The 57,671-nt window shown below is 50.0% G+C and carries 48 protein-coding genes, 1 tRNA gene and 1 other RNA gene (1 of these 50 running past the window's edge); 43 read left to right on the top strand and 7 right to left on the bottom strand.

Annotation, left to right across the window (positions count from 1 at the left end; all coding sequences use genetic code 11):
- The 12 genes from acsC to queA all read left to right on the top strand — a co-directional run.
- Positions 1–284, top strand: partial view of an acetyl-CoA decarbonylase/synthase complex subunit gamma gene (gene acsC / locus ACTQZS_RS04535; RefSeq protein WP_441099185.1) — the final stretch only. 1,069 nt of this gene lie to the left of the window's left edge; the window shows 284 of its 1,353 coding nt (coding positions 1,070–1,353); its start codon lies beyond the left edge, outside the window; its stop codon occupies positions 282–284.
- A gap of 80 nt (positions 285–364) precedes the next feature.
- Positions 365–1,150 carry a carbon monoxide dehydrogenase/acetyl-CoA synthase methytransferase subunit gene (acsE, locus tag ACTQZS_RS04530; protein ID WP_441099184.1) on the top strand — a complete coding sequence of 262 codons (786 nt, stop codon included), beginning with the start codon at positions 365–367 and terminating at the stop codon, positions 1,148–1,150.
- 309 nt (positions 1,151–1,459) lie between these two features.
- The gene (gene acsV / locus ACTQZS_RS04525) at positions 1,460–3,388 is read left to right on the top strand and encodes a corrinoid activation/regeneration protein AcsV (RefSeq protein ID WP_441474780.1); all 1,929 of its coding nucleotides are present in this window, start codon (positions 1,460–1,462) and stop codon (positions 3,386–3,388) included.
- 385 nt (positions 3,389–3,773) lie between these two features.
- Positions 3,774–5,465: a formate--tetrahydrofolate ligase gene (locus ACTQZS_RS04520; RefSeq protein ID WP_441474779.1), complete on the top strand. Its 1,692-nt coding sequence runs from the start codon at positions 3,774–3,776 to the stop codon at positions 5,463–5,465.
- Between the two features lie 428 nt (positions 5,466–5,893).
- Positions 5,894–6,556, top strand: coding sequence for a cyclodeaminase/cyclohydrolase family protein (locus ACTQZS_RS04515; RefSeq protein ID WP_441474891.1), 663 nt, complete (start codon positions 5,894–5,896; stop codon positions 6,554–6,556).
- A 182-nt stretch (positions 6,557–6,738) separates the two neighbouring features.
- The gene (locus tag ACTQZS_RS04510; protein ID WP_441474778.1) at positions 6,739–7,593 is read left to right on the top strand and encodes a bifunctional 5,10-methylenetetrahydrofolate dehydrogenase/5,10-methenyltetrahydrofolate cyclohydrolase; all 855 of its coding nucleotides are present in this window, start codon (positions 6,739–6,741) and stop codon (positions 7,591–7,593) included.
- Positions 7,590–7,901, top strand: coding sequence for a hypothetical protein (locus ACTQZS_RS04505; RefSeq protein ID WP_441474777.1), 312 nt, complete (start codon positions 7,590–7,592; stop codon positions 7,899–7,901). Before ACTQZS_RS04510 ends, ACTQZS_RS04505 begins: the two co-directional genes overlap by 4 nt.
- 308 nt (positions 7,902–8,209) lie before the next feature.
- A non-coding RNA gene (ssrS, locus tag ACTQZS_RS04500) (6S RNA) lies at positions 8,210–8,393 on the top strand.
- A gap of 906 nt (positions 8,394–9,299) precedes the next feature.
- Positions 9,300–10,319: a phenylalanine--tRNA ligase subunit alpha gene (gene pheS, locus ACTQZS_RS04495; protein ID WP_441099313.1), complete on the top strand. Its 1,020-nt coding sequence runs from the start codon at positions 9,300–9,302 to the stop codon at positions 10,317–10,319.
- 170 nt (positions 10,320–10,489) lie between these two features.
- Complete coding sequence (gene pheT / locus ACTQZS_RS04490) at positions 10,490–12,916, top strand: phenylalanine--tRNA ligase subunit beta (RefSeq protein ID WP_441474776.1); 2,427 nt, start codon at positions 10,490–10,492, stop codon at positions 12,914–12,916.
- Between the two features lie 19 nt (positions 12,917–12,935).
- Entirely contained in the window at positions 12,936–13,640 is a 705-nt protein-coding gene (locus ACTQZS_RS04485; protein WP_441474775.1) for a histidine phosphatase family protein, read from the top strand.
- Positions 13,627–14,655: a tRNA preQ1(34) S-adenosylmethionine ribosyltransferase-isomerase QueA gene (queA, locus tag ACTQZS_RS04480; RefSeq protein WP_441099312.1), complete on the top strand. Its 1,029-nt coding sequence runs from the start codon at positions 13,627–13,629 to the stop codon at positions 14,653–14,655. The genes ACTQZS_RS04485 and queA overlap by 14 nt, the downstream gene beginning before the upstream one ends.
- A gap of 94 nt (positions 14,656–14,749) precedes the next feature.
- Here the strand turns inward: queA and ACTQZS_RS04475 are convergent, their stop codons facing one another.
- On the bottom strand, positions 14,750–15,616 hold the full coding sequence (locus ACTQZS_RS04475) for a DegV family protein (RefSeq protein ID WP_441474774.1): 867 nt from the start codon (positions 15,614–15,616) through the stop codon (positions 14,750–14,752).
- Between the two features lie 454 nt (positions 15,617–16,070).
- On the opposite strand from ACTQZS_RS04475, the gene ACTQZS_RS04470 reads away from it, so the two are divergent.
- From ACTQZS_RS04470 to ACTQZS_RS04440, 7 genes are all read left to right on the top strand, one after another.
- The gene (locus ACTQZS_RS04470) at positions 16,071–17,417 is read left to right on the top strand and encodes a butyryl-CoA:acetate CoA-transferase (protein WP_441099176.1); all 1,347 of its coding nucleotides are present in this window, start codon (positions 16,071–16,073) and stop codon (positions 17,415–17,417) included.
- Positions 17,418–17,681: 264 nt separating this feature from the next.
- Positions 17,682–18,872, top strand: a complete 1,191-nt coding sequence (locus tag ACTQZS_RS04465; RefSeq protein WP_441099175.1) for an acetyl-CoA C-acetyltransferase — start codon at positions 17,682–17,684, stop codon at positions 18,870–18,872.
- Positions 18,873–18,971: 99 nt separating this feature from the next.
- On the top strand, positions 18,972–19,766 hold the full coding sequence (locus ACTQZS_RS04460; protein WP_441099174.1) for an enoyl-CoA hydratase-related protein: 795 nt from the start codon (positions 18,972–18,974) through the stop codon (positions 19,764–19,766).
- Positions 19,767–19,874: 108 nt separating this feature from the next.
- Positions 19,875–20,750, top strand: a complete 876-nt coding sequence (locus tag ACTQZS_RS04455) for a 3-hydroxyacyl-CoA dehydrogenase NAD-binding domain-containing protein (protein ID WP_441474773.1) — start codon at positions 19,875–19,877, stop codon at positions 20,748–20,750.
- Between the two features lie 213 nt (positions 20,751–20,963).
- On the top strand, positions 20,964–22,130 hold the full coding sequence (locus ACTQZS_RS04450) for an acyl-CoA dehydrogenase (protein WP_441099172.1): 1,167 nt from the start codon (positions 20,964–20,966) through the stop codon (positions 22,128–22,130).
- A gap of 89 nt (positions 22,131–22,219) precedes the next feature.
- Positions 22,220–23,014 (top strand): electron transfer flavoprotein subunit beta/FixA family protein, encoded by a 795-nt coding sequence (locus tag ACTQZS_RS04445; protein ID WP_441099171.1) that lies wholly within the window; start codon positions 22,220–22,222, stop codon positions 23,012–23,014.
- A 17-nt stretch (positions 23,015–23,031) separates the two neighbouring features.
- On the top strand, positions 23,032–24,078 hold the full coding sequence (locus ACTQZS_RS04440) for an electron transfer flavoprotein subunit alpha/FixB family protein (RefSeq protein WP_441474772.1): 1,047 nt from the start codon (positions 23,032–23,034) through the stop codon (positions 24,076–24,078).
- Between the two features lie 379 nt (positions 24,079–24,457).
- On the opposite strand, the gene xylB is transcribed toward ACTQZS_RS04440, so the two are convergent.
- The 5 genes from xylB to ACTQZS_RS04415 all read right to left on the bottom strand — a co-directional run bounded on the left by xylB (position 24,458) and on the right by ACTQZS_RS04415 (position 31,444).
- Complete coding sequence (gene xylB / locus ACTQZS_RS04435; protein WP_441474771.1) at positions 24,458–25,915, bottom strand: xylulokinase; 1,458 nt, start codon at positions 25,913–25,915, stop codon at positions 24,458–24,460.
- A 174-nt stretch (positions 25,916–26,089) separates the two neighbouring features.
- On the bottom strand, positions 26,090–27,583 hold the full coding sequence (locus tag ACTQZS_RS04430; RefSeq protein WP_441099168.1) for an L-fucose/L-arabinose isomerase family protein: 1,494 nt from the start codon (positions 27,581–27,583) through the stop codon (positions 26,090–26,092).
- Positions 27,584–27,764: 181 nt separating this feature from the next.
- Entirely contained in the window at positions 27,765–28,385 is a 621-nt protein-coding gene (locus tag ACTQZS_RS04425) for a DUF4867 family protein (protein WP_441474770.1), read from the bottom strand.
- Positions 28,386–28,711: 326 nt separating this feature from the next.
- Positions 28,712–30,004: a 3-phosphoshikimate 1-carboxyvinyltransferase gene (aroA, locus tag ACTQZS_RS04420; protein WP_441474769.1), complete on the bottom strand. Its 1,293-nt coding sequence runs from the start codon at positions 30,002–30,004 to the stop codon at positions 28,712–28,714.
- A gap of 345 nt (positions 30,005–30,349) precedes the next feature.
- Positions 30,350–31,444, bottom strand: a complete 1,095-nt coding sequence (locus tag ACTQZS_RS04415; protein WP_441474768.1) for a prephenate dehydrogenase/arogenate dehydrogenase family protein — start codon at positions 31,442–31,444, stop codon at positions 30,350–30,352.
- A gap of 294 nt (positions 31,445–31,738) precedes the next feature.
- Here ACTQZS_RS04415 and ACTQZS_RS04410 point away from each other — a divergent pair, with 294 nt between their 5' ends.
- The 17 genes from ACTQZS_RS04410 (at position 31,739) to ACTQZS_RS04330 (ending at position 50,626) form a co-directional block, all read left to right on the top strand.
- The gene (locus ACTQZS_RS04410; RefSeq protein WP_441474767.1) at positions 31,739–33,829 is read left to right on the top strand and encodes an elongation factor G; all 2,091 of its coding nucleotides are present in this window, start codon (positions 31,739–31,741) and stop codon (positions 33,827–33,829) included.
- Positions 33,830–34,170: 341 nt separating this feature from the next.
- Positions 34,171–34,722, top strand: coding sequence for a hypothetical protein (locus tag ACTQZS_RS04405; protein WP_441474766.1), 552 nt, complete (start codon positions 34,171–34,173; stop codon positions 34,720–34,722).
- Entirely contained in the window at positions 34,719–35,570 is an 852-nt protein-coding gene (locus ACTQZS_RS04400) for a hypothetical protein (RefSeq protein ID WP_441474765.1), read from the top strand. The genes ACTQZS_RS04405 and ACTQZS_RS04400 overlap by 4 nt, the downstream gene beginning before the upstream one ends.
- Before the next feature lie 576 nt (positions 35,571–36,146).
- Positions 36,147–37,181: a branched-chain amino acid aminotransferase gene (locus ACTQZS_RS04395; RefSeq protein ID WP_441099161.1), complete on the top strand. Its 1,035-nt coding sequence runs from the start codon at positions 36,147–36,149 to the stop codon at positions 37,179–37,181.
- Positions 37,182–37,409: 228 nt separating this feature from the next.
- Positions 37,410–39,029: an aminotransferase class I/II-fold pyridoxal phosphate-dependent enzyme gene (locus tag ACTQZS_RS04390; RefSeq protein ID WP_441474764.1), complete on the top strand. Its 1,620-nt coding sequence runs from the start codon at positions 37,410–37,412 to the stop codon at positions 39,027–39,029.
- Positions 39,030–39,067: 38 nt separating this feature from the next.
- Positions 39,068–39,820 (top strand): exodeoxyribonuclease III, encoded by a 753-nt coding sequence (locus tag ACTQZS_RS04385; RefSeq protein ID WP_441474763.1) that lies wholly within the window; start codon positions 39,068–39,070, stop codon positions 39,818–39,820.
- A 194-nt stretch (positions 39,821–40,014) separates the two neighbouring features.
- Positions 40,015–41,898, top strand: coding sequence for a hypothetical protein (locus tag ACTQZS_RS04380; protein WP_441474762.1), 1,884 nt, complete (start codon positions 40,015–40,017; stop codon positions 41,896–41,898).
- On the top strand, positions 41,895–42,449 hold the full coding sequence (locus ACTQZS_RS04375; RefSeq protein WP_441474761.1) for a DUF5662 family protein: 555 nt from the start codon (positions 41,895–41,897) through the stop codon (positions 42,447–42,449). Before ACTQZS_RS04380 ends, ACTQZS_RS04375 begins: the two co-directional genes overlap by 4 nt.
- The gene (locus ACTQZS_RS04370; protein ID WP_441474760.1) at positions 42,446–43,765 is read left to right on the top strand and encodes an aspartate kinase; all 1,320 of its coding nucleotides are present in this window, start codon (positions 42,446–42,448) and stop codon (positions 43,763–43,765) included. The genes ACTQZS_RS04375 and ACTQZS_RS04370 overlap by 4 nt, the downstream gene beginning before the upstream one ends.
- A 111-nt stretch (positions 43,766–43,876) precedes the next feature.
- Complete coding sequence (gene pyrH / locus ACTQZS_RS04365) at positions 43,877–44,572, top strand: UMP kinase (RefSeq protein ID WP_441099155.1); 696 nt, start codon at positions 43,877–43,879, stop codon at positions 44,570–44,572.
- A gap of 22 nt (positions 44,573–44,594) precedes the next feature.
- Positions 44,595–45,149, top strand: coding sequence for a ribosome recycling factor (gene frr / locus ACTQZS_RS04360; protein WP_441099154.1), 555 nt, complete (start codon positions 44,595–44,597; stop codon positions 45,147–45,149).
- A 193-nt stretch (positions 45,150–45,342) separates the two neighbouring features.
- A complete protein-coding gene (locus ACTQZS_RS04355; protein ID WP_441474890.1) occupies positions 45,343–46,044 on the top strand; it encodes an isoprenyl transferase in 702 nt (233 codons plus the stop codon).
- Between the two features lie 58 nt (positions 46,045–46,102).
- A complete protein-coding gene (locus ACTQZS_RS04350; protein ID WP_441099310.1) occupies positions 46,103–46,939 on the top strand; it encodes a phosphatidate cytidylyltransferase in 837 nt (278 codons plus the stop codon).
- 149 nt (positions 46,940–47,088) lie between these two features.
- Positions 47,089–48,237, top strand: coding sequence for a 1-deoxy-D-xylulose-5-phosphate reductoisomerase (gene dxr, locus ACTQZS_RS04345; RefSeq protein WP_441474759.1), 1,149 nt, complete (start codon positions 47,089–47,091; stop codon positions 48,235–48,237).
- Between the two features lie 15 nt (positions 48,238–48,252).
- Positions 48,253–49,554: a site-2 protease family protein gene (locus ACTQZS_RS04340; RefSeq protein ID WP_441474758.1), complete on the top strand. Its 1,302-nt coding sequence runs from the start codon at positions 48,253–48,255 to the stop codon at positions 49,552–49,554.
- Positions 49,555–49,791: 237 nt separating this feature from the next.
- Positions 49,792–50,361: a phosphatase PAP2 family protein gene (locus tag ACTQZS_RS04335; RefSeq protein WP_441474757.1), complete on the top strand. Its 570-nt coding sequence runs from the start codon at positions 49,792–49,794 to the stop codon at positions 50,359–50,361.
- Positions 50,362–50,542: 181 nt separating this feature from the next.
- Positions 50,543–50,626, top strand: a tRNA-Leu gene (locus tag ACTQZS_RS04330).
- Between the two features lie 486 nt (positions 50,627–51,112).
- Here ACTQZS_RS04330 and ACTQZS_RS04325 read toward each other — a convergent pair.
- Positions 51,113–51,658: a helix-turn-helix transcriptional regulator gene (locus tag ACTQZS_RS04325; protein ID WP_441474756.1), complete on the bottom strand. Its 546-nt coding sequence runs from the start codon at positions 51,656–51,658 to the stop codon at positions 51,113–51,115.
- Positions 51,659–52,098: 440 nt separating this feature from the next.
- Between ACTQZS_RS04325 and ACTQZS_RS04320 the strand changes: the two genes are divergently transcribed.
- From ACTQZS_RS04320 to ACTQZS_RS04290, 7 genes are all read left to right on the top strand, one after another.
- Positions 52,099–52,956 (top strand): bifunctional DNA primase/polymerase, encoded by an 858-nt coding sequence (locus ACTQZS_RS04320; RefSeq protein WP_441474889.1) that lies wholly within the window; start codon positions 52,099–52,101, stop codon positions 52,954–52,956.
- Entirely contained in the window at positions 52,949–54,367 is a 1,419-nt protein-coding gene (locus ACTQZS_RS04315) for a DNA primase family protein (RefSeq protein ID WP_441474755.1), read from the top strand. Before ACTQZS_RS04320 ends, ACTQZS_RS04315 begins: the two co-directional genes overlap by 8 nt.
- 192 nt (positions 54,368–54,559) lie before the next feature.
- Positions 54,560–54,871 (top strand): hypothetical protein, encoded by a 312-nt coding sequence (locus tag ACTQZS_RS04310; protein WP_441474754.1) that lies wholly within the window; start codon positions 54,560–54,562, stop codon positions 54,869–54,871.
- Between the two features lie 719 nt (positions 54,872–55,590).
- Positions 55,591–56,109 carry a hypothetical protein gene (locus ACTQZS_RS04305; protein ID WP_441474753.1) on the top strand — a complete coding sequence of 173 codons (519 nt, stop codon included), beginning with the start codon at positions 55,591–55,593 and terminating at the stop codon, positions 56,107–56,109.
- Positions 56,057–56,482: a hypothetical protein gene (locus ACTQZS_RS04300; protein ID WP_441474752.1), complete on the top strand. Its 426-nt coding sequence runs from the start codon at positions 56,057–56,059 to the stop codon at positions 56,480–56,482. The genes ACTQZS_RS04305 and ACTQZS_RS04300 overlap by 53 nt, the downstream gene beginning before the upstream one ends.
- A 328-nt stretch (positions 56,483–56,810) precedes the next feature.
- On the top strand, positions 56,811–57,080 hold the full coding sequence (locus ACTQZS_RS04295) for a hypothetical protein (protein ID WP_441474751.1): 270 nt from the start codon (positions 56,811–56,813) through the stop codon (positions 57,078–57,080).
- 14 nt (positions 57,081–57,094) lie between these two features.
- Positions 57,095–57,316, top strand: a complete 222-nt coding sequence (locus tag ACTQZS_RS04290; RefSeq protein WP_441474750.1) for a hypothetical protein — start codon at positions 57,095–57,097, stop codon at positions 57,314–57,316.
- Positions 57,317–57,671 lie beyond the last annotated feature (355 nt).

Here is a 57,671-nt window from a genome sequence, read left to right as displayed (position 1 = left end):
GATCCGGAGTACCCTGCAATCTGATTATTTCCGATGCCGGCGGACTTTCCGTGCTGACATCCTGGGCTGCAGGAAAGCTCTCCGCAACCTCCATCTCCAAGTACATCCAGGAGAACGTTGAGGGCAAGATCAAAAATCGTACCCTTATCATTCCTGGTAAGGTCGCTGTTCTGAAGGGAGATCTTGAGAACAAGCTTCCGGGCTGGAAGATTGTAGTGGCTCCTCTTGAGGCAGTTCAGCTTGTGAAGTTCCTGAAGGATATGAAAGCAAACGGAGAGATCTGATCTCTTCGGGCAGGACGGACAGCAGTTATGCTGCCCGTCCCGCGGCAAAATCTATATAAAAGTATAAAGGAGACAAAAACATGGCAAAATTCGTTACAATCGGTGAACGCATCCATTGCATTTCCCCGGCAATCCGCAGAGCTATGGACAACAAGGAGCCGGAGGCTATTCTGAAGCGTGCAAAGGAGCAGATTGACGCAGGCGCTACTTATCTTGACGTTAACATCGGACCTGCTGAGAGCAACGGACCGGAGCTTATGAAATGGGCGGTTGAGCTTATTCAGAGCAATTTTGATAACGTTCCGCTTGCGCTGGATACCTCCAACAAGGCAGCGATTGAAGCGGGAATTTCCGTTTACAACCGTTCCAAGGGCAAACCGATCGTGAACTCCGCAGATGCAGGAGACCGCATGAGCAACATCGACCTTGCTGCGGCAAATGATGCAATTGTTATCGCACTTTGCTCCAACGGACCGATCGCTGCCGATAACGATGAGCGTATGATGCATTGCCAGAATATGCTTGAGCACGGCATGGAGCTCGGTATGGAAGCTGAGGATCTCTGGTTTGATCCGCTGTTCGTCGTTGTAAAGGGAATGCAGGACAAGCAGATGGAGGTTCTGGAGTGCATCAAGATGTTCTCCGATATGGGACTGAATTCTACCGGCGGTCTTTCCAACAACTCCAACGGAATGCCGAAGAACATCCGCCCGATCATGGATTCCGCACTTGTTGCCATGGCAATGATGCAGGGTCTTACCTCTGCAATCGTGAATCCGTGCGATCAGAGACTGATGGAGACAATCAAGTCCTGTGATGTATTCAAAGGCAACACACTGTATGCAGATTCCTATCTGGAGCTGTAATCACAGAGGATGGAAAAACAGGCTCCGGGAAGAATACTTCCCGGAGTCTGTTGCTGTATAAGGCTGTCGTCAAGCGGAAAGCTTTTGTGCATGTGAAGCATGGTAAGAAGTCCGGAACGGAAACAACGATGAATTTTACACAGGATAAAAGTCTCTCTGCATGCGAAGCATGCTCGGAAAACAGCATACATATTGTGGTGTCCTGCTTGCGGGGCAAGTGGTGACACGGGGCTGATACAGCCGGATAACCGGTGTGATAACCGCCGGATCCGTTACCGGAGAGAGAACAGTAGAAGGTGGAGGTAAGGTATGTACAAGATTACATTTGTAACAGAGGAAGGCAGCCGGACGGAAGCCTTTGCAAATGACGGCGAAACGATTCTGTCTGTAGCGCAGAAGAGTAATGTCGCGATTGATGCACCCTGTTCCGGGAATGCTTCGTGCGGAAAATGCCGGGTAAAGATTGTATCAGGAGAAGTGGAGTCCAGGCAGACACGGCACATCACGGATGAGGACTACGCGGCAGGATGGAGACTGGCCTGCGCCAGCAAGGTGATCGGGGATGTAACGGTTGAAGTTCCGGATATTGCTTCCGCCTATAAGAGCAGAATGCGGGTGGCGGATCTGAGTTCTCCTGCTGAGTTGAAAATTTTCCGGGATGCGACGGATCAGGTAAAGAAGGCGGGGATTGAGTACCGGAATAATATGGATATCATCGAGATCCGGATGGATGCCCCGACGCTGGATGATACCAGACCGGACAATGAGAGGGTTGTGGATGCAATCGGGAAGAAAACCGGGATCGGGAAGGTTAGGCTTCCTTATTCCGTCATGAGAAAAATGGCACATGTCCTTCGGGTGAGCGATTTTCATGTGAAGTGTGTCATCCGGACGACCGGGAAAGATGTGTTTGTATATGACATGCTTCCGGCCTCCGTTGATGTTGTGATCGGCGGACTCGCGGTAGATATCGGTACCACTACCGTTTCAGCGGTGCTGCTGAATATGAAAACCGGAGAAATTCTCGGAAAGGCGTCCTCGGGCAATGGGCAGATCCGTTATGGAGCCGACGTCATCAACCGGATCATTGAGTCTCAGAAACCAGGAGGTGGTAAAAGGCTTCAGGACGCGGTGATTAAGGAAACGATCAATCCGCTGATTCAGGAAATCTGCCGGGCGGCAAAATTTCCGAAGAGCCACATCTACCGAATGGCCGTCGCGGGAAATACGACGATGAACCATCTTCTGTTCGGCGTCGATGCGGATCCGATCCGAAAGGAGCCGTATATTCCCACTTTCTTCAAGACAAATTCACTGTTCGCCTCGGATATCGGGATTGATATTCACCCGGATGCGCACATCATCCTGGCTCCGAATATCGGGAGCTATGTAGGAGGCGACATTACAGCAGGGGCCTTTATCAGCATGATCTGGAACCGTCCGGAGATGTCGCTGTTCATTGATCTTGGAACGAACGGAGAGCTGGTGCTGGGAAATTCCGATTTTCTTGTGAGCTGTGCATGTTCAGCAGGACCTGCGTTTGAGGGAGGCGATATCAGCTGCGGTATGCGCGCGACCGACGGCGCGATCGACGCGATCACGATCGACAAGGAGACGATGGAGCCGACGCTCAGCATCATTGGAGATAAGGGGCAGAAGCCGGTCGGCCTGTGCGGATCAGGGCTGATTGATACTATCGCTGAGCTGTATATCAACGGGATTATCAATCCGAAGGGAAAGTTTGTCCGTGAGGGGGAGAGAATCCGCCACGACAAATACGGAATGGGAAGCTATGTCATTGCATATGAGAAGGATGCAGACAGCGTTAAGGACATTGAAATCACAGAGGTTGACATCGACAACTTCATCCGTGCGAAGGGAGCCATTTTTTCCGCGATCCGCACGATGCTCAGGCAGCTCGAGCTTCCTGTCGAAGTTATCGATGATGTATATGTGGCAGGCGGAATCGGCAGTGGCATAAACATGAAAAATGCGGTCACGATCGGAATGTTTCCGGACATACCTCTTGAGAAATTCCATTATATCGGCAATTCCTCTCTGACGGGTGCGTACAGCATGCTGCTGTCGGGAGATGCGGAACGAAAGGTGTATGAGATTGCGCGCAGCATGACTTACATGGAACTTTCCACAGTGAATACGTATATGGATGAATTCGTCGCATGCTGTTTCCTGCCGCACACGGACAGCACGCTGTTCCCGTCCGTAAAGCTCAGATGACGGCAGAAATCTTTAATTGAGCAAATTGTACAAATAATTTCAAAAAGATTCCGCAAAGATCACGGACGGTCTGATTGTTATTTATTTCACACAAATATTGGTTAGACTGAACAAAAAACAGGAGATTGAGTCAAAAAGATATGGTTCAATCTCCTGTTTTTTGTAGGAGTTTGCACAATTTTTGAGGAAAATTATTTGCGCCAGAACGAGAAAGTGACAGTAAATAAAAGATATAAAAGCATATATGATTGAATTATATTAAATATAATTAGAAATAACAGAATAATATTAAAAAAAGAAGTAGATGACTATTGTAAACTGTGTTACAATAATTACCGGTACAGTATAGTATATGAGATGCTGTCTTAAAGGAGGATATTTTAGTATGGGCTACAAATCAGACATTGAGATTGCTCAGGAATGTGTAATGGATCCGATCTCGAAGGTCGCTGAAGCAGCGGGTATCGACGAGGAGTATCTGGAGTACTACGGAAAGTATAAGGCGAAGATCTCCGACAAATTAATGGACAAACTGGATAAGCCGGACGGAAAGCTGGTTCTTGTCACCGCAATCAATCCGACCCCGGCAGGCGAGGGCAAGACAACGACTTCTATCGGTTTGATTGATGCCCTTTCCAGATTAGGCAAGCATCCGGTAGGTGCGATTCGTGAGCCTTCGATGGGACCTGTATTCGGCGTCAAGGGCGGAGCCGCAGGCGGCGGCTATGCTCAGGTTGTGCCGATGGAGGACATTAATCTTCATTTTACCGGCGACATGCATGCCATCGGGGCTGCGAACAACCTTCTTGCGGCAATGGTAGACAATTCCATTCAGCAGGGCAATCCGTTCAATATTGACCCCAGAAAGGTGATCTGGAGACGCTGCGTAGATATGAACGACCGTCAGCTCAGAAACGTAATCGATGGTCTTGGAACCAGACTTGACGGTGTTCCGCGTTCTGACGGATTTGATATCACGGTTGCTTCCGAGGTTATGGCTACCTTCTGTCTTGCAAAGGATCTGATGGATCTGAAGCAGAGACTGTCAAAGCTTATCGTCGGCTACACCTACGGCAAGGCTTCAGAGGAGAAGCCGGTTACAGCCGGAGATCTCGGCGCTGCAGGAGCGATGACCGCCCTTCTGAAGGACGCTATCAAGCCGAACCTTGTTCAGACACTGGAGCATACGCCGGTTCTGGTTCATGGAGGCCCGTTCGCCAATATCGCGCACGGCTGCAACTCCGTTATCGCTACACGCACAGCTCTGAAGCTCGGTGATTACTGTGTGACAGAGGCCGGATTCGGCGCGGATCTGGGAGCGGAGAAGTTCCTGGATATCAAGTGCCGTTTTGCAGGTCTTAAGCCTAACGCGGTTGTGATTGTTGCTACTGTTCGCGCTCTGAAGTACAATGGCGGTGTCGCAAAGGCAGATCTGAACAATGAGAATCTGGAAGCTTTGGAAAAGGGCCTTCCGAATCTGCTCAAGCACGTAAGCAATATCAAGAACGTATATCATCTTCCCTGTGTTGTTGCGATCAATGCGTTCCCGACCGATACAAAGGCAGAGCTTGATCTTGTTGAGGAGAAGTGCAAGGAGCTCGGTGTAAATGTCTGCCTGTCCGAGGTGTGGGCAAAGGGCGGCGAAGGCGGTATTGATCTTGCCAAAGAGGTGGTACGTCTCTGTGAGCAGGACAATTCCACATTCACCTACAGCTATGAGCTTGAGGGTACCTCAATCGAGGATAAGCTGAATGCCATTGTTCAGAAGGTATATGGCGGAGATCATGTTGAATTCACAGCGAACGCGAAAAAGCAGATGAAGAAGCTGGAAGATGCTGGATACAGCAATGTTCCGATCTGTGTGGCGAAGACACAGTACAGTCTCACGGATGATCCGACCAGACTCGGCGCTCCGAGCGGTTTCGTAGTAACTGTCCGTAATCTGAAGATTTCGGCGGGAGCAGGCTTTATTGTAGCGCTTACCGGTGAAATCAGCACAATGCCGGGACTTCCGAAGCATCCGGCGGCAATGGACATCGATGTGGACGAGAACGGCAAGATCACAGGCCTGTTCTGAGATGACCCCTGTGTCCGGCTGATCCGGTTACGTCTATAAGGATTGTACATTCTTGTACAGGGTGAAATAATTAGTGTGCCTGCGGTTTTCTTGCTGTTCAACGGCAGTTGCCGCGGGCACATTCTGTATCTGCGCGGGCGGAAAACCGCAGCCGGGGGCAAAGAGGATCAGAGGTCGGGATAATGTTACGAAATCCGCGGAGCGTACCTTATCTCGTCAGCTAAAAGATAAACGTCCAATACATTGTGCCATGAGCTGTATTAATCTATAAAATCTATAATGAAGGTCCGGATTTATATGTGCTGCGGATTCCGCGACGGGTGATCTGTCTGCGTTTCCGGATAATGAATAACGGATTGTGTATGTAGTGATCTAAGGTTTCAGAATCAGAAAAGGAGGCAGACTATTCAGTGAGTGATGAAAAAGTAATGAATCAGAAGGATTCAGCGGGACAGACTTACAGATTCACAGATCTTTCCTGCGAAGAGTTTACGGAAAAGCTTTCCTCGAAGGCTCCCGTACCCGGCGGCGGCGGAGCTTCAGCTCTTGTAGGCGCCCTTGGGGCGGCGCTCTGCAACATGGTGGGGAATCTCACGGTTGGCAAGAAGAAATACAAGGATGTTGAGGCAGAGATTCTGGATCTGATGGAAAAGGTCACGAAACTTCAGCAGGAGCTGCTCGAGTGCGTGGAGGAGGATGCAAAGGCGTTTGCTCCGCTGGCAGCCGCATACGGACTTCCTCACGCGACACCGGAAGAACAGGCACATAAGGCAGAGGTTCTTGAGGAATGTCTGAAGGGCGCATGCAGCGCGCCGATGCAGATCATGCACAAGATCTGTCGCGTGATCTCTATGATCCGTGTCTTCCAGACGAAGGGATCGGTTCTTGCGGTAAGTGATGCGGGAGTTGCGGCGGCTCTCTGCAGCGCGGCTCTCCGGGGAGCGAGTCTGAATGTGTACATCAACACGGGATCCATGAAGGACAGGGAGTACGCGGAGATGCTGAACAGAGATTGTGATGAGATGCTGGATATCTATTGCTCCCTGGCGGATCAGATCTATCAGGAAGTATTTCAGAAGCTGAATCCGTGACAGGGTTCTCTGTATTGACAGAACTCTCAAATTCGTGGAGAAGAAGAGGACAAAGTGGTCTTTTGATCGTTCAACGTGGAGAAGAAGAGACGAGAGTGACCTTTCAAACGGGTGGAAATGCCGAGCTTTGGGAGAAAATACGAATCAATATTATTTAGATATAGAAAGAGGGATTGACAGAAATGGCAAAACAGTTATTGGGCAAGGAAGTAAATGCGGATCTGAACCAGCAGATCATTGACCGGGTCAATGCGCTGAAGGAAAAGGGTGTCGTTCCCACCCTCGGAATCATTCGTGTAGGCGAAAAGGACGCGGATCTGTCATATGAGCGCGGCGCAACCAAGCGGTGTGAAAAGCTCGGTGTTGAATACAAGAAATTTGTATTTCCCGAGAACGTTTCTCAGGAAGAGCTGATGGGCACCATCGATCAGGTAAATAAGGACAGCTCGATTCATGGAGTTCTGATTTTCCGTCCGCTGCCGAAGACGTTGGATGAGAAGGCGGTCATTGCGGCTCTCGATCCGGAGAAGGATATCGATGGAATCACAGACGGATCCATGGTCGGTGTCTATACCGGTCAGAAAAAGGGTTTTCCTCCCTGCACAGCACAGGCGGTAATGGAGATCCTCAGACATTATCAGGTAGATCTGAAGGGAAAGAAGGCTGTCGTTATCGGAAGAAGCCTGGTTATCGGAAAGCCGGCTGCAATGATGCTGCTGAAGCAGAACGCGACAGTTACTATCTGTCACACAAAGACGAAGGATATGGCAGCTGAGGCAAGAGAGGCGGACGTTCTTGTGGTCGCGGCGGGACACCGCGATGTGGTTGATGACACTTTTGTGAGACCGGGACAGATTGTAATTGATGTGGGAATCAACGTGAATGACGAGGGGAAGCTCTGTGGAGATGTTTCCTACGACAAGGTGGAGCCGATTGTTGATGCGATTACACCGGTGCCGGGAGGCGTTGGAAGCGTAACGACATCTGTTCTTGTAAGCCATGTTGTTGAGGCGGCTGAAAGGAGTCTTGAGAAATGAGTGCATTCGATGAGAAATTCGGGGAATTGAAGAATTCCGCGAAAGAGCTCGGAAGCAGAATCGGGAAGGGCGCGCAGGATCTCGGGAGCGCTGCTTCCACCAAGGCAAAGCTAGAGATGGAGAAGGCAAAACTCAAGGATATCTATGCGGAGCTGGGCTCACTTTATTACAGAGAAAATAAGGATACACCGCCCTTTGAATACTCGGATCTGTTCGAGAGAATTGAGAAGGGAGAACAGGCTGTCGCCGATTATGAGCAGAAGATCGACAAGAACCTCAAAAATTTGAAAAAAACGGAACAGTCCTGAGCTGTGGCGGTATTCCGTAACGAAGGATCAGGCATATGCCGGAGAGATGATTTATGCGATTGCTCCTGGTTAGAAGATGCTTTTTGCGATTGAAAAACAGAGAACAATCATATATAATCTATTTAGATGAAGCGATCAGCAAATTCACCACTAGTCATATGAAGTGGTCAGCAGATATAACGTTTATGTGCAGGATTGCGAGAACGCAGAACGCAGAGCACAGAGCACGGAGCAATCTGAAGCCTGTACAGAGTGTGGTAGAATGGATCGCATTTCAGTTTAATGAATAACACGAAATGTTGAAATGAATTTTCCTGGGGTGTTCGATCCCCTGTCTATTATGAACCTACATTTACTTTAAAACGGGATTCCTATATCAAGGTACGGCTGTCAGGCCTCCGTTTGCAGAGGAAGGCAAAAGTACGTTTGCGGTTGCCCACCTGGAATTTATTTCTAGGAGTCAAATGGCAGGAACGGCATTTCGGGTCGGAGGAGAGTGTATGCTCTCCTCCCTTTTTTACGCGAACAGTGAGCCGCAGCCGAATGCGAAGTATTCGTGTGCGGCGAGCGTCGCGATAGCGAGATCTGCAAGTTCGGCGCTTCCGTTGGCGTGACCGGGCGATCGTATGCTCTCCCCTTTTTTGCGAGAGCTGAAAGAGGAAATAAATCCACCACATACATTTTATGCCGTTTTTCTTGACACTGTTAGGGGAAGAAGCTAGAATAACAGGCAGTGAAAAGCGTTGAAGACGTATGTATGGGTATATTGACCCGCAGAGAGGAAGGATCGCTGGCTGAAAGTTCTTCCGGGCTCCGGTATATTCAGAGTTTCGCGTCGGAGCTTCTTTTCTGAACGCCGGAGTTTTTCCGGCCGGTAGGATCAGACGTGTCTGCACGTTACAGCAGCTATGAGTGTCCGTTTTTTCTGTGTGGAGAACAGCCTGCGGCAGCAGGGAGAGCCGCACGGGAGAATCGGGAATCAGGGTGGTACCGCGAGAGTTTTGCCTCGTCCCTAGACCGGGACGGGGCTTTTTTTACGCGAACAGTAAGCCGCAGCCGAATGCGAAGTATTCGTGTGCGGCGAGCGTCGCGATAGCGAGATAAAACTCGCGCAGCGTGTTTTATCTCGTTGCGCTTCTGTTTTCGGCTGAAGGAGCGGCATTCAGACGGAAATAACATTTTTTCGTCGGAAGGCCTGGACTTGACCGGAATGCAGCATTCGTCGGAAAGCCCGTTGACAGGAATGGTGCCGGCGGCCTTCCAGTGATGCGAGGGAGTTACCGGTAAGACAGCGATGGGGCCCTGCCCGGGCGGTGAATCAGAGAGCACCGTTGAAGTATCATGTAAAGATCAAAAAAGATCAAAAATGAAAGAGGAAAAACAATGAGTGATGTAAGCATGAAGGAAAAACTGGAAGCGATTGTCGGAAAGACATTGGAGAGCCTTCGGGAAGCTCACACTCCGGATGCGTTGAACGAGATCCGTGTCAATGTACTTGGAAAAAAGGGCGAGCTGAAGAATCTGATGAAAGCCATGAAGGATGTGGCGCCGGAGGATCGTCCACGGGTCGGGCAGCTTGTTAATGAGGCGAGAGATACAATTTCGGAGAAACTGGATGAGGCAAGGCAGAAGATTGAACTGGAGCAGATGAATCTGCGTATGAAGCAGGAAACCATCGATGTGACGCTTCCGGCGAAGAAGGCTGAGATCGGTCATCGTCATCCGAACACAATCGCACTCGAAGAGATGGAGAGAATCTTTGTCGGAATGGGATACGAGGTCGTTGAAGGACCGGAAGTTGAGTACGACGAGTATAATTTTACAAAGCTGAACATTCCGGCGAACCATCCGGCCAAGGACGAGCAGGATACCTTCTACATCACAAAGGATATTGTGCTGCGTACGCAGACATCTCCGGTTCAGGCCAGGAGAATGGAGCAGGGAAATCTGCCGATCCGTATGATCTCACCCGGACGGGTATTCCGCGCGGACGAGGTGGATGCTACTCATTCTCCTTCCTTCCATCAGGTGGAGGGCCTTGTCATCGACAAAAATATTACATTCTCAGATCTCAAAGGCACACTGGAAGAATTCGCAAAGGAAATCTTCGGACCGGACACGAAGACAAAATTCCGTCCGCATCACTTCCCGTTTACAGAACCGAGTGCAGAGATGGATGTCAGCTGTTTCAAGTGTGGTGGAAAGGGATGCCGTTTCTGCAAGGGCGAGGGATGGATCGAAATCCTCGGATGCGGAATGGTTCATCCGCATGTACTGGAAATGTGCGGCATTGATCCGGAACAGTACACGGGCTTTGCGTTCGGAGTTGGACTTGAGCGTATCGCACTTCTGAAGTATGAAATTGATGACATGCGCCTTCTGTACGAGAACGATGCGCGGTTCCTGAAGCAGTTCTGATGATCCGGAGAGATAGAAACGGAACATGGATGCGCCGGGTTCAGAGAAATAAAAGACTGAGGCATGGATAAAGCCGCAGGCATGGATAAAGCCGCAGGTGAGGATAAAGCCGCAGGTGAGAATAAAGCACAGGCGAAGACAAAACCCTGATCAGATATAGGAGAGAAAGAATGAATACATCTTATTCATGGATAAAAAAATACGTACCGGATCTTGATGTCACCCCGCAGGAATATTTTGATGGGATGACGCTTTCCGGAACAAAATGTGAGACCTACGAGGTACTGGATAAAAATCTGAAAAATATTGTGGTCGGACAGATACGATCGATCGAGAAGCATCCGGATGCTGACCATCTGGTGATCTGCCAGGTGGACATCGGGACCGGGACGATACAGATCGTGACCGGCGCACCCAATGCGCACGAGGGCATGCTTACCCCGGTTGTTCTTCCCGGAGGCAAGGTGGCCGGCGGACATGACGGAAGCGCACTTCCTGAGGAAGGCATCGAGATCAAGGACGGTATGCTCCGCGGAGTTCCATCGCACGGAATGATGTGCTCGATTGAGGAGCTTGGAAGTTCGAGAGAATTCTATCCCGAGGCGCCGGAGAACGGAATCTATGAGTTCTCAGAGGATGACGGGGTGAAGCCCGGCGATGACGCGATCGCAGCACTCGGGCTTCACGATGTGAACTTCGAATATGAAATTACCTCGAACCGTGTGGACTGCTACAGCGTGATTGGTATTGCGAGGGAAGCAGCAGCTACCTTCCATCAGAAATTTTACCCGCCGGTGATCAGGGAGACGGGCAACAACGAGGATGTCAATGACTATATCAGGGTAACCGTTGAGGACCAGACTCTATGCCCGCGTTATACGGCAAGAGTCGTGAAAAACATTCATCTGGCACCGTCGCCGAAGTGGATGCAGAGATGTCTCGCTTCAAACGGCATCCGTCCCATCAATAATGTCGTGGATATCACGAACTATGTGATGGAGGAATACGGGCAGCCGATGCATGCTTACGATCTCGATACGATTGCCGAGAAGCATATCATCGTGAGACGGGCAGATGACGGGGAGAAATTCACCACTCTGGACGGAAAAGAATACACGCTGGATTCCTCGATTCTGACGATCCGTGACGATGAGAAGGCGGTAGGCTTGGCCGGAATCATGGGAGGTGAAAATTCCATGATTACGGACAATGTACACACCATGCTTTTTGAAGCAGCCTGCTTTGACGGTACCAATATCCGTCTTTCCTCCAAAAAGATTGGAAACCAGACGGATGCATCCAGAAAATTTGACAAGGGTCTCGATCCGAATACTGCCCTTGAAGCGATGAACCGCGCCTGCATGCTCATCGAAGAGTTCGGGGCAGGAGAGGTAGTCGGCGGAGCCATTGATATCTACCCGGTTAAACGAGAAGAGTCGAGAGTTACGTTTGAGCCTGACAAAATCAACCGCCTTCTGGGCACGAACCTTTCAGCGGAGGAGCAGTTGAAGTATCTTGCCTCTGTGGAACTCAGATATGATAAGAAGACGAATGAGATCGTGGCTCCAACCTTCCGGCAGGATATCCACAGGACCTGCGATATTGCGGAGGAAGTTGCGAGATTCTTCGGTTATAATAATATTCCGACGACACTTCCGACTGGAGAGGCGACCACTGGAAGACTGTCGTTCAAGAACAGGGTTGAGGCGAAGGCAAGAGATGTGGCAGAGTACTGCGGATTTTCTCAGGGGATGTGCTACTCCTTCGAGAGTCCGAAGGCTTTCGACAAGCTTTTGTTCCCGGAAGATGATCCGGTCAGAAAGGCTATTGCGATTTCCAACCCGCTGGGTGAGGATTTTTCGATCATGCGGACTACTTCTCTGAACGGCATGCTGACATCCCTTGCGACCAACTACAACCGCCGCAACAAGGATGTCCGTCTCTATGAACTCGGAAATATATATATTCCGAAAGAACTGCCGCTGACAGAGCTTCCGGATGAGAGAATGCAGTTTACTCTGGGCTTTTACGGCAAGGGCGACTTCTACGATATGAAAGGTGTGGCAGAGGAATTTCTCGGACAGATTGGCATGCATGACAGGGTAGAATACGATGCGAAAGCCGGAAAACCGTTCCTTCACCCCGGACGCCAGGCCCTGATCCGATATGACGGAAATATTATCGGGTATCTCGGCGAAGTTCATCCGATGGTACTGAAAAACTACGGAATCGGTGAGCGCGCATATGTGGCTGTACTTGATATGCCGGAGATCCTTCCGTTCGCTTCCTTTGAACGCAAGTTCGAGGGAATCGCGAAATTCCCTGCGGTAACCCGTGATATTTCCATGGTGGTTCCGAAGGAAATTGAAGCCGCTGTTATAGAAAAAATGATCCGCCAGAGGGGCGGAAAAATCCTGGAGGATCTGAAGCTGTTCGATATCTATGAGGGAGAACAGGTTGAGGCAGGACATAAATCCATGGCTTATTCGCTGACATTCCGTTCCAGAGAAAAGACGCTGGAGGAGTCGGATATCGCGGCATCAATGAAGAAGATTCTGAACGGACTGTCAGGTCTCGGCATCGAACTCCGGCAGTAATGTAAGAGGAGAGGTAAAGGTGAAAATATACGCAATCCGGCATGGCGAAACATCCTGGAACAAAGAAAGACGACTGCAGGGGCAAAAGGGCAGTGATTTGGACAGCGAGGGAGTATTGCTCGCGGAGATGACGGCGGAAGCACTTCGGGAAGTGAAATTTGATATCTGCTACACAAGTCCTCTGGTTCGTGCCCGTCATACGGCTGAAATTATTCTCGCGGACCGCAAGGTTCCGGTGATTCTGGAACCGAGAATTGAGGAAATCGGATTCGGAGTCTGGGAAGGATTGTGCTGCGATGCGGATCATCCGGAGAGAATGCAGATTCCGCTGGATGAGTATATCCGGTTTCAGGAGGATCCGCTTCATTATATTCCGCCGGAGGGAGGGGAACGGATTCAGGATGTCCTGGAGAGAACGCACAATTTTTATGAGGAGCTGATTCACAACCCCGATCTGCAGGACAAAACCGTATTGGTATCCTCACATGGCTGCGCCGTCCGTGCTTTTCTGAACAATGTATACGATAACAAAGAGGATTTCTGGCACGGAGGTGTGCCGATGAACTGCTCCGTCAGCATTATTGACGTGGAAAACGGAGTGGGAAGGCTGGAGGCATCGGATCAGGTATTTTATCCGAAAAAATACTATCACAGTTTTTACAAGCATCCGTCAGATGCCGGTGATCAGAAGGAGAAAAAGAAACATGCCGATGAAAACAAGTGATTTCTATTACGACCTGCCGCAGGAACTGATTGCCCAGGACCCGCTGGAGGACAGAAGTTCCTCCAGACTGATGTGCCTGAACAGAGAGACCGGAGAGGTGCGGCACGAACACTTCACGCAGGTGATAGACCATCTGACAGATAAGGACTGTCTGGTCATCAATGATACAAAGGTGATTCCTGCCCGTCTTTACGGGACCAAGAAGGATACTGGCGCGGTGATCGAGGTTCTGCTTCTGACACGGAAGAAGGATAACATATGGGAGACGCTGGTGAAGCCCGGAAGGAAGTGCAAGGTTGGAACGGAACTTGTTTTCGGACACGAGGGAATCCTGACAGGCACCGTCGTTGATGTGACAGAAGATGGAAACCGGTTTATTCAGTTTCATTATGAGGGAATTTTCGAGGAAATTCTGGACAAGCTCGGAGAGATGCCTCTTCCGCCGTACATCAAGCACAAGCTGAAGGACCGCACCAGATATAATACCGTCTACGCGAAGAATGACGGATCGGCAGCAGCGCCGACGGCAGGACTTCATTTTACAAAGGAACTGCTTCAGCAGATCCGGGACAAGGGCGTGAAGATTGCGCATGTGACGCTTCATGTCGGACTCGGCACCTTCCGTCCGGTAAAGGTAGAGGACGTCACGAAGCATCAGATGCATTCCGAGATGTATATTGTAGAGCCGGATCAGGCAAAAATCATCAATGATACGAAGGCAGCAGGAGGCCGGGTGATCTGTGTGGGCACAACCAGCTGCCGCACACTGGAATCCGCGACAGATGAGAATGGAATCCTTCAGCCGGGCAGCGCCTGGACCAGCATTTTTATCTATCCGGGCTATCAGTTCAAGATTATGGACGGACTGATCACGAATTTTCACCTCCCGGAATCCACACTGATCATGCTGGTGTCCGCGTTTGCGGGTAAGGATAATATTATGAATGCGTACCGCATCGCTGTGCAGGAAAAATATCGCTTCTTCAGCTTCGGGGATGCGATGCTTATAGAATAACAGCAAAATCTCATTATTTGCGGTTTGCGGCCACCTGTGGCCGTAAACACGATTAAGGGCGGCTGTTCTGCTTATGCAGAACAGCCGCCCGAGCTTATACAGTGACCGCAGCGATGCCCATGGCACCTTTTCCGCCGTGGCAGGAAATGGTGCAGCCGGTCATGACGTATTCAGTATTTTGAAATCCGTTCTCGACAGCGATTTCCTTCATACGATCCAAAACATCCTGAGCCAGTCCCTTTCCATACATCAGATACAGGGTATCCTTGCGGCAGTCATAACGGCTGAGAAAATCCCGATAGAACTTATCGACAATCTTGCGCATGGAACCCCGGTATTTCCTGGTTGCGATCAGGTGACCGGTGCTGTCAATCTCGATCAGCGGTTTCAGATTGAGGATGTTGGCGGCAATGTATGAGGCATTGGATACTCTTCCGCCGGCCCGCAGATATGCGAGTGTCGCCGGGATAAACTGGCACTCGATATGATCTGAGATAGAGCGGAGTTCATCCGCGAAGGCACTGTAATCCGTGATCTGTTCCCCGCGTTCCCGGATCAGACGGTATGCTTCCGATATGTAAGCGGTACAGCCTCCGGATACAGACTTTGTATCAATCAGATAGACATCCTGAAAACCCTCGTCATCAATGGCAAGCCGGGCGTGGTCATATGTGCTTGATGCGGCGGCAGAGTAAGCAAAGTGATAAATCACACATCCGGGATGTTCTTCCTGCAGCCTGTGGAAAAAGTCGATGTATTCACCCTCGTTTACCGCAGATGTTGTCGGAATTCTTCCGGTTTCGTCAAAATAGTCAAATACGCGGTCAATCGGAAAATGACCATCGTCAAATGACTCGCCGTTCATAATGACATGCATTGGAACGACATGAATCTGATATTTTTGCACAAGCGATTCCGGAAGATCCGATCCGCTTTCTGTTGATATGAGAATCTCTCTCATATATATTCTCCTGTCCAGCGCCATGAATTTGGGTTGTTGCAGACGCTTAAACTCAGTATATCCTTTTTCGAAAGAAATGAACAGTGCAAAGCAGGAATTTTCGCTGTTCTTGCTGTTCCGGTCAGACAGTTGTTGGAAAATTGTTCCGTTTGTGGTGCTTCGGCAGGGTTGTTCCATGAAGACTGCCCTTGAGGTGCGGCGGATAATGTGAAAAAACTGTCTTTTCTAACTGTGATTGGTAACCAATGCGAAATTATATACAGAACCGGATGTAAACGGAAAATGGAGGAGGCGAAGAAACAGAAAGACAATAGCGGGAAAAGAAAATAGCAGAAAAATAATTTACATTTGTCACAAAAATGGTAAAATACAGATAGGTTGTTAAAAAAATATCATAAAGCGCGGTCCCTGAAAATGGAAACAGAAAGGCGTCTGGAAGAGGAGGAATGGGCTGATGAATTACGATGAAAAGTACAAGGAGAAACTGGTAACCGCCGAGAAGGCAGCTTCGGTAATTAAAAGCGGCGACTGGGTTGATTACGGATGGTGTGTAGGAACAAATGTTGCTGTCGATAAAGCCCTGGCGAAGAGAATGCCTGAGCTTCATGACGTGAACATCCGCGGCGGCGTTCTCTGCCATGCTCCGGCTATCTTCGGAATTGAAAATCCGGCGGAACATTTTATCTGGAACAGCTGGCATATGAATCCGGTGGAGAGACATTCGGTATCCAAAGGGTTCTGCTTTTATACGCCGCTTCGTTATTCTGAGCTGCCGCGCCTCTACAGAGAGAGCACGATGCCGTTGAATGTGGCAATTTTTCAGGTATCGCCGATGGACAAACACGGCTACTTCAATTTCGGTCCCTGCGCGAGTCAGATGAGCGCTGTTGTGGAGACGGCAGATATCGTAATCGCAGAGGTGAACAAAAACATGCCGGTATGTCTCGGAACCCGGGATAATTACGTGCACATTGACCAGATCGATATGATCGTTGAGGGAGATGATCCTGCGATTGACGAGGTGCCGGCAGGCGGAGAGGCCAGTGATGTGGATAAGGCGGTCGCGGAGCTTGTGGTTCCGGAAATCTCGGACGGCGCCTGCCTGCAGCTGGGGATCGGCGGAATGCCGAACGCGATCGGCAAAATGATTGCGGAAAGTGACCTGAAGGATCTGGGTATTCACACGGAGATGTATGTGGATTCCTTCGTGGATATGGCAGAGGCGGGCAAAATTAACGGGTCAAAGAAGAACATTGACCGGGGGCTTCAGGTGTATGCTTTCGGCGCCGGCACCCGAAGGATGTACGATTATCTCGACGGAAATCCGGAATGTATGGCTGCCTCTGTCGGATATGTCAACGACATCGATACCATCGGCGCGATTGACAATTTTATCTCTATTAATAACGCTGTGGACATTGATCTCTACGGACAGGTTAACGCCGAGAGCGCAGGGATCAAAAATATTTCGGGAGCCGGCGGACAGCTCGACTTTGTACTTGGAGCGTATAAATCCAGGGGCGGAAAGAGCTTTATCTGCCTGTCGTCCGCGTACAAGGACAAAAAGACCGGGGAGATCAAGAGCCGGATCCGTCCGACGCTGACCCCGGGAAGCGTGGTTACAGATACCCGCGCGAACACGATGTATATCGTGACCGAGTATGGAAAGGTCTGCCTGAAGGGGCTCTCCATGTGGCAGAGAGCGGAACAGCTGATCAATATCGCGCATCCGAAGGTACGGGATGAACTGATCCGTGAGGCGGAGAAAATGAACATCTGGAGACGGTCCAATAAGAGATGACATGCGGCGGCGATGTCAAGGAAAAAACTATACAAGATTGCGATCCAAATTTAGCAAGTTTTTTCCAAAATAAAGATTGATAAATATTTGACAAAAAGGCGGAATAGGGGTATGATGATTACATCGTTAAGAAATAAACGAGCATTGTTCCGGCGGTCTGAATCAGAAGACGCGGTACAGCGTTCCGGCTTTTTCCTGACGGTGATTCATGAGGATATACATATTTCACGTACTATAATATTTATTTTTTAAGGAGGCTTTAATATGGCTGAGAAAATTGTTATTGCTGGCGCCTGCCGTACTGCGATCGGTAAGATGGGTGGAGAACTTAGCACAGTTCCGGTTGCTGATCTCGGAACAATTGTTATCAAAGAGGCTCTGAAGCGCTCCGGAGTACCGGCGGATAAGGTAGACATGGTATACATGGGATGTGTACTTCAGGCAGGACAGGGACAGAACGTTGCCCGTCAGGCATCTGTAAATGCGGGAATTCCGGTTGAGGTTCCGGCAATGACTCTTAATATTCTCTGCGGTTCCGGACTTGCGGCTGTCAACATGGCAGCAGACATGATCCGTGCGGGAGAGGCGGAAATCGTTGTTGCAGGCGGCATGGAGAGCATGTCCAAAGCTCCGTACCTTCTGCAGAACGGACGTTATGGATACAGAATGGGCGATGGAGCACTGATTGATTCCATGACGCATGACGCTCTTACCGATGCATTCAACAATTATCATATGGGAATCACAGCTGAGAATGTTGCCGAGAAATACGGCCTGACCAGAGAAGAGCTCGACGAGTTCTCCGCAAAATCTCAGCAGAAAGCCTGCAAGGCAATTGAAGAGGGCAAGTTCAAGGATGAGATCGTTCCGGTAGAGGTAAAGGGACGTAAGGGCAAGGTTACCATCGTTGATACCGATGAGGGACCGCGCCCGGGAACAACAGCAGAAGGACTTGCAAAGCTTCGCCCCGCTTTCAAGAAGGACGGAATTGTAACCGCGGGTAATGCTTCCGGAATTAATGACGGTGCGGCAGCAGTTGTAGTAATGACAGAATCCAAGGCAAAAGAGCTCGGTGTAAAGCCGATGGCTTCCTGGATCGCAGGCGCGCTCGGCGGCGTTGATCCGGCTATCATGGGCGTAGGACCGATCGTAGCTACCAGAAATCTGCTGAAGAAGACCGGAATGACCGTTGCGGACTTCGATCTGTACGAGGCAAATGAGGCATTTGCTACACAGTCTCTCGCAGTTGCCAAGGAACTCGGATTTGATCCGGAGAAGCTGAATGTAAACGGAGGAGCAATCGCTCTTGGACATCCGGTAGGATGCTCCGGAACAAGAATCCTTGTTACCCTGCTCTATGAGATGCAGAAGAGAAAAGCGAACAAAGGTCTTGCAACTCTTTGCATCGGCGGCGGCATGGGCTGCGCTACCGCGGTAGAGAGATACGAGGAGTAAACGGAAACTTATCAGGAGCTGAAACGGAGCTGTTTTTCCCTGCACAGGGAGAGCCGTTTCCGGCTCCTGAATCATATTGGATAAGAAAGGGTTTCTATCATGGCATATGTTACATATGAAACCGAAGGCGCGGTAGCAATTGCCACTATTGACCGCCCGAAGGCTCTGAATGCATTAAACAGCGAAGTTCTTGACGATCTGGAGAAGGTGATTGAGGGCATTGATCTTGATACCATCCGTTGCCTCATCATCACCGGTGCCGGCGATAAATCCTTCGTAGCCGGTGCGGATATCGGAGAGATGAGCACCCTGACAGCTGCCGAGGGAGAGGCTTTCGGCAAGAAGGGAAATGACCTGTTCCGCAAAATTGAGACGCTCCCGATTCCTGTCATTGCCGCGGTTAACGGATTTGCTCTGGGCGGCGGCAACGAGATCGCAATGAGCTGTGATTTCCGCATCTGCTCTGAGAATGCCGTATTCGGACAGCCGGAAGCCGGCCTTGGAATTACGCCGGGCTTTGGAGGCACACAGAGACTTGCTCGTCTGGTAGGACCGGGAATGGCAAAGCAGCTGATCTACACCGCAAGAAATATCAAGGCGGATGAGGCGTTCCGCATTGGTCTTGTCAACCAGGTGGTGCCGCAGGAAGAGCTGATGCCAACGGTGAAAAAAATTGCTTCCATTATCGCGGGCAACGCGCCGATCGCGGTAAGAGCATGCAAGAAAGCGGTCAACGAGGGCCTTCAGGAGAATATCGATGATGCACTTGTGATCGAGGAGAAGCTCTTCGGTTCCTGCTTCAATTCCGAGGATCAGAAGGAGGGAATGGCAAATTTCCTCCGCAAAAAGGATGATCCGAAGAAGGTAAAACACGTGGCATTCCAGAACAAGTAATCGTATAATACAGTACAGGTGTCCGGCACCGGTTTTTTCGCGTTCCGTAAGCCGGACACCAGATACTGTTTCCATCACTATAGAATAATCTATGCAGGAGGTACAGCAATGAAAGTTGGTATTATTGGCGCCGGCACAATGGGTTCCGGTATTGCACAGGCATTTGCACAGTGCGATGAAGTGGAGAAGGTTTATCTCTGTGATATCAAGCAGGAGTTCGCTGACGGCGGCTTCGCGAAGATCAAGAAGGGCCTCGATAAGAGAGTGGCGCGGGGAAAGATTGACCAGGCAACTGTTGATGGAATCCTTGGCAAGATCGAAACCGGACTGAACACAATCTGCACAGATGCTGATCTGATCGTAGAGGCGGCTCTTGAGAATATGGAAATCAAGAAAAACTGCTTCAAGGATCTTCAGGAGAACGTCGTAAAGAACCCGAACTGCATCTACGCGTCCAACACCTCTTCTCTGTCTATCACAGAGATCGGATCCGGACTTGCAAAACCGGTCATCGGAATGCATTTCTTCAATCCGGCTCCGGTTATGAAGCTGGTAGAGGTTATTGCCGGAATCAACACTCCTGCTGAGACCGTTGCCCGGGTCAAGGAGATTGCGGTTAAGCTCGGCAAGACTCCGGTAGAGGTTAATGAGGCAGCCGGATTCGTTGTAAACCGTATCCTTGTGCCGATGATCAATGAAGGAATCTGTGTATACGCTGCAGGCGTTTCTGATATTGAAGGCATTGATACCGCTATGAAGCTCGGATGCAACCATCCGATGGGACCGCTTGAGCTGGGAGATTATATCGGACTTGATATTGTACTTGCCATCATGGATGTCATTTACAAAGAGACCGGTGATTCCAAGTACCGCGCATGCCCGCTCCTTCGCAAGATGGTTCGCGGCAAACAGCTCGGAGTCAAGACCGGAATTGGATTCTATGATTACTCCAATGGCGGAAAGGTTCCGACCGACAAGAAGTAATCAAATCATAAAGCATACATTTTCCGGCAGCGGACCACTGCGTTCGTTTGCCGGATAAACGCGTGTCCTTTCAGGACACCTTCGAAAAGACGTCCGGCTCCGGTTTCCGGCGCTGCATCGAGTGGCTGTACAGACGTATCTGCCACCGGTTCACGCGTGCGGTTGCCCGTTTTGCTTTCCGGAAGAGATTATAATAACGTTTGGAGGTTAGACATGGATTTCACGTTAGATAAAAAACATGAAATGGCGAGATCTCTTTTCAGAGACTTCGCGCAGAATGAAGTAAAGCCTCTTGCGCAGGAGATCGATGAGGAAGAGAGATTTCCGCGCGAGACATTTGACAAGCTCGCAAAATACGGCTTTATGGGAATTACCGCTCCCAGAGAGTACGGCGGACAGGGCTGCGATGAACTGACATATGTGCTCTGTCTGGAAGAGATCGCAAAGGTCTGTGGAACGACTGCGGTTGCTCTTTCTGCTCATACTTCTCTGTGCATCGACCCGATCATGACCTTCGGTACCGAGGAGCAGAAGAAGAAATATATTCCGAAGCTCGCAAAAGGTGAGTGGCTTGGTGCCTTCGGTCTGACCGAGCCCGGCGCCGGAACAGATGCGCAGGGACAGCAGACAAAGGCAGTCCTTGACGGAGACGAGTGGGTTCTGAACGGCTCCAAGTGCTTCATCACAAACGGCAAGGAAGCGGATGTTTACATCATCATTGCGGTAACCGGAACGGTTGAGAAACGTGGCAGAAAGCAGAAAGAGATCTCCGCGTTCATCGTGGAAAAGGGAACGCCGGGCTTCACCTTCGGAACGAAGGAGAAGAAGATGGGTATCCGCGGATCCGCGACCTATGAGCTGATTTTCCAGGACTGCCGCATCCCGAAGGAGAACATCCTCGGCGCGAAGGGCAAGGGCTTCGGAATCGCCATGCACACGCTGGACGGCGGACGTATCGGAATCGCGACACAGGCTCTCGGCCTCGCGGAGGGCGCGCTGGATCTTACCGTAGCCTACACGAAGGAGAGAAAGCAGTTCGGACGTTCGATCGCACAGTTCCAGAACACACAGTTCCAGCTCGCAAATCTGAAGACAACCTGTGACGCTGCTCAGCTTCTGGTATATAAGGCAGCCTGCGCGAAGGACGCTGCCGGCTTCTCACCGGCATCCACTTACAGCGTAGAGGCTGCAGAGGCAAAGCTGTTTGCCGCAAAGGCCGCGATGGATGTCACGACAGAATGTGTACAGCTCCACGGCGGTTATGGTTATATCAGAGAGTATGACGTAGAGCGTATGATGCGTGACGCAAAGATCACCGAGATCTATGAGGGAACCGCAGAAGTTATGCGTATGGTTATTTCTGCAAATCTATTGAAATAAGCTCTTCGAAAACGCAGACAGGATCGTCACACGCGAAGCGTGTGTAAGAGACTGTATGCGGTTTACTGAAATAACAGGAGGAATATACCGTGAAGATAATTGTTTGTATTAAACAGGTACCGGATACCGCAGGCGGTGTCAAATTCAAACCGGATGGTACCTTGGACCGTGCGGCTATGCTTGCCATCATGAATCCGGACGACAAGGCCGGACTTGAGGCGGCACTGAGAATCAAGGACGAGACCGGAGCGGAGGTTACGGTCCTCACCATGGGACTTCCGAAGGCAGCTGATGTTCTTCGCGAGGCGATTGCGATGGGCGCGGACAAGGGCGTTCTTCTGACCGACAGGAAGCTCGGCGGAGCAGATACCTGGGCGACTTCCTCGACGCTTGCTGCCGGGATCCGCAAAATCGGAGAGTATGATCTGATCATCACCGGACGTCAGGCGATCGACGGCGATACCGCGCAGGTTGGACCGCAGATCGCCGAGCACCTCGGCATTCCGGTGATCTCCTATGCGCAGGCGATCAAGGTGAACGAGGCGGAGAAGACCGTAGAGGTTGAGCGTCAGTTCGACGACAGATATCATGTGCTGAAGGCAAAGATGCCCTGCCTGATCACAGCTCTTTCCGAGCTGAATCCTCCGCGCTACATGACTCCGGCGGGAATCTGGGATGCGGTTGACGCGGAAATCACCACTTACAATCGCGATGATCTGACTACACTGAAGGATGAGGACTGCGGTCTCGCTGGTTCTCCGACAAAGATCGCGAAGGCTTCCGACAAGGTACGCAAGGGAGCAGGCACCATGTTCAAGGATCTTGATCCGGATGCCGGTGCTGCTGTCATCTGCGAAGAACTGACAAAGAGACATTATATTTGATGAAGGCGGTGAGTAGAATGAGTTTAGAAGATTACAAGGGTGTATATATCTTTGCACAGCAGGTAGATAATCACATTGACAACATTGCCTTCGAGCTCCTCGGAAAGGCAAGAGACCTGGCAAAGCCTCTGAACACACAGGTTACCGCGGTCCTGATCGGATACCAGGTTGGAGACCTTGCGGACGAACTTGCCGAGTACGGCGCGGACAGGGTCATCGTTGTGGATGATCCGGAACTGAAGGAGTACCGCACGGAGCCTTACGCACACGCGCTGGCATCTGTCATCGAGAAGTACAAGCCGGAGATCATGCTGGTAGGCGCAACCGCGATCGGACGCGATCTCGGACCTACGGTATCGGCCCGTGTTCATACAGGACTTACCGCGGACTGCACCTCCCTCGATATCGGAGATTTCCCGCTTCAGCCGAAGCCGAATCAGGAGCAGAAGCACAATCAGCTGCTCATGACCCGTCCGGCATTCGGAGGCAACACCATTGCCACCATCGCATGCCCGGACAACAGACCGCAGATGTCGACCGTCCGTCCCGGCGTTATGGAGAAGATCACGCCGATCAAGGGCGCAAAGGCTGAGGTCATTAACTACAATCCGGGATTCACTCCGGATGACCGCTATGTCACAATCGAGAAGGTCGTGAAGAAGGTCAGCGAGACGGTAGATATCCAGAAGGCAAAGATTCTGGTATCCGGCGGCCGTGGTGTCGGAAGCCCGGAGAACTTCCAGATCCTCAGAGACCTGGCGGATGTTCTCGGCGGAGAGGTATCTTGCTCCCGTGCGGTAGTGGATAACGGCTGGGCACCGAAGGACCTGCAGGTCGGTCAGACCGGCAAGACCGTTCGTCCGAACATTTATTTCGCAATCGGTATTTCCGGAGCCATCCAGCATGTAGCTGGTATGGAGGAGTCCGACCTGATCATCGCGATCAACAAGGACGAATCCGCGCCGATCTTTGATGTGGCAGACATCGGAATCGTCGGAGATCTGAACAAGATCGTTCCGAAGCTCACGGCGGATATCAAAGCTGAGATTGCAAAAAAAGCCTGAATGAAATATCAGAATGAGAGATTCTGATGTGATGGCTGATATTGTAAGGAAAGCCTGAGCAAAATATCGGAATAAGTAATTCTGACATCCGGGATAAAAGAAAACAGAATCCGCAGGATTTATAAAAACTGAAAAAGGAGGGCTTTCACGCGATGAAATTCGTGTGAAAGCCCTCCTTTTATTTACGCGAACAGTGAGCCGCAGCCGAATGCGAAGTATTCGTGTGCGGCGAGCGTCGCGATAGCGAGATAAAACTCGCGCAGCGTGTTTTATCTCGTTTACGCGAACAGTGAGCCGCAGCCGAATGTGAAGTGTTCGTGTGCGGCGAGCGTCGCGATAGCGAGATAAAACTCACGCAGCGTGTTTTATCTCGTTCATGTCAGAACAGACCCTTGAGAGCAGGATAGAATTTACGGAACCGGTTATACTTCTCCTCGTATTTTTCCGTGAGAACCGGGTCTGGCTCGATTGTATCTGTGACATGTATGATGCGATCTGCCGCGTCCTCGACAGAAGCGAATTCACCACAGCCGACAGCCGCCAGCATGGCGCCGCCGAGAGAGGGACCCTCCTGAATGGCAGGGACATCGAGTGTCAGATTCATGACGTTGGCGCAGATCTTCATCCAGAGTTTTGATTTTGAACCACCGCCGACAATTTTGGAGCGGGTTACATTGAGACCAAGACCTCTGGCAATTTCGAGAGAATCACGAAGACCGAAGGCAACGCCCTCCAAAACAGCCTGCGTCATTTCGGCGCGCGTCGTATCCATGCGCATGCCGATAAAAGCTGCCTTGCAGGAGGGGTCATTGTGCGGGGAACGCTCGCCCATCAGATACGGAAGATAGAAGACACTGTTCTCCCCGAGCCGGGAGATCGATGCCTGCTCTCCGGAATAATCCTTTGTATTCAGAATCTCTTCATTCCACCATTTGTTGCAGGAGGCGGCACTGAGCATACAGCCCATCAGGTGATAGTGACCGTCTGCGTGGCAGAAGGAGTGAAGCGCGTGGTTGGGGGTATCCACAAACGAGGAACTTGAAATAAAGAGCGTGCCGGAAGTTCCGAGCGAAAGGTTGCATCTCTCATTTCCGACGGTTCCGGTTCCGACGGCGGAGGCTGCGTTGTCGCCTGCACCCGCGATGATCTTCACAGTGTGTGGAAAGCCCAGCTCATCCGCAATGGAAGGCCTGAGCGTCCCGACCGGCTCATAGCTTTCATAGAGCTTTGGAAGCTGTGATTCTGTGATGCCGCAGATCTCAAGCATTTCCGGGGACCAGCGTCTGTTTTTCACGTCGACGAGAAGCATTCCGGATGCGTCGGACAGGTCTGTGCAGAAGCTCCCGGAAAGCATATATGCAAGGTAATCCTTCGGAAGCATGATTTTGCATATTCTGCTGAAATTATCGGGCTCATTTTTGCGGACCCAGAGGATCTTGGGGGCGGTGAAGCCGGCGAAAGCAATATTCGCCGTCCAGGAAGCAATTTTAGTCTCACCGACGGTATGATTGAGGTAGTCGGTTTCCTCCTGTGTGCGACCGTCGTTCCACAAAATTGCGGGACGGATAATCTGATCCTTGTCATCAAGGATGACGAGGCCGTGCATCTGGCCTCCAAAACTGATTCCGGCGATCTCACTTCTGTCAATATCTTTGGTCAGGATCTTCATGCCCTCCAGGGATTCTCTGTACCAGTCCGAAGGGTCCTGCTCGGACCATCCGGGGTGAGGAAAGTGGAGAGGATACTCGCGGCTGATGATGTTCCGGATCGTACCAGCGGAATCCATAAGAAGAAGCTTGACAGCAGATGTGCCAAGGTCAATGCCGATATAGTACATAGAGCTATTCCTCCTGTATGTATTTTTGTGACAAATTGTGGCGCCCTGCCTTTGGAGCAGGGCGCTAACTGGTAATTTACGCGAACAGTGAGCCGCAGCCGAATGCGAAGTATTCGTGTGCGGCGAGCGTCGCGATAACGAGAAAAAACTCGCGCAGCGTGTTTTTTCTCGTTGTTAGGCAAAAGGATTTTCGTCCGCGTAGCGGTCTCCGGCGGGATGATTGTATCCGATCTCATCAACCGGGACACCGATGAATTTCAGGGTGTCGTAGAGAGTCTTTCCGTAATGACCAAACATTACGGCACCGTGGTGCGGGAAATTCTTCTCGATCAGCCAGTGACGATAGAAACGGCCCATTTCCGGAATCGCGAAGACACCAATGGATCCGAACGATCTTGTCGCAACCGGAAGAACTTCGCCCTGCGCGACATAGGCGCGGAGCTTGTTGTCTGCGGTTGACTGGAGTCTGTAGAAGGTGATGTCGCCAGGAACGATATCGCCTTCGATTGTTCCGTCGCACCACTCCTTCGGATGGGTGTTCGCCATGATGGCCTGATAAGCCAGATGCGGATTTGTCAGCTTGTTGGAGCAGGTGTTGCCGCAGTGGAAGCCCATGAAGGTGTCGCTGAACTTCCAGTTGTATGCGAATTTGCCCTCGATACTTTCCTTGTACATATCCTTCGGTACGGAGTTGTTGATATCGAGAAGAGTTACCTCATCCTGGCTCAGGCAGAGACCGATGTACTCGGACAGGGTGCCGTAAATATCAACCTCGCAGCTTACCGGGATTCCCCTCTTCATGAGGCGGCTGTTTACATAGCAGGGAACAAAGCGGAACATATCCTGGAACGCGGGCCAGCATTTTGTGGTGAGTGCCACATATTCCTTGCAGCCCTTGTGGCTTTCCGCCCAGTCAAGGAGCGTCAGCTCGTACTGCGCAAGCTTCGGGAGCATCGCCGGCCGGTTTGCCTCGGTGTATCCCATTTCGTTGGACATGTCCTCGACAACAGATGCGATTCTTTCATCATCCGCGTGCTTGGTATAGGACTCATAGAGGTCAAGCTCGGATTCTTCCTCGATCTCGACGTTCAGATTGTAGAGCTGCTTGATCGGTGCATTGCAGGCAAGGAAGTTGGACGGACGCGGGCCGAAGGAGATAATCTTCAGGTTGTTCAGTCCGATGGAAACTCTGGCGATTGGAAGGAATTCATGGATGCGGTCTGCAAGATCATCGGCGTCGCCGACCGGTTCATCAGGGATGTAGGCCTTTACATTGCGCAGAGCCAGGTTGTAGCTCGCGTTGAGCATTCCACAGTATGCGTCGCCGCGGCCGCCCTTCAGATTGGTCTGTGTCTCTTCGGCGGCGGCACAGAACATCACCGGTCCGTCAAAATATTTCGCGAGCATCGTCTCGGAAATCTCCGGACCGAAATTGCCGAGAAATACGCACAGCGCATTGCAGCCTGCGGCCTTCACATCCTTGAGTGCGTTCATCATATCTGTTTCGCTCTCAATGATGGTGATCGGACACTCGTAAATATCTGCGGCGTTATATTTCGCAGCATAGGCATTTACCAGAGCTTTGCGCCGGTCAAGGGTGAGACTTGCCGGAAAACAGTCACGGCTCACGCCGACAATGCCGATTTTTACAACTGGAATATTATTCATTATGATATCCTCCTGATAGATAAAAAGTCTGTGAAGCTTTCCCGGACAGATAAGGAATCTGTGAAGCATTCCGGGATAAATAAAAAATCCTGTGAAGTATTTCGGGATAAAATAAAAAATCTTTCGCAGCATTCCGGGATAAAATAAAAAATCCGCGAAGCTTTCCCGGGTAATGGGCTGGTCAGTCCACCCTGAGATTTTCGCCATCGAGACCGTTAAAAGCGCCTTCGATTCCGGCATCCGGATGTGCGATGAGCCATTTGTTGACAGCGGTAATCAGTTTGTCTTCGCTGTCTCCCCCGTGAGCGGAGGTCAGTTCGGTATTCGTGCCCTTCGGGAGTACCACGACACAGCGGAACGGCTTGCCGTCAACGCTGCACGGCGCGTAATGAAGGGTGGTGGCGTAAACCTCGATCACTGTGCCTGCCGGCACGAGGAACGCCTCAACCTTTGAGGTGTCATAGTGAAAATCATCTGTGATATCCTGCTGTTTTCCGAGAAGGAGAATGAGATCATTCTCCGCAATATTGATTTCGGATGAACGGTGATATTCCAGAGCGTTCAAAAAAACATTATACCCATTGCAGTATCCGATCTGGACCGGAAGCTCGCCATATACAATCTGGCGGACTTTCTCTCCAGCCGCGGTCTGCTCAAGCTTCGGATCCGATGCGACGTAGATGGTGTGATCCGTCGGGCAGTCAGTATCCTTTAAAGCCTCCATAATGCCGGAAACATCAAGGCCGCGTATGATACGGCCATATGGATGAAAGGATTCATCGTGGACATTATGTATTACCATTCTAAAAACCTCCCTTAATATCTGTGAAGTTTGTCCTGATATAGAAAACTTCTCTAGTCATCGCCTATCATTATAACAGATTGTGCCGGAAATACGATGCATTTTCTTGACAAAAGGTACAAAAAACACAACAAAAATCAGAACAAAAACAGAACAAGGAAAAAGACAGAGATGTAGACGAAGATTCCGAACAGAAACAGAACTGCAAGATAGAACGAAAAATCGGGCGGCCTTCGGCTGTGGGAAGGCCGCCCGGTGTGTTGTGAAGCTTTCATTCAGGCAGAAGAAATTGGTATGAGGCAGACCGCAGATCGACGTAGCCTACGTCATTGCTGCAGAAGAGACTTCAGATCCTGGTAGAATTCCGGATAGGATATGTTCACGCATTCGGCGTCCCGGATCTCTGTTTCGCCATCGGCGGCGAGGGAGGCAATGGCAAAGGACATGGCGATGCGGTGATCGAGGTGGCTGTCGATGAGGGCACCGTGAAGCGGTTTTCCTCCATTGATTATCATACCGTCGTCGGTACCGGTGATGTCGACACCCATGCGGGAGAGATTTTCCACCATGAGGTCAAGACGGTTGGACTCCTTTACCTTCAGCTCACCTGCGTCTCGGATCACGGTTGTCCCCTCGGCTGTTGCAGCGAGGACAGCGATGATCGGGATCTCATCGATCAGAGTCGGAATCAGACTGCCTTCAATTACGGTGCCATGAAGCGGAGTGTACCGCACTTCGAGGTCTGCCGTGGATTCTCCGCCAGAAGCCGAAAGTCTGCGGTAGGTCACAGTTCCGCCCATGTCCTGAATAACGCGCAGAATACCGTCGCGGGTGGGATTTGTGCCCACGTTCCGCAGCAGAATCTCTGAGCCGGGGATCATGCAGGCGGCTGCCAGAAAATAGGCGGCGGAGGAGATGTCGCCGGGTACTTTTACAGATATTCCGGAGAGCTCATTTCCGGGATGAATGGTTGCCGCAAGACCGTCGGAGGACAAATCGGCGCCGAAATGACGAAGCATCAGTTCCGTGTGATTTCTGGAAAGAGCCGGCTCTATGACTGTTGTAGCAGAATCAGCGTAAAGCCCTGCAAGCAGAAGGCATGATTTTACCTGGGCGGATGCCACCGGAGAATGATAGGTAATGCCGTGAAGCGGCTGACCTATAATCTGAAGAGGTGCGCATCCGTTGTCACGTTCGCTGGTGATGCACGCGCCCATCTGCGTCAGTGGTTCGATGATCCGGTTCATGGGCCGCTTTTGTATGGAGGCGTCTCCGGTGAGGGTACAGGGAAAATCCTGTCCGGCAAGAATGCCGGAGATGAGGCGGGTCGTTGTTCCGGAATTGCCGCAATCGAGCACAGTGTCCGGAGCGTTGAGCCCGTGGAGCCCCTTCCCGTGGACGATGACATGATCCGGGTGTTCCGGATTGGTTTCGATATCAATCCCCATGCTGCGGAAGCAGCTGATAGTGGAGAGGCAGTCGGCGCCGGGCAGAAAATGGGAGATCTCAGTCGTCCCGTTTGCGAGACTGCCGAACATGACTGCCCGGTGAGAGATGGATTTATCCCCCGGAATATCCAACTGTCCGTGAAGCGGTTTATCTGTAGGATAAAATTTCATGACACGGTTCCTTCCTTCTGAAAGTTCTGCAGATTCATTTACTGTATAAGCTCTTCGAAAACGCAGACAGGATCGTCACGCGCGAAGCGTGTGTAAGAGACTGTATGCGATTTCAAAGGCAATAGGTATGAGGATGAAGCGCGAACGCGCGAAATCCGAATGCCTGTAGGATTGCGGGAGTGCGAAGCACGGAGCAATCCGTAGCTTATACAGTATGTGGCACGACTTATCGTATGAGGTTTACTGTATAAGATGCGTAGTAGCTCATTTATATCCCGTTTATATTTCGGAAATGTCATTATTGCCTGCGGCCCATCGGATGACGCGGCGGGAAGCAATCTTTTTTCAGACCTTGCGACGGACGAGGTAGTTTCGTTTCCGCAGTACGTCATCTGCATCGTTCCGTGCGTTTTCGTCATAAAATTCGATCCGGAGGACTCCGTCTTCAAATTCCCGGTTGTGAATGATGCCGATGTTCCGGATGCTGATCTGATTCATGGCGAGCAGCGTCGTAACGGTTGCGATTCCGCCGGGTTCGTCGTAGATATCCACGTACAGAAGATATTGCCTCGGAACCGATCCCCTCTTGATGTCATCGATGGAATCCCGGTAATCCTTGGACGAGGAGAATGTGCGGTAGAGGCCGTCGGCATCAGCCGAATCGATCATGGAGCGGAAATTGGAGAGAAATTCCATATAGCGGTCAAGAACCTTCAGGATATCTTTCCGGTTGGCAAGGCAGATCTGCTGCCACATGACCGGAGATGAGGAGGCGATTCTGGTGATGTCGCGGAACCCGCCCGCTGCCACCAGCTTCATTTTCTCATCCCGGGTATCGATGCTTTTCACTGTGTTCACCAGAGATGAGGCAACGATATGCTCGAGGTGGCTGACACCTGCAACGATGTAGTCGTGTTCTTCAGCGGAGACTACAATCGGGAGAGAGCGGATGGACCGGATCAGGTCCGAGTAGCGCCGGACCTTTTCAGTGTCAGTTTTCTGGTTTGTCGTAATAAAATAATACGCGTTTTCCAGCAGGTAATCCGTGGAGCTGGAAAAACCGGTTTTTTCCGTACCCGCCATCGGATGGCCGCCGATGAAATTCTCTGCCAGACCTGTCCGGATCGCAGCCTCGGTCGTCTCGCCCTTAACGGAGCCTACATCGGTCAGTATGCAGTCTTTCCGGATGATGGATTTGAGAAACGGAAAATAGGTGATATTGGTCTGTACAGGTGCGCACAAAAAAATAAAGTCACAGTCTCCGAAGCGCGGATCATTCTGGCCGAGGGCTTCATCGATTGCGCCTGCCTCCAGAGCCTGCTCAAGCGTGGAAGGGGTATGAGAGTATGCAAGTATATGAAAATCCGGATGGAATTTTTTGATGGATCTGGCCAGGGAACCTCCAATCAGTCCGAGACCGATAAAGCCGATACAAGTCATAGGAGTTTTTCCTCACTGTAATATACATCAGCACGTCAAAGCGCTAAAACAACTTATGTCAGTGTACTGGATAAACAGCGAAAAGTCAATGAAGGCAGATCAGACGATAATCATGAAAAAATAAGACGTAATTGCGGCGTAATAACGGCCCTGCTGTAGACTGCCGGTCGGAAATGTTGGGTAAATGACACAAAAAGGTTGATAATATTACAAGTTTTTAGTAAAATATATCCATAGCGCCGAGAAAGAGAGAAAGCGCTTTCGAGGCGACTCAAATGTATGGAGGTTAACATTATGGAGGTTTTCAGAACTGACAGGGTCAGAAACGTCGTAATACTCGGACACGGCGGAGCAGGCAAGACTACCCTTGTTGAGGGAATGGCATATCTTTCCGGCATCACCAGCCGTCTCGGAAGTGTTAACGACGGAAATACAATCAGTGATTACGATAAAGAAGAGATTAAGCGCAAGATTTCTATCAATACATCCATTGTTCCCGTTGTGTGGAACAAGTGCAAGGTAAATGTACTGGATACCCCCGGATATTTCGATTTTGTCGGCGAGGCTGAAGAAGCGGTTTCTGCTGCGGATGCGGCGGTAATCGTGGTTTCCGGAAAGGCCGGCGTTCAGGTAGGCACAGAGAAGGCATGGGATCTCTGTGAGAGATACAACCTTCCGAGAATGTTTTTTGTCACGGACATGGATATTGATGACGTATCCTATCGTGATGTTGTTCTGAAGCTTCAGGAGCTTTACGGCAAGAAAATCGCTCCCCTTCATATGCCGATCCGAAAGGACGGGAAGTTTATCGGCTATGTGAATATCGTGAAGAACAAGGGACGCAGATACATTAATAAGAATGAAAAAGAGGAAATCCCGGTACCGGATTACCTGAAGGATTACCTCTCTGAATATAGAGACGCGCTGCTGGAGTCAGTGGCGGAGACCAGTGAAGAGATGATGGACCGCTATTTCAACGGTGAGGAATTCTCTCCCGCGGAGATTGGCGCTGCACTGGCAATGAATGTCGGCTCCGGAGATATGGTTCCGGTCTGCATGGGATCTCCGATCAATCTGCAGGGTGTGAAGATTCTCCTTGATGATATCGTGGAATATTTCCCGGATCCATCCCGGAGAAAACGCGCGGGACTTGACCGCAGCAGCAATGATGTATTCAATGCGGACTATAATTTCACCGGTCCGAAGAGCGCAACGATCTGGAAGACGATCGCGGACCCGTTCCTCGGAAAGTATTCCGTTATCAAGGTCTGCTCCGGTGTATTGAAGTCAAATGACGTGCTCTACAATGTCACGCAGGATTCCGAGGAGAAGATCGGAAAGCTGTATGTCATGACCGGCAACAAGCCAGTGGAGGTACCGGAGCTTCATGCTGGTGATATTGGAGCGCTGGCAAAGCTCGGCGATGCAAAGACCGGCGATTCTCTGGCAACAAAGGATCATCCGGTTGACTTCGGTCCGGTGGCGGTGTCGAAGCCTTATACGGCAAAACGCTACAAACCGCTGAACAAGAATGATGTGGATAAGATTTCCCAGGGCCTTTCCAGACTTCAGCTGGAGGATCTGACAATGAAGGTTGTCAATGACTCGGCAAATCATCAGTCTCTGATCTATGGCATCGGTGAACAGCACATTGAAGTTATCGCAGCGAAGCTGAAGGAGAGATATAAGGTTGATATCGAGCTCTCTGAGCCGAAGATTGCCTTCCGCGAGACGATACGCAAGAAATCCGACGTGGACTCCAAGTACAAGAAGCAATCCGGCGGACACGGTCAGTATGGACACGTGAAAATGCGCTTTGAGCCATCAGGGGATCTGAATACACCGTTTGTTTTTGAAGAAGAGGTTGTGGGAGGATCTGTTCCGAAGAACTATTTCCCTGCGGTTGAGAAAGGCCTGGCAGAATCGGTGACATCCGGACCGCTTGCGGCATATCCGGTAGTCGGTGTCAAAGCGATTCTTTATGATGGATCCTATCATCCGGTTGATTCCTCGGAGATGGCATTCAAGACCGCAACCATTATGGCGTTTAAGGATGGTTTTATGAAGGCGGATCCGGTATTGCTGGAGCCGATTGTAGATCTTAAGGTGATTGCGCCGGATGCGTTCACCGGCGATATAATGGGTGACCTGAATAAGCGACGTGGACGCGTCCTGGGAATGAATCCGGCCGGAAACGGGAAGACGGAGATCGAGGCGGAGGTACCGCAGCTCGAGCTGAGCGGATATTCCAATACGCTTCGTTCCATGACCGGAGGTGCCGGCGATTTCTCCTATGAGTTCGCGAGATATGAGCAGGCTCCGGCGGAGATCCAGAAAGCACAGGTTGAGGCGAGAGCAGGAAAGGTCACGAAGCTTGATGACTGACAGGACGGCTTTCCTCTGCTGAGAGTGCTCCTGTGAATGTGAATCTGCTGTCTGCTGCATCAGCTGGGAAGCTGTATGCGGCAGACAGCTTTTTTACGCGAACAGTGAGCCGCAGCCGAATGCGAAGTATTCGTGTGCGGCGAGCGTCGCGATAACGAGATAAAATTCGCGCAGCGTGTTTTATCTCGTTTAGAGTGTTTTAACTCGCTTTCCGAACAGCCTTTGTGTTATGATGATAAAGACTAAAAAAATGCATTACAGGCGGAGCGGCAGGATCCATACAGGCTACCGCGAAGGCGGAGACATGATCAGGACGTCCGCATGGAAAGGAGACAGCAAAAATGGGGAATGATAAGGAATTTGAGGCTGGCAGTATGAGAGGGAATCCTCTGGGAACTGACATCAGTGCGGAGGAAGTTCGGGATCTGGCGGAGAAATTCATTTACTCCAGATATATTGTGGGTAAGGAACAGAACCAGAAATTTCTGCATAACCTGAAGATGCCGGAATACCTGGCACTGCATATCGTGCGGGAATATGTAAAGGATCTTCCCGAGGACAATCGGAAAATGTATCTGAATGTTCTGTCGGAGAAGCTGGAACTTCCGATAAACGAAACCTCCCATGTGGCTGAGGCACTGAAAAACCGCGGTTACGTGACCTGGACTTTTGATGGGAAGGGAAACGGAGGCACTTATCTCAATATTACCCAGCGCGGGCTTGATATGCTTGCGGATAATGAGAAGCGCGTGGACAAGTTTACGAAAAAGGTCGTTAATCGTTTCGGACTCGACCGGATGCTTCAGTTTATGGAAATGAGCTCGGAGCTCTCCCGGATCATGAAGGATGAGCGGGAGGGAACAGAGTCCGGAGAAAGCAGCGGTAAGGCATGATTTCTCCGTATAATTTCCGCAGGCTGGAGAAAAAGTGGGAGGGCCTTTTTGGCCCATCCGCGGATGTCCGGGACGTGATACCAGAGTACTATCTCAGGGAATACGGACAGGATGCAATGCGCATGTATGTACTGTTCTCCGGAAAGCTGCCCGGAAACAGCGAACGGGATGAAGCATGTGCCGAGGGCCTTCTTCGATATCTTCGCCGATACTGGAGAGATGCGGAGACAATCCTGGAACAGTCAGAAGAGTCAGAGACGGCAGATGGATCAGAGGCTGCCGGCCGCTTCGATGTCTGCGATGCGGAAAGGCTTCCGGGAGAAGCCCGCGAGCTGATATATACCGTAAATGAGAGAGTCAGCCGCTCTAAGTGGAATACAGCGGCGGCAGCGATGATGGAAGGCCTGAATCTGCTGCGGAGGGAGAAGGGCGTCCGGGGACTGGCTGGCCCTGCGGAGGAACTTTTATTTATGAAGAATTACATTCTTCTGTCTGCTCCGTTCACCCCTTACATCGCACAGGAGCTTTGGGAGAGATACGGCGGGTGCGGATATCATGATGAGCGCGGATATCATCGCGGTGTGCCGGACGTTTTGGAAGATGAAGACAGAAGAAGCGTCATGGAGGAACCCTGGCCGATTGCCGGGGATGCAGATAGGTCCGGTGATCCGGTTCGCCTTCCAGTCTGTATCGATGGAAGAAAAAGAACCGAGATACCGGCACTTTTTGGGTGGACCCGGGAACAGGCGGAAAGGGCAGCGGCCGCTGCCCTCGGCAGCAGGATGCCATCAGATGTCGGGAGAATTGTCTATGTGCCGGGGCGCATTCTGAACCTTGTGACAAAGTAAACGGCCATACGATAAGTCGTGCCACATACAGTATAAGCTATGGATTGCTCCGTGCTTCGCACTCCCGCAATCCTCCAGGTATTCGCACTTCCGTGCCGCTTAAGCGTCACTTCGTGCTCATACCTGTTGCCTTCGAAATCGCATACAGTCTCTTACACACGCTTCGCGCGTGACGATCCTGTCTGCGTTTTCGAAGAGCTTATACAGTAAACGGCCATATGATAAGTCGTGACACATACTGTATAAGCTATGGATTGCTCCGTGCTTCGCACTCCCGCAATCCTCCAGGTGACCGACTTCGTCGGTCTGTCGCGGCGTTCGCCCCACCGCTTCACACTTTGTGTGAGCGGGTGTGGCTCACTGCCCGCGCATATTCGCATTCACGCGGTGCTTCACACCGCTCCATGCTCATACATGTTAGCGTCGTTCAAGCATGCAGTTTTCTGTGCATGCTTCTCATGCCCAAAAACTGCCCGCCTGACGACGGCTTTATGCAGTAAACCTTTTCGTTTTTTTGTTTGCAAAGTGAAATTTTGGTGTATAATATCAGCAGATTATCATTAGGAGGACAAATCAATGGCTACAAAAGATATTGACTGGGGAAGCCTGGACTTTAATTACAGAGAAACAGATTACAGCTATGTCTCCATGTACAGAGACGGAAAGTGGGATGAGGGCAGGCTGACGAAGGATCACACAGTTACGATGAGTGAGTGCGCGGCGGTTCTTCAGTATTCTCAGTCCTGCTTTGAAGGCCTCAAGGCATATAGAACGAAGGACAACAAGGTGGTATGCTTCCGCCCGGATATGAATGCGCAGCGTATGTATGACTCCTGCAAACGGCTGGAAATGCCGCCGTTCCCGGTTGATCGTTTTGTGAAAGCTGTTGAAGAAGTGGTAAAGGCGAACGTTGACTGGGTACCGCCATATGGCTCCGGCGCAACGCTCTATATCCGTCCTTATATGTTCGGATACAATGCGGTTATCGGAGTAAAGCCTGCTGAGGAGTATATGTTCCGTATCCTCGTGACGCCGGTTGGCCCGTATTTTAAGGGCGGAGCAAAGCCGGTTGTTGTGCGTATTCCTGACTTCGACCGCGCCGCGCCGCATGGAACCGGCGGAATCAAGGCCGGCCTGAACTATGCGATGAGTCTTCACCCGATCATGGAGGCGCACAGAGAGGGATTCAACGAGAACCTGTATCTGGATCCGGCGACCAGAACAAAGGTGGAAGAGACCGGCGGAGCAAATGTAATCTTTATCAAGGACAACGGGAAGACACTGGTAACGCCGAAGTCCGATTCGATTCTTCCGTCTATCACGCGCCGTTCCCTCTGCTATATTGCCGAGAATATGCTGGGCATGAAGGTGGAGCACAGACCGGTTATGTTCAGTGAAGTACCGGAATTTGAGGAAATGGGTCTTTGCGGAACCGCAGCCGTTATCAGCCCGGTAGGACAGATCAATGACCATGGCAGAATCATCAACATTCCGAGCGGCATGGAGAAGATGGGACCGGTTCTCACAAAGCTTCGCAGCACACTGACAGGTATTCAGGACGGAGAGATCGAAGGACCGGAAGGCTGGGTTCATGAGATAGACGTTGACTGAAGAAAAGTGAATCCCTGACGTTCTTTTTACAGGTTAATTGAATTAACAGAAAATTGATGCTAATATGAGACTGTCGCATGATATGCATACAGTGAATCAGCGGACCGGCCGCAGGATGAACACGTACTGCGGACCGGGATAAGCAGAGAAGATTTTGATTCACGGGTAGGCTCAATGCGGTGGTCTCATTTTTTGTGAGTCCGGAAGAAAGACAGAAAGGCATCATAAGTGAATCAGAATAGTACACCGATTTTGGACGCAATTGAAAATTTCCGCAATGAAAGGCCGGCATTTTTTCGCATTCCGGCGCATCGCTTTGAACGCGGAGCAGACCCGAGAGCTTTGGAGGTCCTCGGGGAAAGGGCGTTTATGAGCGACCTGACAGAGGCTGAGGGACTGGATGATCTGCATCAGCCGGCGGGGCCGATCCGGGAGGCACAGGATCTGGCTGCGGAAATCTGGGGATCGGATCACTGCTGGTTTCTGGTGAATGGTACAACGTGTGGGAATGAAGCTATGATTCTCGCCTCTGTACAGCCCGGGGAAAAAATCCTGGTTCCGAGGAATGCGCATAAATCCGTGCTGATGGGCCTGATTCTGAGCGGAGCTGTTCCGGTATGGGTAAACACGGAGACAGTTCCCGGATGGAATATCTCCGGTGAGGTGAAACCAGAGGAGATTGAAAAAGCATTGGAGCGGGACAGCGAAATCCGAGCAGTCTTTGTGGTGAGCCCGACTTATTACGGGATCTGTTCCAATTTGCGGAGAATTGCGGACATCTGTCACCGGCATGGGATTCCTCTGCTTGTCGACGAGGCACATGGATCCCACCTGTATTTTTCGGACGAGATGCCGGAAGGAGCGATCCGGGCAGGGGCGGACGCAGCGGCACAGAGCATTCACAAGACATCCGGAAGTATGACGCAGAGTTCAATGCTTCAGTGGAAGAGCCGTTTTCTTTCACGCCAGAGACTGGATGAGTGCCTGAAGCTCGTGATGAGCACGAGCCCGAATTACCTTCTTATGGGTTCTTTGGACGGAGCACGCCATAACCTTGCGCTCCACGGCGGAGAATTGATGAGCAAATCGATGGCGATGGCAGACATTCTTCGTGAGGAGCTTGCGCGGATTCCTTACGTGGATGTACTGACGACAGATGTGTGTTATGAGATGTCCGGGGAAGAAAAAATTGCCCTTGCGACTGCAAAGTCAGCGGGAATTCCTGTGGAAGAGCTTCTCGGGAAGGGAAAAAAAGTGCCGGAACATCTGACGCTGGATCCGCTCCGGATCGTTTTTTCGGTAAGGAGAGCAGGAATCACAGGTTTTCGTCTGCAGAGACTGCTCTATGATAAGGGCAGAGTCAGCACAGAACTGGCAGATTTTGAGAACGTAGTGGCAGTCGTCACGTGGGGAAATAACGGCGATGATATCCGGCGGCTGGTAGAGACGTTGAAGGAGATCCTGAGGGAACAGACGGGCTGCGGCACAGAGGACATTCCGAGGGAAAGTGCGGAAGAAATCGGGAGCTTGTCGGACGGGAAACGCGGGGACTATCTCAGGCATGCCGCATCTGTGCTTCCCCAGGTGGTAATGACACCGAGAGAAGCTTTTTACAGTGAGAAGATTCTGGTGAAATGGGAAGATGCGGTCGGCAGAGTTGCCGGGGAAAGCATCATCCCGTATCCTCCGGGGATTCCGCTGATCTGTCCGGGTGAGGTGATCACCAGAGAAATTTTCGACATTGTCCAGCGGTACAGGGAAAACCGGCTGCCGATCCACGGACCTGCGGACCGTGATCTGGAAACCATGAGGGTCATCCGATATCGAACAAAGCTGGATATCACCTGAGGATGGCATGAAGGAAAAATATTAACCGGGAGGTATGCATGAAATTTATATCCTGGAATGTGAATGGGCTGCGAGCCTGTGTGGGAAAAGGATTCAGGGAGTATTTCGACAGCACCGGCGCGGATTTCTTCTGTATTCAGGAGAGCAAGCTTCAGGCCGGTCAGATCGATTTTGCGCCGGAGGGCTATTACTGCTATTGGAATTATGCTGACAGAAAGGGATATTCCGGCACAGCGGTTTTTGCAAAGCAGGAGGCGCAGAATGTCACTTACGGGATCGGAGTGGAGGAGCATGATCATGAAGGACGCGTGATCACTCTTGAATATGAGAAGTTCTATCTCGTGACCTGCTATACGCCAAATTCCCAGAGTGAACTGAAGCGGCTGGATTACCGGATGCGCTGGGAGGATGATTTCCGCGCATATCTTCACACCCTCGCGGAGAAAAAACCGGTGATTGTCTGCGGGGATCTGAATGTGGCGCATGAAGAAATTGATATCAAAAATCCGAAGGCGAACCGCAGAAATGCCGGATTTACCGATGAAGAACGGGAAAAGATGACGGAGCTTCTGGATTCGGGGTTCACGGATTCCTACCGCTGGCTGCATCCTGATAAGATTGAGTACTCCTGGTGGTCGTACCGCTTCCGGGCGCGTGAGAAAAATGCGGGATGGAGAATCGATTATTTCCTGATCACCGATAATCTCAGAGATCATGTCAGCGATGCGGTTATCCACACCGATGTGATGGGATCGGACCATTGTCCGGTTGAGCTGGATCTTACGATATGATTTCAAGCCGGATGAGGTCGGATTCGGGGAAGCCGGCTATCTGACAATAGGTATGGGATGAAGCTGCAAAGCAGCGAAGTGACGCGCAAGCGGCACGAAAGTGCGAATATGCGCGGGCGGGTGAGCCACATCTGCGCACACACAGTGTGAAGCGGTTTACCTGTCTGTGATCAGGGAAGAACCGGAGGAAGAGAATGGCAGAGAAGACAGAATTCAGGGTAACACCATCAGATCCGGAAAGACTTGGAGTGCACGGCATTACGACGAACGGAGTACGCAACGGAAACCTGTTCGCCTGCGTGATTCCGGAAGGGAAGCGGGCGGAGCTTCTGCTCTATCATACAGGGGAGATTGAGCCTTGTCAGGTGATTCCTCTCGAGGAAAAATACCGGATTGGCGACATCAGCGCAGTCTTTGTGGAGATGGAGAATGCAGGAGCGTATGAATACAATTATCGGGTAGAGGGGAAGATCGTTGCGGATCCCTATGCCAGATCTGTTCGTAGAATCACAAATCCGGTCAGCGGGGAGGAAGAGTACCGGTGTTCCATGAAGGTCTATTTCAAGGCAGGAAGCGAGCCCCTCAATATACCCTATGAGAACAGTATCTTCTACAAACTTCACGTGAGAGGCTTCACAAAGACCCGGCCGGCGGGCGTGAAGCATCCCGGAACATTTCTCGGTGTCACGGAGATGATCCCGTATCTGAAGGACATGGGGGTGACTTCGTTGATCCTCATGCCGTGCTATACGTTCGAAAATCAATCCAATGAGGAAAAATACTACTATCTGGATCAGCAGGTGCAGGTGAAGGAACCGGAGAATAATGCGGACCCGGTTTTGAATTACTGGGGGTACACGAAGGGACTTTATTTTGCGCCGAAGAAGGCTTACTGCGCCACGGATAATCCGAACAAGGAGTTCGCGGAAATGGTGGATGTCCTCCATGAGGCTGGCCTGGAATGCATCCCGGAGTTCTATTTTCTTCCGGAAGCGGATGCAAGACTTGTCACTGATGTGCTGCGCTACTGGCGCCTTCACTTCAAGGTGGACGGTTTCCATCTGGTCGGCGACGGGAGCTGGATTCATGCGGCCGTTACCGACCCCCTGCTTCGGAGAACGAAGCTGATTACCTCCGGCTATGATACCTCCGTGCTGTACGGAGGCAGAAAACCGGCTTTCCGGAACCTTGCGGCTATGAATCCGTCCTACGAGCAGGCGATGCGCCGGTTTCTGAAGGGCGATCCGGATGTCGGCACGGACGAAGCCGGCTGGTATCTACGAAGAAACAGCGAGGACCAGGCGTTCATCAATTATTTCGCGGACCAGGACGGTTTTACAATGTATGACATGGTTTCATATGAGGAAAAACATAATGAAGCCAACGGTGAGCAGAATCACGACGGAACCGATTTCAATTTTACCTGGAACTGCGGTGAAGAAGGACCGACAAGAAAGAACGCGGTTCGCCAGCTGAGGCGGCAGCTGCTCAGGAATGCTTTTCTGATGCTGATGACCAGCCAGGGAGCACCGATGGTCTACGCAGGGGATGAGATGGAGAACAGCCAGGGAGGTAACAACAATGCCTGGTGCCAGGATAACCGCACGGGATGGGTTGCATGGAGCAGATCAAAATCAGCGAGAGAGATGCATGATTTTGTCAGAGAAGCCATTGCGTTCCGCAGGGAACATCCGGTTCTTCGATCCGCACGGGTGCTGCGGATGGCGGACTATAAGGCCTGCGGATTCCCGGACCTTTCGTTTCACAGCGAGGTGGCATGGATGAGTGCCGCCGGAAAGACGAAGACAGGATTCGGCGTCATGTACTGCGGGCAGTATGCGGAGAAGCCGGACGGAACAGCGGACGACACGATCTATATCGCATACAATATGTACTGGCTGACGCAGCGGTTCGCACTTCCAGATCTTCCGGAAGACTTCCGGTGGGTCATCCGCGCGGATACATCGCGTGAGCAGGCGTTCCCGGAGGAAGGTACGGAGACGGAAATCGATTCAGACGAGAAGGCAGTGGAGGTATCTCCGAGAAGTATCGTGATCTTAGTGGCGGTGCGAAAATGAAGAAAAATTACGCGTGGCAGCATTTCAAGACAATTACACATCACAAGTGCCTGGTCCTTCATTATTGTTTCCGAATGGGGCTTTACTGGCAGGGAATTGTGCATGATCTGTCCAAGTATTCTCCTACGGAATTCCGTGAGGGGGCGAGATACTGGCAGGGAACCAGAAGCCCGAACAACGCGGAACGCGAGGCTACAGGAGTTTCCCTTGCCTGGCTTCACCATAAGGGGCGCAACAAGCACCATTTCGAATATTGGATTGACTATGGTATAAACTGTGATACAATCATCAAAGGCGTGCCGATTCCCCGCAAATATGTGGCGGAAATGGTCGCGGACCGTATCAGCGCATCCAGAGTATATCTGGGGGACGGCTATAATGACCGCGCTCCCTACGAGTACTGGAAGAGAGGCAGAGACAAGTTATGGTTTGTCGATGATTCTGTGAAGAATCAGCTTGATCTGCTGCTCGGGATGCTGGCAGAGAAGGGTGAAGACGTAACTGTTTCATATATAAGACACACATTTTTGAAGGGTGGACAACAGGAATGAAAAAAGTAGTGAAATTCGGTGGCAGTTCTCTCGCAAATGCTGAGCAGTTCAAGAAGGTCGGAGAAATCATCCGGGCGGATGAGGGCAGACGCTACGTTGTCCCGTCGGCACCCGGCAGACGGTTCAGCAATGACACCAAGGTTACCGATATGCTGTATGACTGCTACCATCGTGCGGAGGAAGATCAGGATTTCTCCGATGCGCTTCAAAATATTCGCGATCGTTACGATGAGATCATCAACGGTCTGGGCCTGTCTCTCAATCTGGACAGCGAGTTCGAGACAATCGCCGAAAATTTCCGCAGCAAAATCGGAACCGATTACGCTGCGTCCAGGGGAGAGTATCTGAACGGAATTGTGATGGCGGAATACCTCGGGTATGAATTTGTCGATGCCGCAAGCGTTGTGGCCTTCGACGAATACGGAAAGTTTGATGCGGTAAGGACAGATAAGCAGATGGGAGCGGTGCTTGAGCCTCTTGAGCATGCAGTGATTCCGGGATTCTACGGCGCAAAGCCGGACGGTACAGTGGAGACCTTCTCCCGGGGCGGGTCCGACATCACCGGATCCCTCGTGGCAAAGGCGGTTCATGCGGATCTGTATGAAAACTGGACGGATGTATCCGGCTTCCTGATGGCGGATCCGAGAATCATCAAGGATCCGGTTACCATCAATACGATTACCTATCGTGAGATGCGCGAGCTTTCCTACATGGGAGCGACGGTTCTCCACGAGGATGCGGTATTCCCTCTCAGAAAGGAAGGAATACCGATCAATGTTCGAAATACAAACCGTCCGCAGGATCCGGGCACGATGGTTGTCGAGAACACCTGCAACAAGCCGAAATATACCATCACCGGTATCGGCGGCAAGAAGGGATTCGCTTCCATCACAATTGAGAAGGCGATGATGAACGCGGAAGTCGGATTCGGCCGCAAGGTGCTTGAGGTATTCGAGGACTGCGGGATGACGTTCGAGCATACACCTTCCGGGATTGACACCTTCTCTGTGTATGTCAACCAGAACGAATTCGAGAAGCATGAGCAGCAGGTTATCGCCGGACTTCACAGATCTGTTCATCCGGACATGATCGAGCTGGAATCCGATCTGGCGCTGATCGCGGTTGTGGGCAGAGGAATGAGAAGAACGAGAGGAACCGCGGGACGGATTTTTGCCGCACTGGCCCATGCACATGTCAATGTCAAGATGATCGACCAGGGATCCTCCGAGCTGAACATCATCATCGGTGTGGAAAACCGCGATTTTGAGACGGCAATCAAGGCGATTTACGATATCTTTGTTGTTTCACGGCTGTAATCGTCAGATTTCATAGCGATAAGGGATTTCTTTATGCTATAATATAAGCAGTTGCCGTACGAATCATTGGCGGCAGGGTCCGTAAACAGAAGAAGAACAAGGAGATCGTGCATGAAAAGACTATTGCTGAAGCTCAGCGGAGAAGCGCTTGCAGGAGACAGGAAGACTGGATTTGACGAGGAAGTTGTAACAGGTGTAGCAAAACAGGTTCGGAAACTGGTGGATGACGGCTTCCAGATCGGGATTGTTATCGGAGGCGGAAACTTCTGGAGAGGCCGCTCCAGCAAGAATATCGACCGCACGAAGGCGGATGAGATCGGTATGCTTGCGACGGTTATGAACTGCATCTATGTGTCCGAGATTTTCCGGTCACAGGGGATGATGACATCGGTCCTGACACCCTTTGAGATCGGCGGAATTACGAAGCTGTTCTCGAAGGATCGAAGCAATAAATATTTTGCGCACAACATGGTTGTATTCTACGGAGGAGGAACGGGCAGCCCGTATTTTTCGACAGATACCACCGCTGTTCTCCGGGCGATTGAAATCGATGCTGACGAACTGCTTCTGGCGAAGGCTGTGGACGGTGTCTATGACAGCGACCCGAAGAGCAATCCGAATGCAAGGAAATACGATGAGGTTTCAATTCAGGAGGTCATCGACAAGCAGCTTCAGGTCGTGGATATGACCGCATCGATCCTGGCAAAGGAGAACAGGATGCCGATGGTGGTATTCGGCCTTGACGGGGAAGACAGCATCGTCAATGCTGCGCACGGGAAGATCACCGGGACAAGGGTGACCGTGTAAGAGACCAGGGAGGAATTTTACAATGAATGAGAGAGTAAAGGCATACGATGCCAAAATGGAGAAGACACTCGCAAACCTTGCAAATGAGCTCGGCGCCATTCGTGCCGGCCGTGCGAATCCCCATGTCCTGGATCGTATCACGGTTGACTATTACGGCGCTCCGACACCACTGAATCAGGTGGCGAATATTCAGGTTCCGGAGGCCAGAATCATTCAGATTCAGCCATGGGAATCTTCGATGATCAAACCGATCATCAAGGCGATCCAGACGTCCGATCTCGGCATTAATCCGAATACGGACGGTAAAGTGATCCGCCTGATTTTCCCGGAGCTGACCGAGGAGAGACGTAAGGAGCTCACAAAGGAGACAAAAAAGAAGGGCGAGGAAGCCAAGGTGGCTGTCCGCAACATCCGCCGGGATGGCAATGAGGCTTTCAAGAAACTGGAGAAATCCGAGGATCTGTCCGAGGACCTCATCGCGGAGCTTCAGGATGACCTTCAGAAGGCGACCGATAAGAGAATCAAAGAGATCGACAAGGCTGTGGAAGAGAAGTCCAAAGAGCTGATGAAAGTCTGATCGGCACAGACGGCTTCGTGAAACAGAAATGAGGGGGAGCTGACGTACGAAATGCTTGTTGTATAATTTGCCGCAGAGGTTTTGCTCCGGGGCATTGTGCAAAAAGGTGTTTCGCGCGGCAGCTTCTTTCTATGCTTGCTGCTAATTGCTGCAGCTGGAGGAAGAAATGAAAGAAGAAGACCGGCTTGAGGGCCTGAAGGTCCCGAACCATATTGCGATTATTCTGGACGGCAACGGAAGATGGGCAAAGCGCAGAGGAATGCCGCGCAGCTACGGGCATATCGTCGGCTGCAATAACCTGGAGAAGATGTGTGATGAGATCTGCGAAATGGGGGTAAAGTATCTCACGGTCTATGCGTTTTCCACCGAAAACTGGAAACGGTCGGCGGATGAGGTGAAGGTGCTGATGAATCTTTTTCGGAAGTATCTGAGGCGTGTCGAGATGAAAGCGCACAAGAACCGGATGAAGGTGCGGATCATCGGTGATCCTTCCGCGCTTGCGCCGGATCTCCAGGAAGAGATCCGCGAGGTTGAGGAGGCATCTGCAAATTACGATCAGATGTATTTTCAGATTGCCCTGAATTACGGTGGAAGAGATGAGATCGAACGCGCGGTCACAAGGATTGCGGAGGATGCCAGAAACGGCAAACTTCCGGAGGGACGGGTGACCGGAGAGATCTTTGAGAGATACCTGGATACAGCCGGAATACCAGATCCGGACCTTCTGATCCGCACAAGCGGAGAGCAGAGGATCTCGAACTTTTTACTGTGGCAGCTGGCTTACACGGAATTTTATTTTACCGATGTGGCATGGCCTGATTTTCATAAGCGGGATCTGATTGAGGCGATCGAAAAGTATAACGGGCGGGACCGTAGATTCGGAAACGCAAAGTAAGGACAGCAGGGAGGAAATACTAATGTTTTATATTCTCGGCCTTGTCGGGGTACTTGTGATGCTTGTCGTTCAGTATCTGACAAGAAAGACGACAAATTCTTTTCTCACAAGACTGGTCAGCGGTGTGATCCTGGTTCTGATCGCGCTGATGGGAATCAATGCCGGAGGATGGGTGCTCTATCTCATCTCTCTCGCTCTGGCTCTGATCGGCACATTTGAATTGTACCGTGCCCTCGGCATCCACAAGGGCGGCAGGACGATCGATATGCTTGAACTGTTCGGATATATCTCGGTGGTTCTCTACTATGTGAGCCTCGTTTATATGTGGGGCAGTTATCAGGTGTTTGCAATCATCTGCAGCCTGGTCATCGTGATGTTTGTCTATGTATTTTCTTATCCGAAGTATAATGCCCGTCAGATTATGGAGACGTATTTCGGTGTGATATATGTGGGTGTCATGCTCTCCTTCGTCTACCAGACCCGGTGTCTTGAGGGCGGACAGTTTATTGTCTGGCTTATTTTCCTGTGCTCATGGGGATGCGATACCTGCGCCTACTGCGCGGGGAGACTTTTCGGCAAACATAAGATGGCGCCGGTGCTCAGCCCGAAGAAGACCATCGAGGGAGCGATCGGGGGAGTCGCCGGAGCAACGATTCTGGGCATGATCTATGCATTTCTCACACGGGGACCGGTGATGGAATATATGATCATCTGTCTCGTCGGGGCGCTGATCTCAATGGTTGGTGATCTCTCGGCATCTGCAATCAAGAGAAATGCCGATATCAAGGATTACGGGAAGCTCATTCCCGGTCACGGCGGAGTTCTGGACCGCTTTGACAGTGTGATCTTTACAGCGCCGATCATCTATTTTCTGGCGGTGACACTGGTGAAGTGAGCAGAATTCAGGCGGTGACGCCGGTGAAGTGTGTGGTATTTAGGCGGCGCCGCTGGTGAAGTGTGGATTATCCTGGCGGTAACACTGGTGAAGTGAGAAGGATTTTAGCGGTGACACCGGTGAAGTGAGCAGAAAGGGGGCAGGCAGGAATGAAAAAAATAGCCATCCTGGGTTCGACCGGATCAATCGGGACCCAGACGCTGGATGTGGTGAGAAACAATGGGGATATCCGCGTGGTTGGAATTTCCGCGGGACACAATGTAGATAAGGCAGAAGAGCAGATCCGGGAATTTCATCCGGAGATTGCGGTTATCTACGATGGGCAGGCGGCGGAGGATCTCAGAATCAGAGTCCGGGACACGGATACAAGAGTGCTGTCGGGCATGGACGGACTTCTGGAGCTGGCGGTGATGCCGGATGCGGACATTCTGGTCACTGCCATTGTAGGGATGATCGGGATCCGCCCGACACTGGCTGCCATTGAGGCCGGAAAAGATATTGCCCTTGCCAATAAGGAAACCCTGGTGACAGCGGGGCATCTGATCATTCCGCTGGCGCGGGAGAAGGGCGTGCGGATTCTTCCGGTTGACAGTGAGCACAGCGCGATTTTCCAATGCCTGCACGGTGAAGACAGAAGGCAGGTTCACAAGCTCCTCATCACAGCTTCCGGAGGACCCTTCCGGGGAAGAAAAACAGCAGAGCTTTCGAATATCCGGCCGGAAGATGCCTTGAAGCATCCGACGTGGTCAATGGGAAGAAAAATTACCATTGATTCCGCCACACTGGTCAATAAAGGTCTTGAGGTCATGGAGGCCCGATGGCTGTTCGATGTGCCGCTGGAAAGAATTCAGGTCGTTGTCCAGCCACAGAGCATCATTCACTCTATGGTAGAATTTGAAGACGGGGCGGTTATGGCGCAGCTCGGTTCTCCGGATATGCGGCTGCCAATTCAATATGCGCTCTATTATCCGGAGCGAAGATATTTTCCGGGAGAGCGGCTTGATTTCACAAAGCTGCGCTCCATCGAAATCGATGAGCCCGATATGGAAACCTTCCGGGGTCTGCCGCTTGCAATTCAGGCGGCGAAAGAAGGCGGCTCAATGCCGACGGTCTTCAATGCCGCAAACGAGGAGGCAGTGGCTCTGTTTCTGGATCACAAAATCGGTTTTCTGGATATCTATCGCATTATCGAGGGGGCAATGAACAGACACAGAACGATTGAGAATCCGGATCTCGGACAGATCCTCAGTGTTGAGGCAGAGACCAGGAGGCGGATCTCAGAAGAATGGAACAAATAATATAGGGGAAATGTATTGAAATATATCATCGGAATCCTGGTGCTGGGACTTGTCGTCCTTTTTCATGAGTTCGGCCATTTTATCCTGGCTCGGAAAAATCACATCGTTGTTGAAGAGTTTGCCATCGGCATGGGACCGAAGATTTTGTCGTTCAAAAGCAAAAAGAGCGGAACAGTCTTTGCGTGGCGTCTTCTTCCTTTCGGAGGATCCTGCGCGATGCTGAATGAAGATGAAGGGGAGGAAATCCCCGGCAGCTTCATCGGCGCGCCGGTGTGGAGGAGAGCACTTGTAGTCGCGGCAGGACCCGTCTTCAATTTTATTCTGGCATTTCTGCTGTCTCTTGTGATTGTCGGTGCGACGGGAGCGGATCCGGCGGTAGTCGCAGAGGTTCCATCCGGCACGCCGGAGGCAGAGGCGGGCCTTCGCGCCGGGGATGAAATCGTATCGTACAATGGAGAGTGGATCGTAAATTCCAGAGACTTCTATATGGACCTTCTGATGAAGGAGATTCCGACAGATAAGGTTACGCTTGTCGTAAGGCGGGACGGAAAGAACGTCCGGATCAGCTATCAACCGTCATCGCAGACGAGATATCTGCTTGGAATTCACTGGCAGGAGGCGGAAGACGGAAGCGGCCTTCAGCTGACCATGGTGAATAAGGGAACAGCTGCCCGGAAGGCAGGCCTTGAAATGGGTGATATTGTAACTGTATTGAACGGGACGAAGGTTCGCAGTACGGAGGATATCAGCAATTATCTGGAGGAGCATCCTCTGGACGGGTCTCCCGTGAAAATCACCTATGAGAGAAACGGTAAAGAAGGAACGGTGACGGTAACTCCGGAAAAGACGGTTACTGCCACATTGAATTTTTCGTATCAGTCGATCCGCGTAAAGCAGGGATTTTTTGGTGTAATCCGTTACTCCTTTTATGAGGTGATTTTCTGGATAAAGATGGCCTGGAAGTCGCTGGAAGGGATGTTGAATGGGACCTTTGGTATCAATGACATGTCCGGACCGGTGGGAATCGTCAAAACGGTAGGAGACACCTACAGCGCGGCAGCGGCAGAGGTATCGCCGGCAGCGGCTCTCCTCACGCTCCTGAGCGTGATGTCCATGATATCCGTCTCTTTGGGATTTATGAACCTGATTCCACTGCCGGCACTTGACGGAGGAAGACTCCTTCTGATGCTTATCGAAGGCATACGAAGGAAGCCGGTCAACCGTAAGATTGAGGAAAATATCAACTTCTATGGTCTGATGGCGTTGCTGGCATTTATTGCGTATATTACGGTGCACGACATTATGAAGCTTATCTGAGCCAGACGGAGCCGCGGCGTGGCTGTCGTATATGCATCGCGATGCGCACGGGAGATCGCGATGCCCGCTGCACAAAGGTTGTCATATTTTCGGGAGATCGCGATGCCCGCTGCACAGAGGCCGCCATATTTTCGGGAGATCGCGATGCCCGCTGTGTTGTGGTTCGTTGTAATGGCGGGAGAACGAATGGCCGCGTGTCCTGTCGGTTTTCCGGTTAAAAGAAGAAAGGAAATAAGAATGATTTCATCAATTACGGCAATGGATGTGAGGGTACTGGTATTCTTCCGCGATCACCTGCGCTTTTCGTGGATGACACCGATTATGCAGGGAATTAGCGCTTTCGGCTTTTTTGGATGGTTTATTCTGACGATTCTTCTGCTGGTATTTCGGAAGACAAGGGATGCAGGTAAGGTTGCCGCGGTTTCCCTCGCGATCGAGGCAATTGTTGTCAATCTGGTGATGAAGCTGATCTTTGCGCGTATAAGACCCTTTGATGCCTTCAACTTTTTGATGCCGATCGGAAAGCTGCCGACGGACTACTCCTTCCCGTCAGGACACACGGCGAACAGCTTTGCCGTAGCGCTTTCGGCTGTACACATGCTGCCACGGAAAGAGGGGATACCCCTGGTGATTCTTGCGACGCTTGTCGCGTACTCGAGGATGTATCTTGGGGTTCATTACCCGTCTGACGTGATCGGCGGCTTTCTGGTAGCGCTGGTGATCAGCCAGGCAGTGTGGTATTTCATGGTAAAGAGACCGGTGAGAATGGAACCCAAGGCCACAGAGTCCGAACAGACCGTTGATTAAACGGTGAGGGACAGCGTTTCTCGCCGGGCTGCTGTTGCGCTGAGAGGGTCAGATGACGGGCGTAAGAAAAAACCGGAATTTTTCTCATAAATTTCAAAATAACTGTTGACGAATCCGGGTACAGGTGCTATTATAATATTCGTTGTCGGCGAGAACAACGGCGACAACAAAATGAATAAATGCGGAAGTGTCGGAACTGGCAGACGAGCAAGACTAAGGATCTTGTGGTAGCAATACCGTGTGGGTTCAAGTCCCATCTTCCGCAGACCTTTTTATCATGAACCGCCCTACAACGTAGGGCGGTTTCTTAATGCCCGAAAACCGCATAAAATAAGGGTTTTTAAACACTCACCGACTACGAGACTGACCGACACAGCGTGAAGCAGAATGAACATTTCTAGGGGTTAAAAGGGTCAGAAAAAGGGTCAGAAAAAGGGTCAATTTACAAGGGTTTCCGGGCTTTTTCCCAAGTGCAAAAGGGTCAAAAACGGTCTGTCAGTTGACATAATGTATATACGATGTTATTTTTCTGTATGGGGATTTCTGATTCTTCCGGAAGATAAAGAGGGGTGTATTGCGCCGATCATATCGGACAGAGCAAACGCTTCCTCAATTAGTTGACATAATGCATATTCGATGTTACATTACTTATGTCAGTAAAGCTTGTGTAAGACTAGCAAAACAAAAAAGGACGGACGCCATTGCTCTGAATCGCCGGGATGATTCAGCTTAGCATGGTGTCCGTCCTTTTTTAGTGTGACCAATCGTCATAACACATTCGATCAATGACAGCGTTAGTCACAACCGCTTTTATTTTTTCAGCAAAAAGAAAATCTATGTCACAGGCGTTTTCTTGTTGTTTGTCGTTTGGAAGATAAACGGAAAAATTCCCATAAATATCAGCCGACACTATCATTCCTATGCTTTGAAGATATTTCAGAAGCGGTTCAAACTGTTCAAGTTGCTCTTTAACCTTATCTTTAACACTATCTTCAACAAGTCCATTTTCGCCCGTTTCTTCTTCCGTATTGTTACCTTTATATGTGGGGTCGTATAGACTCACAACGGGTACTTGCAGTACATACGACATCCGAACTACTACGGTTAGGCTTGGTCGAAGTGACCCGTTATAATATCGCGTAAATGTTCCGGGTGAAATCTGCACCAATTTTGCAAGTTGCTTTTGCGTCATGTGCTTTTCTTTTACCAGTCTTTGAACCGTTTGTTTAAAATAATCACGATCATAATGATTAAGAAAGTGACTCATAGCCTTGTCGCGTTCTGCTTTGTCTATCATTTGCTTTTCCTCATTTCATTACACTTCATAAGATTTCATCTGTAATGTTGCCTTAAAGACAACATTACACTGTATCGTAACACGTTTCATTTTATTTATCAAGTATTTTCGCTTCACAACATGCTACAAATGCGCTTGTAAAATTGTTACGTGTTATATTTACATGCTACGTATTCCGTGCTACGTTATAATAAATCAAACAAATAACACACCGAAGGGGGTAAATAAAATGAAACCAAGGAATAAAACAGCAGTTTTACAGAACCGAAAATTTGTTGATGTTCATGATTTATGTGAATATGTGGCACTCGGGAGAAATTCAGCAGTCCGACTTGCAAAAGCCGCGAACGCTGAACGTCAATTCGGAAAACGAAAAATCTATGATCTAACCGCGATTGATCGATATTTTGACAAACAGGCGAGGGGGTAATTTTTTGGATATGCTATCATCTGCCAACGAGTTAGCGCGTTCCGGGTTCAAGATTGTGCCGTTTACGAATGACGGAGACCGAAAACGACCGCTTTCAAAACACGGATTCAAAGACGCAACACGAAACGAAATTCAGATTAAAGAATGGTGGAAACAATACCCACGGGCAAATATAGCAATCGCTACGGGACGCTACGAGGGTGATACAGGCGCTTTAGTGGTCATTGATGCAGATTTACACAGTGCAGACAAAAACGGGCTAAAATCGCTTGAGAAGTGGCAAAAGGAGCACGGAGTGTTCCCGGAAACCGTCAAAGTAAGAACAGGTGGCGGCGGCGTTCATTTTTTTTACCTTGTCAATAATAATGATTCAATCAAAGGATTAGCAAACATACTTCCGGGCGTTGACATCCGCTTCCAGAATCAAGGAGTCGTTGCACCGCCTTCCATCCATCCGAACGGCAACACTTACGAATGGTTGACCGATAAACACAGCCTTGAAGATGTAGCACAAGCTAACGACTCTGTTTTACAACTTCTGCATTATCGGAACACCGCTAAAACAGCGCCGACATTTGCCACCGTTGGGGGGAAGATTCCGACCGGAGCACGAAACAACACACTCTACCGGATGTGTCGAGCGATGCAAGACTCCGGATTTTCTGACAGGGCGATTCTTGCGGCGATCACGGTCGAAAATGATGAACACTGTGAAAAGTCACTCGAAGAAAAAGAATTATTCGCACTCGTTAAAAGCGCATTGTCCAATGAAAAAGGCAATCCACGGGAAACGAAAAAGCAGAAAAGAAAACGGGAATTGATGGAAGAAAATTTTGAAATAATTAGCAGAGGAGTATTAAATGCTTAACACGGACGAAATATTCAATGACATAAACGCGTTCGCATATGGTTCTTCTGCACTTTACCCATACACAGACCTCGGAACGGGCAAATTGTTTTCCGCTGTTTTCAAAGATTCTTTTCGTTTCAACGCAACCGGAAAACAATGGTTTTACTATGACGGAAAAGTTTGGCAGCTTGATGCACAAGCCGTTCGAACTGAAAAATCAGCGAAACAATTCGCAGACGAGTATTTGTCATGGGTTGTAAAAAATAAACCGAACAATGCAGCGGCGCGAGAATATGTTTACGGACTGCAAAATTTCAATAATCTAAAACGAATTATCAGCGCCGCAAAAAGTGACAGACCAATCGAACAGAAAAATTTAAACAATGACGTAAGATATTTTAACTGTCAAAACGGGATTTTTGATTTTCAGAAAATGCGTTTCATAGACCACGACCCGAAATTATTGCTTTCTGAAATATCGAATGTCAACTACGACCCGGACGCAAGCTCTACAGAATGGGAACAGTTTCTATCTGAAATTATGCAAGGGGACACAGAAAAAATCAAATATCTGCAACGTTGTGTTGGCTATGCGCTTCTCGGGAATCCCCGTGAAGAGACAGCTTTCATATTGTGGGGACGTTCAACACGTAACGGAAAAAGCACGTTCACGGAAACGCTTCTTCATATGTTTGGCTCGTATGGAAAAACAATGCAACCCGAAAGCCTTGCAATGAACAAAAATAAAAGCGGTTCAAACGCAAGTCCGGACATCGCCCGTTTAGCTGATTGTAGATTTTTGAACATCAGTGAACCGCCACAAGGCATGTACCTAGACGCACAGCTTTTAAAACAGCTAACAGGACGCGACACGATTACCGGACGTGGACTTTATCAAAACTCGTTCGAGTTCAGACCGAAATTTGTACTTTTCATGAACACAAACTTTTTGCCGACCGTTTCAGATAGCACGGTTTTTTCGTCTGACCGAATAAACGTTATCACATTTGACCGACATTTCAACGAATCAGAACAGGACAAGCACTTGAAAGAGCGATTAGCACAGCCCGAAAATATCAGCGGTATTTTCAATTGGTGTTTGCAAGGTGTCGAAGATTATCAGAAATACGGATTGAAAGCACCTGTTTCTGTCACTTGTGCGACTTCTGAATATGCCGGGAGTCAAGACAAAGTGCAGCAGTTCATTGATGATACTTTTGAACCATGCGTAGGTCAAAACGTACCAGTGTCGAGGTGCTACAAGCTATATGAAGCATGGTGCGCCGATAATGGCGTTCAAACGTTTGGGAAACAACGCTTTATTGAAGAACTAAAAAGAAAGAACATTTATAGGAAGTCCGGAACGTGTGACGGTAAAACCGTTAGAAATGTACTCACCGGATACCGACTTTTATTAAGAACACGATAGAAATGTGCAAATATGCAAAGTCTATATAAACTTTTTTTTTTTAGAGCCTATAGAAAAGTTTATATAGAAAATGCATAAATGCACATAGGAAGGATTTTAACCTTGGTTTACTTGGACAAAAAACGTCATTATCTGACACGAGAAGAACTAAAGTCAAAAGTTCAACTCGCAAGACACAGGAGAGTTGAAAGAGTGGGTCTGCTGATTGATGAGAACGACCGAAATATAATCACTCGCGAGAACTTTGAAAATTTTCTCGATGAAGAAATCATGTCCGCAGATTTAATCATTCAGCCTTGTGGTGACGCAACAGTTTGGATAATTCCTATCAAGCGCAACAATCGCTACTTGTTGTATCTGATGCACGACTTGAAACGGCTTTGTGCGCGATGGATGATTGAAACAGACGAAGAAGTTGAACGTATGACTTTTAGAAAATTCATTGCAACATTTCTTGATGAACATCCCGGTTTTGATGACGTTGATAATCATTTACTCATTTAAGGGGGTGAGAAGCACGAAAGATTTCAGACTGCGAATTAACGAACTATTTAACGATTATGTAAACTCGCTAGACCGTCCGGAAGATGTACGAAACAAGCTGTGTTTCAAAGGTGGGTTGAAACACGTTTATGAACACCTATTCAAGGCAGACCCACATAGTAATCAGTATCGGTCGAAGTGTAACCTCGACACAGCCGATATACAGACGCTAGATAGCATATGGGACACGTATACAGACCTATGCTACCGCAATGCACAACTACCCACTATATTGTCCTTCTGCGTGCTCACAGGGCTTGACGCGAACACAATCAGCGCGTGGACTACCGGACAGGCTCGAAACGCAACGAACGCTCACATGCTATCGGCGAAAAGATGGAAAGCAGAGTGCGAAGCGGCTCTGTATGACCAAGACTCTGTGAAGTCGATCTTTCTATTAAAGTCTAATTATGGATATGTAGAAGCGGCACAACCGACTTTACCTGTCCGGGATATCACGAGACCGCAGCTTACAGCGGACGAACTAGAACAATTTATTACAGAAAATCCACCAGAATTACCAGATTATTAAATAATGGTTACAAATTGGTAAAATCCAATAGTTAAACTGTCGCAAAATAGGTATTTTACGACAGTTTAAGGTGGTAGGGGTGTATGCAGTTTACATAACGCAACCGGGTTACTCGTTTGAGTTCCGGAAAATTAAAAAGGAGACATAAATGCTAAACGAAGATTCTGTATTTCACGAGACAGTGGAAACGCTGAACGCTTTCAAAAAGTCCCTTAACGAAGAAATGAAAAAGCACGAACAGACGCTCGACAATATCCGAAGAACACACACCGGGGGAGAGCGTAAAGAAATTCTCAGACATGATGAAGCCGTTGAAGATTTGAAAAATGCCACTTATTCCAAGATCACAAAATCACTGGAAAAAGTAGCAAAAAGTCACGGGTTCGGTTATGACTTTCGACAGAATAAAGCACTCGCACAAATGAACGCAAACGCTCATGCGTATATTTTTGGTGCAAGAGATTTTCTGTTTCGGTCACAGATCGGGTCATTAAGACGTGATATTTCATCAGCAGAACATGCTGACTATTGGGGAAAAATCCTTGTTAGTGATAACACGATTAAACAACTCGATGAAATGTTTCAGCGTGATAACGCCAAAGAACAGTCCGACTTTGAAAAGCAAATTGACGCCGCTATCGCTTCTGTTGGTCAATCCGCTGTTTGATCGCGCTTTTGATCGTTGGGATACGATGAAGGGACAAGCTCAGCAGTACATTGCCGTTTTGCACAACAGCCGTACACCGTCAGAAAATGGTCAGATCATTGATAACATGTTGGAAACTGAAACGAATGAAGCAGTGAGACGCGAACTTGTCCGACAGATCGCGAACGACAAGGCTTTGAAAGCGTTTATTCCGTACACGGAAAAACCGGAAATTTTTGAAAACATCAAGGAAGATGAACCAAAAATAAAGCCCGGAGAAACGCTCACAGAAGCCGCACAGAGACGCGCTAAAGCGTCCGCTGACGAAAAGCAGAAGTATCACGCCGAAGTAGAACAGAAAGCTAGTGCTTCTGCTTCTGAATCCGTTCAGTAATTGCCTTTTTAATATAGGTATTTATAGGCTCACCGCAAGCGTCCGCTGCTTCCTTGAGTGCTTCATACTCATCGAATTTCAAATTCAACGGAACACGCTTGTAGTGTGTCGCGGCATACGTGTTTATATAACTCGTGCGGTTTTTACTTGGCATATGTGTAACGCTCCTTTTTGGTAATGAGTATAACATTTAACGGCTGATAAAAACCGCACAAAAACAATTCAATAATTTTGTGAAATATTTATTATAGAAAAGTAGTGTACACGACACTATAATAAATAGTGAAAGTAATGTACACAACACAATAAGAAAGGATGGAAAACAAAAATGATCAAAGTTAGTGAAGTAACAGTTATCGAAACTATCGAGGACGCAGACAAGGTAAAGACTCCGTATTTTGCATTACAGTGTGAGTCAGATGATCTTGGTCTTACCCGAGTCGAAAAAGGTGACGTTATGATTTTCAGTAAGCCCGATGTATACAATTTCGGAGACATTGCGATTACAACAACAGGCGATTGCGTAGAGGTCACAGCAGACACACCGGATTACATGCTTGTTGGAAAGCTCGAAGAAGTCAGAGTCAGTCGCTTTTGAAAGGAGTGTAACTCATGACCATTGAAGAAATTACAAAACCCGGACTTGTTGATCTATCATTTGACGATGCAAAAGAACTCTGCGCGTTAGCCATGTCGTTGATTGACGAAGGAATCAAGAGAGCGGAACTCTCCGGAGACAAAGAAGCGCACCTACTTTTTCTTTTACCGAATCTCGCGTACCGCTTGGGTATGGAAAGGGGGCGTTCTTGTGGACGTACCGAAACTTTTAGCTGAAAGTATCATTCATTCAGACCGAATCAAATCTCTGTCACAGAATGAAGTTGATGATCTGCTCCGTTTTTCGCGTAAGCGGTTTAAACACTTGTTCCAAACAGAAGAACCGACAGTTGAAGAAGCACTGAAAACAATCGCCGTTTCTGCTTTCCGAGCCGGGCAGATGTACGAATACTCAAAGCACGAACAATAAAGCATAGCCGCCGCCTTGTGCGGCGGTTTTATCATTGGAAGGAGAAAATTAGTAAACGGTAAACCGCCAGTACCTGTTGTACCTAGCTAGCCTTTGCGATAATGGAGTCGAATAAATCTAAGGTTTTTTCGACTTCTCCAAAGGAGGCTTGGTATTGATGGA

It is taken from the genome of Bilifractor sp. LCP19S3_H10 (genome assembly GCF_052119185.1).
Classification (GTDB): Bacteria; Bacillota; Clostridia; order Lachnospirales; family Lachnospiraceae; genus Bilifractor.
The sequence above is the reverse complement of the archived record's forward strand: the minus strand, read 5'-3'. Positions and strand labels throughout refer to the sequence as shown.

Coding starts and splice junctions, on each gene's coding strand:
- ACTQZS_RS04440 (WP_441474772.1), top strand. CDS start 23,032: ATGAGTTTAGAAGATTACAAGGGTGTATATATCTTTGCACAGCAGGTA.
- ACTQZS_RS04350 (WP_441099310.1), top strand. CDS start 46,103: ATGCTTGTCGTTCAGTATCTGACAAGAAAGACGACAAATTCTTTTCTC.
- ACTQZS_RS04320 (WP_441474889.1), top strand. CDS start 52,099: ATGCTATCATCTGCCAACGAGTTAGCGCGTTCCGGGTTCAAGATTGTG.
- ACTQZS_RS04385 (WP_441474763.1), top strand. CDS start 39,068: ATGAAATTTATATCCTGGAATGTGAATGGGCTGCGAGCCTGTGTGGGA.
- ACTQZS_RS04305 (WP_441474753.1), top strand. CDS start 55,591: ATGCTAAACGAAGATTCTGTATTTCACGAGACAGTGGAAACGCTGAAC.
- ACTQZS_RS04405 (WP_441474766.1), top strand. CDS start 34,171: ATGGGGAATGATAAGGAATTTGAGGCTGGCAGTATGAGAGGGAATCCT.
- ACTQZS_RS04410 (WP_441474767.1), top strand. CDS start 31,739: ATGGAGGTTTTCAGAACTGACAGGGTCAGAAACGTCGTAATACTCGGA.
- ACTQZS_RS04515 (WP_441474891.1), top strand. CDS start 5,894: ATGAATCAGAAGGATTCAGCGGGACAGACTTACAGATTCACAGATCTT.
- ACTQZS_RS04325 (WP_441474756.1), bottom strand. CDS start 51,658: ATGATAGACAAAGCAGAACGCGACAAGGCTATGAGTCACTTTCTTAAT.
- ACTQZS_RS04295 (WP_441474751.1), top strand. CDS start 56,811: ATGATCAAAGTTAGTGAAGTAACAGTTATCGAAACTATCGAGGACGCA.
- ACTQZS_RS04400 (WP_441474765.1), top strand. CDS start 34,719: ATGATTTCTCCGTATAATTTCCGCAGGCTGGAGAAAAAGTGGGAGGGC.
- ACTQZS_RS04460 (WP_441099174.1), top strand. CDS start 18,972: ATGGCATATGTTACATATGAAACCGAAGGCGCGGTAGCAATTGCCACT.
- ACTQZS_RS04395 (WP_441099161.1), top strand. CDS start 36,147: ATGGCTACAAAAGATATTGACTGGGGAAGCCTGGACTTTAATTACAGA.
- pheS (WP_441099313.1), top strand. CDS start 9,300: ATGAAGGAAAAACTGGAAGCGATTGTCGGAAAGACATTGGAGAGCCTT.
- ACTQZS_RS04475 (WP_441474774.1), bottom strand. CDS start 15,616: ATGAGAGAGATTCTCATATCAACAGAAAGCGGATCGGATCTTCCGGAA.
- pyrH (WP_441099155.1), top strand. CDS start 43,877: ATGAAAAGACTATTGCTGAAGCTCAGCGGAGAAGCGCTTGCAGGAGAC.
- frr (WP_441099154.1), top strand. CDS start 44,595: ATGAATGAGAGAGTAAAGGCATACGATGCCAAAATGGAGAAGACACTC.
- ACTQZS_RS04450 (WP_441099172.1), top strand. CDS start 20,964: ATGGATTTCACGTTAGATAAAAAACATGAAATGGCGAGATCTCTTTTC.
- ACTQZS_RS04290 (WP_441474750.1), top strand. CDS start 57,095: ATGACCATTGAAGAAATTACAAAACCCGGACTTGTTGATCTATCATTT.
- ACTQZS_RS04510 (WP_441474778.1), top strand. CDS start 6,739: ATGGCAAAACAGTTATTGGGCAAGGAAGTAAATGCGGATCTGAACCAG.
- ACTQZS_RS04470 (WP_441099176.1), top strand. CDS start 16,071: ATGAATTACGATGAAAAGTACAAGGAGAAACTGGTAACCGCCGAGAAG.
- ACTQZS_RS04425 (WP_441474770.1), bottom strand. CDS start 28,385: ATGGTAATACATAATGTCCACGATGAATCCTTTCATCCATATGGCCGT.
- ACTQZS_RS04520 (WP_441474779.1), top strand. CDS start 3,774: ATGGGCTACAAATCAGACATTGAGATTGCTCAGGAATGTGTAATGGAT.
- ACTQZS_RS04315 (WP_441474755.1), top strand. CDS start 52,949: ATGCTTAACACGGACGAAATATTCAATGACATAAACGCGTTCGCATAT.
- ACTQZS_RS04370 (WP_441474760.1), top strand. CDS start 42,446: ATGAAAAAAGTAGTGAAATTCGGTGGCAGTTCTCTCGCAAATGCTGAG.
- queA (WP_441099312.1), top strand. CDS start 13,627: ATGAAAACAAGTGATTTCTATTACGACCTGCCGCAGGAACTGATTGCC.
- ACTQZS_RS04430 (WP_441099168.1), bottom strand. CDS start 27,583: ATGAATAATATTCCAGTTGTAAAAATCGGCATTGTCGGCGTGAGCCGT.
- ACTQZS_RS04455 (WP_441474773.1), top strand. CDS start 19,875: ATGAAAGTTGGTATTATTGGCGCCGGCACAATGGGTTCCGGTATTGCA.
- ACTQZS_RS04380 (WP_441474762.1), top strand. CDS start 40,015: ATGGCAGAGAAGACAGAATTCAGGGTAACACCATCAGATCCGGAAAGA.
- xylB (WP_441474771.1), bottom strand. CDS start 25,915: ATGTACTATATCGGCATTGACCTTGGCACATCTGCTGTCAAGCTTCTT.
- ACTQZS_RS04505 (WP_441474777.1), top strand. CDS start 7,590: ATGAGTGCATTCGATGAGAAATTCGGGGAATTGAAGAATTCCGCGAAA.
- dxr (WP_441474759.1), top strand. CDS start 47,089: ATGAAAAAAATAGCCATCCTGGGTTCGACCGGATCAATCGGGACCCAG.
- ACTQZS_RS04415 (WP_441474768.1), bottom strand. CDS start 31,444: ATGACTTGTATCGGCTTTATCGGTCTCGGACTGATTGGAGGTTCCCTG.
- acsV (WP_441474780.1), top strand. CDS start 1,460: ATGTACAAGATTACATTTGTAACAGAGGAAGGCAGCCGGACGGAAGCC.
- ACTQZS_RS04335 (WP_441474757.1), top strand. CDS start 49,792: ATGATTTCATCAATTACGGCAATGGATGTGAGGGTACTGGTATTCTTC.
- aroA (WP_441474769.1), bottom strand. CDS start 30,004: ATGAAATTTTATCCTACAGATAAACCGCTTCACGGACAGTTGGATATT.
- acsE (WP_441099184.1), top strand. CDS start 365: ATGGCAAAATTCGTTACAATCGGTGAACGCATCCATTGCATTTCCCCG.
- pheT (WP_441474776.1), top strand. CDS start 10,490: ATGAATACATCTTATTCATGGATAAAAAAATACGTACCGGATCTTGAT.
- ACTQZS_RS04375 (WP_441474761.1), top strand. CDS start 41,895: ATGAAGAAAAATTACGCGTGGCAGCATTTCAAGACAATTACACATCAC.
- ACTQZS_RS04465 (WP_441099175.1), top strand. CDS start 17,682: ATGGCTGAGAAAATTGTTATTGCTGGCGCCTGCCGTACTGCGATCGGT.